Annotated in this window: 55 protein-coding genes and 1 pseudogene (1 of these 56 running past the window's edge); 22 read left to right on the top strand and 34 right to left on the bottom strand. The window is 62.3% G+C overall.

Annotation, left to right across the window (positions count from 1 at the left end; all coding sequences use genetic code 11):
- The 3 genes in view from hpaE to ACJ8OK_RS11110 are tightly spaced (each overlapping or abutting the next) and all read right to left on the bottom strand, a layout consistent with a single transcriptional unit that may run on beyond the window.
- On the bottom strand, positions 1–78 hold the 5' portion of the coding sequence (gene hpaE, locus ACJ8OK_RS11120; RefSeq protein ID WP_033631722.1) for a 5-carboxymethyl-2-hydroxymuconate semialdehyde dehydrogenase. Its footprint begins 1,377 nt before the window's first position; only the first 78 of its 1,455 coding nucleotides appear in the window; the start codon lies at positions 76–78; its stop codon lies beyond the left edge, outside the window.
- On the bottom strand, positions 75–839 hold the full coding sequence (locus ACJ8OK_RS11115) for a fumarylacetoacetate hydrolase family protein (RefSeq protein WP_004933177.1): 765 nt from the start codon (positions 837–839) through the stop codon (positions 75–77). Before ACJ8OK_RS11115 ends, hpaE begins: the two co-directional genes overlap by 4 nt.
- The gene (locus ACJ8OK_RS11110) at positions 836–1,468 is read right to left on the bottom strand and encodes a fumarylacetoacetate hydrolase family protein (protein WP_033631721.1); all 633 of its coding nucleotides are present in this window, start codon (positions 1,466–1,468) and stop codon (positions 836–838) included. Before ACJ8OK_RS11110 ends, ACJ8OK_RS11115 begins: the two co-directional genes overlap by 4 nt.
- Before the next feature lie 326 nt (positions 1,469–1,794).
- On the opposite strand from ACJ8OK_RS11110, the gene hpaR reads away from it, so the two are divergent.
- A complete protein-coding gene (hpaR, locus tag ACJ8OK_RS11105; RefSeq protein ID WP_033631720.1) occupies positions 1,795–2,247 on the top strand; it encodes a homoprotocatechuate degradation operon regulator HpaR in 453 nt (150 codons plus the stop codon).
- A gap of 104 nt (positions 2,248–2,351) precedes the next feature.
- Here the strand turns inward: hpaR and ACJ8OK_RS11100 are convergent, their stop codons facing one another.
- The 7 genes from ACJ8OK_RS11100 to ACJ8OK_RS11070 form a co-directional block, all read right to left on the bottom strand.
- Positions 2,352–3,143 carry an SDR family oxidoreductase gene (locus ACJ8OK_RS11100; protein WP_033631719.1) on the bottom strand — a complete coding sequence of 264 codons (792 nt, stop codon included), beginning with the start codon at positions 3,141–3,143 and terminating at the stop codon, positions 2,352–2,354.
- A 4-nt stretch (positions 3,144–3,147) separates the two neighbouring features.
- Positions 3,148–3,945: a molybdenum cofactor biosynthesis F family protein gene (locus ACJ8OK_RS11095; RefSeq protein WP_033631718.1), complete on the bottom strand. Its 798-nt coding sequence runs from the start codon at positions 3,943–3,945 to the stop codon at positions 3,148–3,150.
- An 11-nt stretch (positions 3,946–3,956) separates the two neighbouring features.
- Positions 3,957–4,739, bottom strand: coding sequence for an SDR family NAD(P)-dependent oxidoreductase (locus tag ACJ8OK_RS11090; RefSeq protein ID WP_033631717.1), 783 nt, complete (start codon positions 4,737–4,739; stop codon positions 3,957–3,959).
- A complete protein-coding gene (locus ACJ8OK_RS11085) occupies positions 4,732–5,322 on the bottom strand; it encodes a DUF3156 family protein (RefSeq protein ID WP_021505405.1) in 591 nt (196 codons plus the stop codon). Before ACJ8OK_RS11085 ends, ACJ8OK_RS11090 begins: the two co-directional genes overlap by 8 nt.
- The gene (locus ACJ8OK_RS11080; RefSeq protein WP_015376523.1) at positions 5,297–6,790 is read right to left on the bottom strand and encodes an APC family permease; all 1,494 of its coding nucleotides are present in this window, start codon (positions 6,788–6,790) and stop codon (positions 5,297–5,299) included. Before ACJ8OK_RS11080 ends, ACJ8OK_RS11085 begins: the two co-directional genes overlap by 26 nt.
- Before the next feature lie 129 nt (positions 6,791–6,919).
- Positions 6,920–8,104, bottom strand: coding sequence for an anaerobic sulfatase maturase (locus tag ACJ8OK_RS11075; RefSeq protein WP_033631715.1), 1,185 nt, complete (start codon positions 8,102–8,104; stop codon positions 6,920–6,922).
- A complete protein-coding gene (locus tag ACJ8OK_RS11070; protein ID WP_442530581.1) occupies positions 8,101–9,819 on the bottom strand; it encodes an arylsulfatase in 1,719 nt (572 codons plus the stop codon). Before ACJ8OK_RS11070 ends, ACJ8OK_RS11075 begins: the two co-directional genes overlap by 4 nt.
- 483 nt (positions 9,820–10,302) lie before the next feature.
- On the opposite strand from ACJ8OK_RS11070, the gene ACJ8OK_RS11065 reads away from it, so the two are divergent.
- The 4 genes from ACJ8OK_RS11065 to ACJ8OK_RS11050 all read left to right on the top strand — a co-directional run bounded on the left by ACJ8OK_RS11065 (position 10,303) and on the right by ACJ8OK_RS11050 (position 14,287).
- Positions 10,303–10,950, top strand: a complete 648-nt coding sequence (locus tag ACJ8OK_RS11065) for a helix-turn-helix transcriptional regulator (RefSeq protein WP_004933198.1) — start codon at positions 10,303–10,305, stop codon at positions 10,948–10,950.
- Positions 10,951–11,089: 139 nt separating this feature from the next.
- On the top strand, positions 11,090–12,277 hold the full coding sequence (locus tag ACJ8OK_RS11060) for an MFS transporter (protein WP_033631713.1): 1,188 nt from the start codon (positions 11,090–11,092) through the stop codon (positions 12,275–12,277).
- Entirely contained in the window at positions 12,274–13,386 is a 1,113-nt protein-coding gene (locus ACJ8OK_RS11055; RefSeq protein WP_033631712.1) for a class II histone deacetylase, read from the top strand. The genes ACJ8OK_RS11060 and ACJ8OK_RS11055 overlap by 4 nt, the downstream gene beginning before the upstream one ends.
- 94 nt (positions 13,387–13,480) lie before the next feature.
- Complete coding sequence (locus tag ACJ8OK_RS11050; protein WP_033631711.1) at positions 13,481–14,287, top strand: alpha/beta hydrolase; 807 nt, start codon at positions 13,481–13,483, stop codon at positions 14,285–14,287.
- A gap of 46 nt (positions 14,288–14,333) precedes the next feature.
- Here ACJ8OK_RS11050 and ACJ8OK_RS11045 read toward each other — a convergent pair whose 3' ends face one another.
- The 3 genes from ACJ8OK_RS11045 to ACJ8OK_RS11035 all read right to left on the bottom strand — a co-directional run bounded on the left by ACJ8OK_RS11045 (position 14,334) and on the right by ACJ8OK_RS11035 (position 16,879).
- A complete protein-coding gene (locus ACJ8OK_RS11045; protein WP_004933207.1) occupies positions 14,334–14,699 on the bottom strand; it encodes a cupin domain-containing protein in 366 nt (121 codons plus the stop codon).
- Between the two features lie 18 nt (positions 14,700–14,717).
- Positions 14,718–16,019, bottom strand: a complete 1,302-nt coding sequence (locus ACJ8OK_RS11040) for an NAD(P)/FAD-dependent oxidoreductase (protein ID WP_015376516.1) — start codon at positions 16,017–16,019, stop codon at positions 14,718–14,720.
- A gap of 101 nt (positions 16,020–16,120) precedes the next feature.
- Complete coding sequence (locus ACJ8OK_RS11035; RefSeq protein ID WP_060558500.1) at positions 16,121–16,879, bottom strand: helix-turn-helix transcriptional regulator; 759 nt, start codon at positions 16,877–16,879, stop codon at positions 16,121–16,123.
- A 229-nt stretch (positions 16,880–17,108) separates the two neighbouring features.
- Between ACJ8OK_RS11035 and ACJ8OK_RS11030 the strand changes: the two genes are divergently transcribed.
- Positions 17,109–18,236, top strand: coding sequence for an iron-containing alcohol dehydrogenase (locus tag ACJ8OK_RS11030; protein ID WP_021505269.1), 1,128 nt, complete (start codon positions 17,109–17,111; stop codon positions 18,234–18,236).
- A gap of 258 nt (positions 18,237–18,494) precedes the next feature.
- On the opposite strand, the gene ACJ8OK_RS11025 is transcribed toward ACJ8OK_RS11030, so the two are convergent.
- Complete coding sequence (locus ACJ8OK_RS11025; RefSeq protein WP_004933224.1) at positions 18,495–19,424, bottom strand: LysR family transcriptional regulator; 930 nt, start codon at positions 19,422–19,424, stop codon at positions 18,495–18,497.
- Between the two features lie 135 nt (positions 19,425–19,559).
- Here ACJ8OK_RS11025 and ACJ8OK_RS11020 point away from each other — a divergent pair, with 135 nt between their 5' ends.
- The 4 genes from ACJ8OK_RS11020 (at position 19,560) to ACJ8OK_RS11005 (ending at position 25,034) form a co-directional block, all read left to right on the top strand.
- Complete coding sequence (locus ACJ8OK_RS11020; RefSeq protein ID WP_085337484.1) at positions 19,560–20,900, top strand: aspartate aminotransferase family protein; 1,341 nt, start codon at positions 19,560–19,562, stop codon at positions 20,898–20,900.
- A gap of 10 nt (positions 20,901–20,910) precedes the next feature.
- On the top strand, positions 20,911–22,419 hold the full coding sequence (locus tag ACJ8OK_RS11015) for a CoA-acylating methylmalonate-semialdehyde dehydrogenase (protein ID WP_411750267.1): 1,509 nt from the start codon (positions 20,911–20,913) through the stop codon (positions 22,417–22,419).
- A gap of 126 nt (positions 22,420–22,545) precedes the next feature.
- Entirely contained in the window at positions 22,546–23,922 is a 1,377-nt protein-coding gene (locus tag ACJ8OK_RS11010) for an APC family permease (RefSeq protein WP_048325986.1), read from the top strand.
- A gap of 2 nt (positions 23,923–23,924) precedes the next feature.
- On the top strand, positions 23,925–25,034 hold the full coding sequence (locus tag ACJ8OK_RS11005) for a DmpA family aminopeptidase (RefSeq protein WP_235363580.1): 1,110 nt from the start codon (positions 23,925–23,927) through the stop codon (positions 25,032–25,034).
- Positions 25,035–25,070: 36 nt separating this feature from the next.
- On the opposite strand, the gene ACJ8OK_RS11000 is transcribed toward ACJ8OK_RS11005, so the two are convergent.
- Genes ACJ8OK_RS11000 through ACJ8OK_RS10980 form a run of 5 tightly spaced genes read right to left on the bottom strand, consistent with a single transcriptional unit; the run spans position 25,071 to position 30,455 of the window.
- Positions 25,071–26,321, bottom strand: coding sequence for a phospholipase D-like domain-containing protein (locus ACJ8OK_RS11000; protein ID WP_235363579.1), 1,251 nt, complete (start codon positions 26,319–26,321; stop codon positions 25,071–25,073).
- Positions 26,314–26,964 carry a MotA/TolQ/ExbB proton channel family protein gene (locus ACJ8OK_RS10995; RefSeq protein WP_016929215.1) on the bottom strand — a complete coding sequence of 217 codons (651 nt, stop codon included), beginning with the start codon at positions 26,962–26,964 and terminating at the stop codon, positions 26,314–26,316. The genes ACJ8OK_RS11000 and ACJ8OK_RS10995 overlap by 8 nt, the downstream gene beginning before the upstream one ends.
- A 46-nt stretch (positions 26,965–27,010) precedes the next feature.
- Positions 27,011–29,254: a TonB-dependent receptor family protein gene (locus ACJ8OK_RS10990; protein WP_085337489.1), complete on the bottom strand. Its 2,244-nt coding sequence runs from the start codon at positions 29,252–29,254 to the stop codon at positions 27,011–27,013.
- Positions 29,255–29,293: 39 nt separating this feature from the next.
- Entirely contained in the window at positions 29,294–30,046 is a 753-nt protein-coding gene (locus ACJ8OK_RS10985) for an energy transducer TonB family protein (RefSeq protein ID WP_280597875.1), read from the bottom strand.
- 1 nt (position 30,047) lies between these two features.
- Positions 30,048–30,455, bottom strand: coding sequence for an ExbD/TolR family protein (locus ACJ8OK_RS10980; protein WP_004933244.1), 408 nt, complete (start codon positions 30,453–30,455; stop codon positions 30,048–30,050).
- Between the two features lie 491 nt (positions 30,456–30,946).
- On the opposite strand from ACJ8OK_RS10980, the gene ACJ8OK_RS10975 reads away from it, so the two are divergent.
- Complete coding sequence (locus ACJ8OK_RS10975) at positions 30,947–31,249, top strand: DUF5862 family protein (protein WP_004933246.1); 303 nt, start codon at positions 30,947–30,949, stop codon at positions 31,247–31,249.
- Between the two features lie 37 nt (positions 31,250–31,286).
- On the opposite strand, the gene idi is transcribed toward ACJ8OK_RS10975, so the two are convergent.
- From idi to ACJ8OK_RS10955, 4 genes are read right to left on the bottom strand one after another with little or no spacing between them, the layout of a single operon-like run.
- The gene (gene idi, locus ACJ8OK_RS10970; protein ID WP_033631700.1) at positions 31,287–31,886 is read right to left on the bottom strand and encodes an isopentenyl-diphosphate Delta-isomerase; all 600 of its coding nucleotides are present in this window, start codon (positions 31,884–31,886) and stop codon (positions 31,287–31,289) included.
- Positions 31,887–31,928: 42 nt separating this feature from the next.
- Complete coding sequence (locus ACJ8OK_RS10965) at positions 31,929–32,156, bottom strand: non-oxidative hydroxyarylic acid decarboxylases subunit D (RefSeq protein WP_004933250.1); 228 nt, start codon at positions 32,154–32,156, stop codon at positions 31,929–31,931.
- A gap of 9 nt (positions 32,157–32,165) precedes the next feature.
- Positions 32,166–33,593: a non-oxidative hydroxyarylic acid decarboxylases subunit C gene (locus ACJ8OK_RS10960; protein WP_033631699.1), complete on the bottom strand. Its 1,428-nt coding sequence runs from the start codon at positions 33,591–33,593 to the stop codon at positions 32,166–32,168.
- 2 nt (positions 33,594–33,595) lie between these two features.
- Positions 33,596–34,195 (bottom strand): non-oxidative hydroxyarylic acid decarboxylases subunit B, encoded by a 600-nt coding sequence (locus ACJ8OK_RS10955; RefSeq protein ID WP_033631698.1) that lies wholly within the window; start codon positions 34,193–34,195, stop codon positions 33,596–33,598.
- 181 nt (positions 34,196–34,376) lie between these two features.
- On the opposite strand from ACJ8OK_RS10955, the gene ACJ8OK_RS10950 reads away from it, so the two are divergent.
- Entirely contained in the window at positions 34,377–34,793 is a 417-nt protein-coding gene (locus ACJ8OK_RS10950) for a MarR family winged helix-turn-helix transcriptional regulator (RefSeq protein WP_004933256.1), read from the top strand.
- A 91-nt stretch (positions 34,794–34,884) separates the two neighbouring features.
- Here the strand turns inward: ACJ8OK_RS10950 and ACJ8OK_RS10945 are convergent.
- The 3 genes and pseudogenes from ACJ8OK_RS10945 to ACJ8OK_RS10935 form a co-directional block, all read right to left on the bottom strand.
- A pseudogene (locus ACJ8OK_RS10945) lies at positions 34,885–35,802 on the bottom strand (L,D-transpeptidase family protein); the annotation flags it as partial.
- Positions 35,803–36,031: 229 nt separating this feature from the next.
- Positions 36,032–36,907 carry a helix-turn-helix domain-containing protein gene (locus ACJ8OK_RS10940; protein WP_033631697.1) on the bottom strand — a complete coding sequence of 292 codons (876 nt, stop codon included), beginning with the start codon at positions 36,905–36,907 and terminating at the stop codon, positions 36,032–36,034.
- A 10-nt stretch (positions 36,908–36,917) separates the two neighbouring features.
- Complete coding sequence (locus ACJ8OK_RS10935; protein WP_033631696.1) at positions 36,918–37,295, bottom strand: hypothetical protein; 378 nt, start codon at positions 37,293–37,295, stop codon at positions 36,918–36,920.
- Positions 37,296–37,415: 120 nt separating this feature from the next.
- On the opposite strand from ACJ8OK_RS10935, the gene ACJ8OK_RS10930 reads away from it, so the two are divergent.
- Positions 37,416–38,237 (top strand): AraC family transcriptional regulator, encoded by an 822-nt coding sequence (locus ACJ8OK_RS10930; protein WP_015376501.1) that lies wholly within the window; start codon positions 37,416–37,418, stop codon positions 38,235–38,237.
- Between the two features lie 38 nt (positions 38,238–38,275).
- Here ACJ8OK_RS10930 and ACJ8OK_RS10925 read toward each other — a convergent pair whose 3' ends face one another.
- From ACJ8OK_RS10925 to ACJ8OK_RS10895, 7 genes are all read right to left on the bottom strand, one after another.
- Positions 38,276–39,412, bottom strand: a complete 1,137-nt coding sequence (locus ACJ8OK_RS10925) for a porin (RefSeq protein ID WP_004933268.1) — start codon at positions 39,410–39,412, stop codon at positions 38,276–38,278.
- Between the two features lie 369 nt (positions 39,413–39,781).
- Positions 39,782–40,552: a 3-hydroxybutyrate dehydrogenase gene (locus ACJ8OK_RS10920; protein WP_033631695.1), complete on the bottom strand. Its 771-nt coding sequence runs from the start codon at positions 40,550–40,552 to the stop codon at positions 39,782–39,784.
- A 12-nt stretch (positions 40,553–40,564) separates the two neighbouring features.
- Entirely contained in the window at positions 40,565–41,959 is a 1,395-nt protein-coding gene (locus ACJ8OK_RS10915) for a GntP family permease (protein ID WP_197716273.1), read from the bottom strand.
- Between the two features lie 42 nt (positions 41,960–42,001).
- The gene (locus tag ACJ8OK_RS10910) at positions 42,002–42,925 is read right to left on the bottom strand and encodes a 3-hydroxyacyl-CoA dehydrogenase family protein (RefSeq protein WP_033631694.1); all 924 of its coding nucleotides are present in this window, start codon (positions 42,923–42,925) and stop codon (positions 42,002–42,004) included.
- Positions 42,926–42,943: 18 nt separating this feature from the next.
- A complete protein-coding gene (locus ACJ8OK_RS10905; protein ID WP_085058918.1) occupies positions 42,944–44,128 on the bottom strand; it encodes an acetyl-CoA C-acetyltransferase in 1,185 nt (394 codons plus the stop codon).
- Between the two features lie 14 nt (positions 44,129–44,142).
- Positions 44,143–44,796: a CoA transferase subunit B gene (locus ACJ8OK_RS10900; protein ID WP_015376496.1), complete on the bottom strand. Its 654-nt coding sequence runs from the start codon at positions 44,794–44,796 to the stop codon at positions 44,143–44,145.
- Between the two features lie 11 nt (positions 44,797–44,807).
- Positions 44,808–45,506: a CoA transferase subunit A gene (locus ACJ8OK_RS10895; RefSeq protein ID WP_004933280.1), complete on the bottom strand. Its 699-nt coding sequence runs from the start codon at positions 45,504–45,506 to the stop codon at positions 44,808–44,810.
- Positions 45,507–45,674: 168 nt separating this feature from the next.
- Between ACJ8OK_RS10895 and ACJ8OK_RS10890 the strand changes: the two genes are divergently transcribed.
- From ACJ8OK_RS10890 to ACJ8OK_RS10880, 3 genes are all read left to right on the top strand, one after another.
- Positions 45,675–46,574 (top strand): LysR family transcriptional regulator, encoded by a 900-nt coding sequence (locus tag ACJ8OK_RS10890; protein ID WP_048325958.1) that lies wholly within the window; start codon positions 45,675–45,677, stop codon positions 46,572–46,574.
- Positions 46,575–46,682: 108 nt separating this feature from the next.
- Positions 46,683–47,687, top strand: coding sequence for a hypothetical protein (locus ACJ8OK_RS10885; protein ID WP_048325956.1), 1,005 nt, complete (start codon positions 46,683–46,685; stop codon positions 47,685–47,687).
- On the top strand, positions 47,684–48,082 hold the full coding sequence (locus ACJ8OK_RS10880; RefSeq protein ID WP_370531428.1) for a hypothetical protein: 399 nt from the start codon (positions 47,684–47,686) through the stop codon (positions 48,080–48,082). Before ACJ8OK_RS10885 ends, ACJ8OK_RS10880 begins: the two co-directional genes overlap by 4 nt.
- Positions 48,083–48,108: 26 nt before the next feature.
- Here the strand turns inward: ACJ8OK_RS10880 and ACJ8OK_RS10875 are convergent, their stop codons facing one another.
- Positions 48,109–48,399 carry a hypothetical protein gene (locus ACJ8OK_RS10875; protein ID WP_311265670.1) on the bottom strand — a complete coding sequence of 97 codons (291 nt, stop codon included), beginning with the start codon at positions 48,397–48,399 and terminating at the stop codon, positions 48,109–48,111.
- Between the two features lie 236 nt (positions 48,400–48,635).
- Here ACJ8OK_RS10875 and ACJ8OK_RS10870 point away from each other — a divergent pair, with 236 nt between their 5' ends.
- From ACJ8OK_RS10870 to ACJ8OK_RS10845, 6 genes are all read left to right on the top strand, one after another.
- Entirely contained in the window at positions 48,636–50,006 is a 1,371-nt protein-coding gene (locus ACJ8OK_RS10870; RefSeq protein ID WP_015376490.1) for a glutamine synthetase family protein, read from the top strand.
- A 32-nt stretch (positions 50,007–50,038) separates the two neighbouring features.
- A complete protein-coding gene (locus tag ACJ8OK_RS10865) occupies positions 50,039–50,449 on the top strand; it encodes a GNAT family N-acetyltransferase (RefSeq protein WP_033631690.1) in 411 nt (136 codons plus the stop codon).
- Positions 50,450–50,462: 13 nt separating this feature from the next.
- The gene (locus ACJ8OK_RS10860; RefSeq protein WP_033631689.1) at positions 50,463–51,152 is read left to right on the top strand and encodes a trehalose-6-phosphate synthase; all 690 of its coding nucleotides are present in this window, start codon (positions 50,463–50,465) and stop codon (positions 51,150–51,152) included.
- Positions 51,153–51,636: 484 nt separating this feature from the next.
- A complete protein-coding gene (locus ACJ8OK_RS10855; RefSeq protein WP_033631688.1) occupies positions 51,637–53,358 on the top strand; it encodes an ABC transporter permease in 1,722 nt (573 codons plus the stop codon).
- A 15-nt stretch (positions 53,359–53,373) separates the two neighbouring features.
- Positions 53,374–54,165, top strand: a complete 792-nt coding sequence (locus ACJ8OK_RS10850) for an ABC transporter ATP-binding protein (RefSeq protein ID WP_099981755.1) — start codon at positions 53,374–53,376, stop codon at positions 54,163–54,165.
- 31 nt (positions 54,166–54,196) lie between these two features.
- Positions 54,197–55,274: porin (locus ACJ8OK_RS10845; protein WP_442530580.1), on the top strand; the 1,078-nt coding region annotated here is incomplete at its 3' end.

Raw genomic sequence — 55,274 nt, 5'->3', positions numbered from 1 at the left:
GTTCGCCGGGTTGGTGGTGGTGAAATACTCTTTGCTGGCGACGTTCTTGCCGTTGATCCAGTGGTTGATGGTTTTCATCGCAGGCTCTCCTCGTAATCTTTTTCACTGATAATGTGGTTAACCAAACGGCCGATGCCTTCGATCTCCACCACCACTTCGTCGCCCGGCCGCACGTCGGCCAGCCCTTTCGGCGTGCCGGTGGCGATCATGTCGCCCGGCTGCAGCGTCATGAATTCGCTCAGGTAGGCGATCAGGAACGGAATGTCGAAAATCATGTCGGCGGTGCTGCCACGCTGGCGCAGCTCACCGTTGACGTAGGTGCTGAGCGCCAGCCGGTGCGGATCGGCGACGTCGTCGCGATCGACGATATACGGCCCGATCGGCGTCAGGGTATCTCGGCTCTTCACCCGCAGATTCGGCCGGTAGTAGTTTTCCAGGTAGTCGCGGATGGCGTAGTCGTTGCACAGGGTGTAACCCGCCACATACTCCATGGCGCGCTCACGGCTGACGTTGCGTGCGGTCTTGCCGATCACCGCCACCAGCTCGGCTTCGTAATGCATGTACTCCACGTCGGCCGGACGCACCGATACCTGACGATGGCCGGTCAGAGTGTTCGGCGCCTTGAGGAACACCAGCGGCTCTTCCGGCGCCTTGAATTCCAGCTCGCTGGCGTGGTCGGCATAGTTCAGCCCCAGGGCGAACACCGTGCCCTGCGCCGGCGGCAGCCATTCCACTTCGCGCTCCTGCAGCACCTCGCCGTTCGGCAACGTGACGCGCAGCTGGTCGTCCACCTGAACGTTGACGATCTGGCCATGATGGCGAATACGGGCATGTTTCATGATGCGGCTCCTGCCTGGGTGACGCGGTTGCTCAGAGTGGGCAGGCCGGCGGCGCGCACCGTCACCTCATCCCCCGGTTTGATCTCCACCCGCTGGTGCGGGGTGCCGATCAGCACCGCATCGCCCGGCTGCAGGGTGATGAAATCGCTGATGGCGGCGATCAGCTCCGGCACCGAGCGCACCAGATCGGCGGTGGACCAGCGATCCTGCTCCACGCCGTTGATCTCGGTGACGATCTCCAGCCGATCGGCATTCTCCAGTTGGCCCATCTCTCCCAGCGGGCAGAAGCCGTCGCGGCATTTGGCCTTGATCGCCGGGCGATAGAAGCTGCTCTCCGGCAGGCTGACGTCGTTGGCCAACGCGTAACCGGCCAGATAACGGCTCACCTGCGCCGCCGGCACCTTGCGCGCGGTGTCGCCGATGATCACCGCCAGCGTGCCGCCGCTCTGCACGGTTTCACCGGCCGGAAACGGGATCGCCCCGCCGTTGGCGAGGTGGGTGTTGCGCGGTTTGATAAACCACACCGGGGTTTTGGGCGGGGTCTGGTACGGCGGCTGGTGAAACGCCTGATCCCAGGCGTCCAGTTGGCTGCGGTGGTTCAGCGCAACGGAAAATACGGTGCCTTTCATGCGAACTCCTCCAATGGCAAAACATGACAACCGGCATTCATTAATATATTAATGATTACTTTTATACGCTGCGCAGCTTTTACGCAACGCGCTTGGAATGATTTGTGATCGTGATAACAAAATATTCACAAACAACAAACATTGACGTGATTATTCAACGCATTAATCATTTTTCTCGCCATTTTTCGCTGCGCCACGCATTTTTGCTTTATCCCTGCGGGTAACTTTGGCTACTATTAAGTTATTAACAAATCGGGCTTTGCGGGGCGGGCGCCCCCATGACGAGCGCCGTAACAGCGAACACCTTGATAGCTAAGGCCAAACTTATGCATGAATCGTTAACCATCGCCCTACTGCAGGCGCGTGAAACCGCCATGGGGTTCTTCCGCCCGATCCTGAAAAGCCACAACCTGACCGAACAGCAGTGGCGCATCATTCGCGTGCTGGCCAACAACCGCTCGATCGAATTCCACGAGCTGGCGGCGGAAACCTGTATCCTGCGCCCCAGCCTGACCGGCATTCTGTCGCGCATGGAGCGTGATAAGCTGATCTTCCGCCTCAAGCCGGTCAACGATCAGCGCAAGCTGTACGTGTCGCTGACCCAGCAGGGTCAGGATCTGTATGAAGTGGCGCGCCACCAGGTGGAACAGGGCTACGCCGAGATTGAAGCCGCTTTCTCGCGGCAGAAAATGGACCAGCTGATGACGTTGCTGGACGAGCTGATCACCCTGGGCGACAGCCTGCCCGCCAACGTCACCGCGCATCCCGCCAAGCAGTGATTTAACCCACCGGAATTCTCACATTAATTGGCGTTGCAGCCAGGCGACCAAGGCGTAAATCCCCAGTCACTTACTCAAGTAAGCGACTGGGGTGCGTGGCTGCATCAAGCAAGCGGAGCATTCGTTTCCGGCAACAGCGCGCCGCCGTCCACCACCAGCGTCTGGCCGGTGATATAGGCCGCCGCCGGCGAGGCGAGAAACACCATCGCCGCGGCGATGTCTTCCGGTTCCCCCAGCCGCCCGAGCGGCACCGCGGCGGCGATCGCCTGATTCACCTGCGCGTCGCCCAGGTTGGCCATCGCCGGCGTGCGGATCATCCCCGGCTCCACGCCGTTGACGCGAATGTTCTCCGCCGCCAGCTCCAGCGCCGCCGCACGAATAAACCCGTTCACCCCGGCCTTGGAAGCGGCGTAGTGCGCCAGCCCCGGGTAGGCCACCCGCGGGCCGGTCACCGACGAGGTCACCAGCAGACTGCCGCCGCCGGCGCGGCGCATCCACGGCAGCGCCGCCTGCGCCAGAAAGAACGGCGCCATCAGATTGACGCTCAGCGTGCGTTGCAGCAGGGCCGCGTCGATGGCGGCGAACGGCGTCAGCGGAAAGTAAGCGGCGTTGTGGATCACCACGTCCAGCCGTTGATGCCGCTCACCCACCATCGCCACCAACTCGGCGACCGGCCCCGGCTCGGCCAGATCGCAAGCTAGCGCCTGCACGCTCAGCCCTTCGTCCCGCAGCATTTGCGCCGCCGCCTGCGCCTGCGGCAGCTGCACGTCCGCGATCGTCACCTCGGCGCCCAGCCGGGCGAAGGCGCTGACGATCGCCAGCCCGATGCCCTGCGCGCCGCCGGTCACCAGCACCGCCTGCCCGGCGAAGGCGTCGGCCGCATAGGTTGCGCTCATCGGCCTATCCTCGCGGGTGGCGCGTGGTGTTCAGCACCTGCGCGTGGGCGCCCACCGCAAAGTTGCTCAGCGCGCTGAAATCGCTGCCCTGATAACCGAGGATCTTGCCGTCGGTGCGCATTCCCTGCAGATCGATCATCACCACGCCCAGCGTCGGAATGATCTTCTCGCGCCAGACGAACAGATAAAGCTGCTCCGCCACCTTCACGTAGTGGCAGCGATCGACGTCCGCCAACCCCTTCTCCACCCCGTCCAGACACTGCCAGGCGTAGAAGTTGTCGTTCAGGTAGATGTGCTCGTAGCGCTCGGTCGGGCTGTAGGTGTACATGTTGCGCATGCCGATCAGCTCATCGGTAAAGCCCGGCGGCGCCGCGTCGGCGTCATCCAGCGTGCCGAAGCGGAATTCGGCCTCGACCGCGGTCAGCGGCAGCCCCTGCTCAACCCGGCTGAAGGCGTCGAGCCGCGTCTGCGCTTCGTCCGGCAGTTGGCCGTACACCGCGGTGAAGTTGCCCTGATTGCGGTCGCACACCAGCGTAATGCTGGCGTTGGCGCGGGCGGGATCGAGAAAATCGATGAACAGCACGCCGGGGCGAATGCTGGTGGCGCGATAGGCGATACCGCGCCGCTCCCCCCACTCCAGCGTCTGCGCGTCGCTGAACCGGCAACGCTGCGTCGCGCCGTCGCTGAAACGCAGCGTCAGCGTGGTGCCCGCCAGGCCGTGCTGGCGTTCCAGCGTATTGCTGTGCGGCGCAAAGCCTTCCGCCAGCGCGCCAACCTGAATGAATACCGCTTCTGAACTCATGGAAATGCTCCTTACAGGGAAGTGAAAGCCAATGTCGGCACATCGACGATGGTAGAGCCGCCGTCGGCCACCAGCGCAGCGCCGGTAATGATTGAAGCCTCGCTGGAACAGAGGAAACGACAGATACGGGCGATTTCCTCGGCGCTGGCCGGCCGCCGCAGCGGCACGTCACGGCAGACCATCTGGTAGGCCTGCTCCAGCGAGATCTGATGGGCGTCCATCAGCAGCTGCATCTCTTCGTCCGCCATCGGCGTGGTCACCCAGCCGGGGCACACCGCGTTGGCGCGCACGCCCAGCGGGCCATAGTCGCGGGCGATGGAGCGCATCAGCCCGATCAGCGCGTGTTTGGCAGTGACATAACCGCAGACCTCCGGCCCGGCGGCCAGCGAGGCGATCGAGGCGACGAACAGCAGATTGCCGCCGCTCTTGATCAGCTCCGGCAGGCAGGCGCGTGCGCTGGCGAAAGCGCTGTTGAGGTTGCTGTCCATCGCCCCTTGCCACTGCTCGTCGGTCATCTCGGTAATGCGCTTGAAGCCCATGCCACCGGCGCTGCCGATCAGGCAGTCGATGCGCCCGGCGTCGCGCAGAATGGCCGGCAGCAACGTGTGGGCCCAGCTCTCGCCGCTGGCGGCGTCGCCCACCAGCGCCTGCGCGCCGATCTCATGCGCCAGCGCCGCCAGCGGTTCCGGGCGGCGGCCGATGATGAACACCCGATCGCCCTGCGCCGCCAGCAGACGGGCGCAGGCGGCGCCGACGCCGGTGCCGCCGCCGGTAATCACAACCACTCTATTCATGATTCAGCTTCTCCATCAGTTGGCCGATCATCAGCAGGCTGCTCAACAGCAGCCGCCGCTGTTCGGCGTCCAGCCGCAGATAGCGGCGGCCGGCCGGCAAACGGCTGACCACCTCCGACGCGGCGAAATGCTCGATATCCACCTGCCAGCGCCCGTCGTTCACCGTCAGCCGCACGCGGCGAAAATCCAGCTGCGCCAGCGTCTCGCCGATCTGCGGGTAGCGCAGCAGGCCAGCCAGCACCCGCTGCGCGGCCGCATGGCGCTGGCGCAGCAGATAGCGCACGCCGCGCCGCCGCAGCCAGCCGCCGGTCACCACGTCCAGCGTCAGCGGGGGCTGCGCTGCGCACGCGCCCTGTAACCGAAAGCGGTGGCTGACGATATGCGCCATAAACAGCCCCTGCACCTGTTCGCTGACCTCGATCTGCGGCCCCTGCGGCAGCGTCAGCCGCAGCAGGCCCGGCGCCAGGCGTTCGCACGCGTAGGGTTCCAGGTTGCGCGCCAGACGATCCAGCGCGGCGCCCGGCCGATAGCCCGACGGCGCTCGCCGCCAGGCGCGATTAAGTGAGGGAAGTAAGCCGATCAAACTGCGCCTCCTCGTTTTCACCCTTGGCGAACGCGTTCTCCAGCACCTGCTCGACCGGCACCGGCTTGAACGGATTCACTTTCTGCACGCACAGCGTCCAGAACAGCGCATAGGCGGCGGTCAGGCCGATCATCCAGCCGAAGGGAATGTAGACGTCGCGCGGGTTCATCCCCGGCGGCGTGATGTAGACGATGGCCAGCACGATGCCGACGCTGGAGACGATCTGCGGCAGCGGGAACCACGGCGATTTATAGGCGCGCGGCAGATCGGGGCGGCGCAGGCGCAGGATCACCACCGAGCAGGTCACCAGCAGGTAGGCCACGCCCCAGGCGCACACCGCCGCCAGCACCAGCGGAATGATCCTGTCGAGGTTGCCCTGAATGGCGAAGGCATGTACGCAGGGGATCAAGACCGCCACCAGAATGCCGACCACCGGCGTCTTAAAGCGCGGATGCAGATAGGCAAACATGCGCGGCAGCGCGCCATCCAGCGCCATGCCGTACAGAATGCGCGGCACCGCCGCCATCAGCGTGTTGATGGTCGCCGCGCCCGCCAGCAGCAGGCCGACGCCCAGCCAGTATTTGCCGAACTGGCCCATCACCTGGCCGGCGAACGCCGGGATGGCCATCGGCGTTTCCAGCAGACGCGTGCCGCTGGCGGCGTCGATCACCACGTTTTCCACCTGGTGGCTGAGCGCCGCGCCGTACAGCGCCATGCACACCGCTACGCCGCACAGCCCGAGCGCCATGGCGCGCGGGATCACCCGATCGCAGCGTTTGATCTCCGGCGCCATCGGCGTCACCAGCTCACAGCCGACGAACATGAACATCGCCATACCGATCAGGCTGAATACCGCGAAGGGATCGTTCAGATCGAGCGTGCTGCCGAACCAGCCCTCGAGCGGCACCGCATGCGGCGACAGCAGCCCGACGATGCCGAAAATCACCAGCGTGCTCCACATGGCGAAGGTCAGCACGATCTCCGCCTTGCCGAAGGCCTCGATGCCGAACGCGTTGAGCAGGCCGAACACGACGACCAGCCCGACGCCAACCATCCAGGAGGCGTTGTGGCTTTCCATCAGGGTGTTGAGGTGTTCGAAGTTCACCAGCGCCATGATGCCGGAGAGAATGGTCTCGGCGGTGCCGGCGAAGATGTGCACGATCAGGTAGGCCGACAGCGCGCCGGTGATGGCGAAAAAGCGCCCCATGCCGCAGGAGATGTAGTCGTAAACCGAACCGGAGGTCGGCAACAGCGCCGCCGCTTCGGAGAAGGTGGTGAGCTGCGCCTGCATCATGATGAAGGCGATCAGCATCGCCAGCGCAAAGGTGTCGCCGCCGATGCCAAAGCCGCTGGTGACCGTCAGGATCACCGGGCTGGCCATGATCACCCCGACCGAACTGGCCAGGGTGGTGGGAAAGCCGACCTTGCCTCGAGCCAGGTGGGCGTGCAACCGCGACGACAGGTTCATGGTTATTTCCTCTTATAGTTTTGGCCTGATGCATGCAGGTGCTTGCAGGTTTTTCACCGCCAGCGGCGGTCATCTCACTATAGAGAGGAAAGGAAAATGCTGACTATCGTCCTTAAGGACGAGACGCTTTCAACCTGCGGCGGCGCTCACGGCGGCGCGCCACTGCATCGCTCCCTGCGGGCTGCGCGGGTAGGCGAGCAGCGGCGCCAACAGCGCGGAAAAGAAGGCGTAATAGCCGGCGCACAACCGGTTGTAGCGATCTTCGCCCACATGCGCCGGGCAGCCGCCCTGGCAGACGCTTTTCACGCTGCAGCGTTGGCACTCGCGACGCAGGCTTTTGTTCCTGCCGAACGGCATCTCCGCCGCCCTTGCCGCCAGGGTGGCGAGCGGCGTCTGCCGATCGGCATGGCCGAGCAGGTGCTGCGCGTTGATCAGATGATCGCAGGCGTAGAGGCGACCGTCCGGCTCCATCACCAGATTGCCGCCGCAGCGTTCGGCGTGCACGCAGCTGGGGCTGACGTGGGTGAAATACTGCGCGTAGACCTGTTCGATGTTCATCACAAACACCTGACCGACGTGCCCGCGGCTGCGCCAGCGGCGGTACACCGCCAGCATGAAACGCCCCCAGTTGGCGGCGCTCAGCCCATAGCCGGCGGCGGGCGCATCCCCTTCCAGCATCAGCGGCTGAAACTGCAGATAGCGCGCCCCGATCGCCACCGCATGATCGTAGATCGCCTCGGCGCGATCCGCGACGCCGTCGTGCACCACCATCAGCAGGTTGAAGTCGATCTGATGGCGCTGCAGCAGCGCGATGCCGCGCAGCGCGGCGTCATAGCTGGCGCCGCCGCGCTTGTCCGGCCGATGGGCGTCCTGCACCTCGCGATCGCCGTCCAGGCTGACGCCGATGATGAATTGATGCTGCCGGAACAGCCGGCACCAGGCGTCGTTCAGCAGGGTGCCGTTGGTCTGCAGGCTGTTGCTGATCCGCACGCCCGGCGGCGCAAAGCGGCGCTGCAACGCCAGCGCCCGCTTGTAAAAACCGATCCCCGCCAACAGCGGCTCTCCACCCTGCCAGACGAAGTTGATCTCGCGGCTGTAGCGCGGCTGGGCGGCGATGTAGCCGCGGATAAACTCCGCCAGCAGGTCGTCGTCCATCTTGCGCGTCCGCTCTTGCTGGCGCTGCGGATAGTAGCAGTAGCGGCACCCCAGGTTGCAACCGGCGCCGATCGGCTTCACCAGCAAATGAAAAGGCGCCGCCGCGCGCGGTTCGCTCTCTACCGGGATCTGCTGCGCGCGCAGCTGGGCCAGGTTCATGGCGCCGCCTGCGGCAACGGTTTGTGGGTCTGTGGATCCAGGCCGGTGTAGTCGCCGGAGCTGGCGTCGACGCCGAGATAGTCGATCGCTGCGCCTTTGGCTTCAATAACCATGCTCTGCTGCGCAAAGCGGCGATACGCCTCGCTCAGCCGTTTGACCCGTTCCGGGTCGGCGGCGGCCAGATCGCGCGTTTCCAGCGGATCGTCATGCAGGTTGAACAGCCCCCACGGCGCCATCTGCGCCGTCGGCCCGGCCTTCACCAACCGCCGCAGCTTCCAGATGCCGTCTACATAGGCGGCCTGGTTATGCAGCTCCACGCCGTAGGTCGCGCGCGGCACACCGTCGGCCTCGCCGCTGAAATAGCGCTTGAAGCTGACGCCGACCATCGGCAGCGTCGGTTTGGCCTTCAGCGGTTTGCTGGCGTCGATGCCGGCATAGTCATACAGCGTCGGCGCGATGTCATACACCGCCATCGGCGTGCGATCGATACCGCCGCGGCCCTTCAACCCCGGCGCGGAGATGATGAAATCGGTGTTGATACCGCCCTGCGCGCTGGTGGTTTTGTGGTAGTTGGCGTATGGCGCGTTGCTGACGTTGGCCCAGTGCGGCCCGTAGGAGATGAACGATCCCTTGCGGCCGAGGTTGGCGTAGCTGTTGTCGAACTGCCGCCAATACTCCGGCTTCGAGCCGTAGTAGAAGCCGCTGGCCGGGTTGGCGCCGTTGTCGGTGGCGAACACGATCACCGTATTTTGGTCGCGGCCGGTCTGCTTCAGGGTGTTCAACACCGCGCCGACCTGATCGTCCATGTAAGCGATCATCGCCGCGTACACCTGCATGGTCTTGGCTTCATATTTTTGCTGTTCCGGCGTCAGCGCGTTCCAAGCCTTATCCAGCGCCAGCGTCGGCATCGGCATCGGCGTGCGATCGGAAATCAATCCCAGCGCTTTCAGGCGCTGAATGCGCTGCTGATAGGCCTGCTGATAGCCGGCGTCGTATTTGCCGTCGAATTTGGCGATCCAGTCATCCGGCGCCTGCAGCGGATCGTGCGGCGCGGTAAACGCCAGATAGGCGAAGACGGGTTTATTCTGCGGAGTATCACGGATCCACTGTTCCAGCTGGTCGGCATAGGCCTTGCTGGAATAAAAATCTTTGGGCAGCGACACGCGCTTGCCATTCAGGGTGTAGAAGGTATGGAACGCCTCCACGGTGCCCAGCGGTTTCGCGTCGTCGAAATGGCTGGTGCCGCCGCCCATAAAGGCGAAGGCGCGCTCGAAGCCGCGATCGGTCGGTTTGGCACCATCAACATAGCCCAGGTGCCATTTGCCCGCCATCATGGTGGCGTAACCCGCGTCGCGAAAACGCTCCGGCAGCGTGATCACGCGGTCGGTCAGGCGCATTTCATACCCCGGCTGCGCGGCGGTGCTCTCATACCACCACATGCCGCCCATGCCGGCCTGCTGGTTGGTGTTGCCGGTCATCAACATCGACCGCGCCGGCGCCGACATCGGCGAGGTGTAGTACTGGCTCATGCGCACGCCCCGTTCGGCCAGCGCCTGCAGGTTGGGCGTCGGTATCTCGCCGCCGAACGGGCTGATGTCGGAGTAGCCCATGTCGTCCACCAGAATGATCAGCACATTGGGGCGATCGGCGTCCGCCCCCTGAGCCAGGCCCGATAAGGCGCCGCTCAACGCCACCGCCAACGTTTTTTTCTGCATCGTCCGTCCCCTGTATGGTCATGCGGACTGAACAACCCGACGCCTCAGCCCGATAAAGGTCATCATTTTTTCGTCTTATACGTTTGGCGCCGCCTGGCGCTATCTTCAATTCGCAGTGTAGGAAGCGGCGGAAAAGCCTGGCTATCGTTCTTAAGAACGAGGGACGGCGGCCGGCAGCGGCGGCTGTAGCACGCGCAGGGCGGCGAAAGCTTCACCCGAGCAAGCATTGAAAAGCGCTGTAAATTCAGCGGGAAAAGCGGTGAATTATTTCATTAACCTATTAATGAAAATCGCGATAAATCCGAATGAAAAAGCCCTAATTAACGCAGTGTCATCTTGTTATTTATGTGTTTTATTGCAATCGGCCTCACGTTGTTAATATGTTTTTATTGTGTTGCCAAATTGCTACAACTATGCTTGTATCGTTCATATATTGACCGCCAACCTTCTCCAGATTGAACGATAAAGGGAGGAACACGAATCATGCACAGCACCGCATCCGATGCCTTTATCAACAGCTGTTTGGCGACCATTACGCACCTAATCCCGGTGTCTGCCGGGGTGTTTTATCTGGTCGATCGCGACCTGCGGCCGGATCACTACATCCTGCACGGCATGCCCGATAAAACGCATCAGCAGTACCTGAACCACTTCCAGCAAATTGACCCGCTGCAGCCGGCCAATTTCCACCGGCAAGACATCACCATGGTCGGCATGAGCCCGGCGGCGATCGCCGGCAACCGCCGCTATTACCACGACTTTATGCTGCCGAACGACATGCGCGACATGACGGAGATTTTTATTCGCCAGCGTAAGCGCATCGTTGCCGGGGTGTCGCTGATCCGCGATACGCCGTTTACCGAAGTGGAGCGCGGCCGCCTGCGCGCGGTGCTGCCGCTGATCGAGCTGGCGACGCGCGATCTGCTGCCCGACAGCGAGGCGCAGCTGCTGACCGCCAAAGAACAAGAGATCGTCAACATGGTGCGCGAAGGCGCCAGCAATAAGCGCATCGCCCTGAAGCTGGGCATTTCGCTGTCTACGGTGAAAACCCATATGCGCAATATTTTCGCCAAAACCGACGTGGTGAACCGCACCGAACTGGTCGCCGGCGGTTTTCTCGCTCACGGTTAACGCCCGATAACGGCCGCCGCTGCCGACGGCCGGAAAATAACGCCAGAACATATTCGCCATTTATGGCGCGGCTTCCCCCTGCCCGCAATCGGGCCGGGCGGGATATTTCATCGTCACTCAACGCTTGGGGAAAAGGTTTATGTCCAGTGATTCGGTTTCCGCGCCCGCCGTCGGCGCGGCGCTCCCCTGCCCGCCGCGGCTGCTGACCGCCATTATCGTCTTCGCCGCCATCGCGCCGGGCATTCTGATGACCGCCCCCGCCGTGGCCGCCCAGCTCGCGACTCAGTGGCAGCTCGGCCCGGCGCAGATCGGCCACCTGTTCTCCACCGAACTCGGCGCCATGAGCCTGGCCACGCTGCCGGCGTGGTGGTGGATCGGGCGCATCAACTGGCGGCGGGTCGCTACGCTGTCGGCGCTGGTGTTTATCGCCGGCAACCTGGCTTCGGCGCTGGCGCAGGATTTCACCCTGCTGCTGCCGCTGCGCTTTATCGCCTCGCTGGCGGGCGGCACCCTGATGATCCTGTGCATCACCTGCGCCGCCGGCACCGCCAATCCCAGCCGGGTGTATGCCTTCTGGGTGCTCGGCCAGCTGGTGCTGGGCGCGGTCGGGCTGCTGGTGCTGCCGCCGCTGTTCGCGCACTTCGGTCTGATGGCGGTCTACCTGCTTTTGGCGGCCATCATGCTGTGCTGCCTGCCGCTCATCCCGGCGTTTCCCAGCGGTTTCACCGCCGCCCGCGCCGCCCGCAGCGGCCCCGCCGCCTCGCTGGCGCGCAAGCTGTGCGCCGTGCTGGCGGTGCTGACCTTTTACATCAGCCTGAGTGCGGTCTGGACCTTTATCGGCGGCATCGCCGCCGGCGCCGGGCTGTCGCCGGCCCACAGCGGCCAGGTGCTGGCCGTCGCCACCTTGCTCGGCATCGTCGGCGCCAGCGCCGCGGCGCTGATCGGCGCGCGCTTCAGCGGCGGGCGCCTGATCGTGCTGGGGTACGCCCTGCTGCTGGCCAGCGTGGCGCTGCTGACAGGCCAACCCCTGCTGCTGCGCTTCGCCCTGGCGGCCCTGCTGTTCAAATTCACCTGGACCTTCGTGCTGCCATTCATTCTGGCGCGGGTCGCCGGGCTGGATAACGACGGCAAGCTGATGAACGGCATCAACCTGGTGATCGGCGGCGGCATGGCCATCGGCCCGACGCTGGCCGGCTCTTTAATCGAATATTCCGGCGGTTTCAACGCCTTGCTGTTCGGCGCGCTGGGCTGCGCGCTGTTGTCGCTGCTGTTGATTTCGCTGGCTTCACCGCGCGCACCGCGCCGTATAACAGGAGGAGAAAGGTGAAAAGAACAACCGGTTTCTTGTTTGATGAACGCTGTTTCTGGCACAGCACCGGCCTGCACGCCACCACCCTGCCGGTCGGCGGCTGGGTGCAACCGCCTTCCGGCGCTGGCCACGCCGAATCGCCGGAAACCAAGCGGCGCATGAAGAATCTGATGGACGTGTCCGGCCTGTCGCGCCAACTCACCCTGCTGAGCGCCGAACCGGCGACGGAAGAAGACCTGCTGCGCATCCATCCCGCCCACTACCTGCAGCGCTTCAAACAGGTGAGCGACAGCGGCGGCGGCCTGCTGGGGGAGGAAGCGCCGCTGGGGCCGGGCAGCTATGAAATCGCCAAACTCTCCGCCGGACTGGCCTGCGCGGCGGTGGAGGCGGTGCTGCAGGGCGAGCTGGATAACGCCTATGCGCTGTCGCGCCCGCCGGGCCATCACTGCCTGCCGGATCAATCGATGGGCTTCTGCTTCCTGGCCAATATTCCCATCGCCATCGAGCGCGCCAAGGCCCGCTACGGCCTGGGCAAGGTGGCGGTGATCGACTGGGACGTGCACCACGGCAACGGCACCCAGCATATCTATTGGCAGCGCGGCGACGTGCTGACGCTGTCGCTGCATCAGGACGGCTGCTTCCCGGCGGGCTATTCCGGCGAACAGGATCGCGGTGAAGGCGCCGGGGCAGGCTGCAATGTCAACGTGCCGATGCTGGCCGGCGCCGGCGACGACGGCTACCTGCACGCGATGCGGCGCATCATTATTCCGTCGCTGGAAAAATTCGAGCCGGAGCTGATCATCGTCGCCTGCGGCTACGATGCCAACGCGCTCGATCCGCTGGCGCGCATGCAGCTACACAGCGACAGCTTCCGCGCCATGACCGCGCTGGTGCAAGACGCCGCCGACCGGCTGTGCGGCGGCAAGCTGGTGATGGTGCATGAAGGCGGCTACGCCGAATCCTACGTGCCGTTCTGCGGGCTGGCGGTGATGGAGCAACTGAGCGGCGTGCGCACGGAAGTGCAGGATCCGCTGCTAGAGTTCATCCAGCAACAGCAGCCGCGCGACGCCTTCAATCGCTTCCAGCGCGAAGCGCTCGACGAACTGGCGCGCCAGTTCGGCCTGTAATCCCCTCTCTGCGGGCGCCGCATCCGGCGCCCCTGACAAGCTCGCCGCCAGCCGCTACGCTGAAGGGCAACCCTACCATCATGAGAACAATAACATGTCCGAACAAACCGTCAGCTTTATCAAAGGCCGCCACGGCGACATCGCCGTGCACGACTGGGGAAACGACAAGCCGCGCTATCTGGCGCTGCTGGTGCACGGCTACGGCGAGCATCTCGGCCGCTATCAATACGTGGCGCGCACGCTGCAGGCACAGGGGGCGCGGGTATTCGGCCCCGATCATCTGGGCCACGGCCTGTCGCAGGGCGAGCGCGTGCTGATCGAGGATTATGACGCCGTGGTCGACGACGTTCAGCGCGTGGTCGAGCATCTTCGCCAACAGTATCCGACGCTGCCGCTGGTGGTGATCGGCCATTCGATGGGCGGCATGATCGCCACCCGCTACGTGCAGCGTTATGGTGAGGAGGTGCGCGCATTGGTGCTGTCCGGCCCGCTGCTCGGCGACAGAACGGCGATTTCCGATCTGGCCGAGTTGCCGACGATCCCCGACGCGCCGCTGGATACCGCCACCCTGGCGCGCGATCCGGCGGTTGGCGCGGCGTATCAGGAAGATCCGCTGGTGTGGCACGGGCCGTTCAAACGCCCCACTCTGCGCGCCATGCAACGGATCCTCGCCGCCATCAACGCCGGGCCGGGGTTCGGCGCGCTGCCTACGCTGTGGATCCACGGCGACGACGATCGGCTGGTACTGATGAGCGAAACGCAAACCGCGCTCGATCGTCTGCAGGGCGACGATTTCGAACGGATGATCAACACGGGCGGGCGGCACGAGAGCTTTAACGAAACCAATAAGGATCAGATCCTCAAGCGGGTAACCGACTTTATTGCGCGGGCATTAGGCTAAGGCGCTCCCCCTCGGCATTCAGCCTGCTGAGGGGGGCATGACGGCGTCAGCCCTCGACGATGGCGAGGTAGTGTTTGACGAAGCGATCCGAGGTGATGTCCCAACGCACCGGAGTGCCTTTCTCGACGAACCAGGAATCGCCGGCCTGATAGTGCACCGACTCGCCGGTGCGTTCGTTGGTCAGGGTGGCGCTGCCTTCCCACACCGTGGCGTGCTCGGCGAACGGGTACTCCATCACGAAGCTGCCGCGGGTGCAGCTGAACACGCCGCAGTTCAGGTTGTCGGTCGGTTCGCCGAAGATGCTGGCCACGCCGACGTTTGGCGTGCCGGCGATCACCGTGGCGCCCAGGTTGCTGACGCTGCCGATCTCCAGCAGTTCCGGCAGCGGTTGTTTAAGCAGTAACGGTTTCATGTCATTCTCCTCTGAGGGTTAACGGCGGCCTTTCCAGTAGCCGGATGTCTGGTGCCAAACCTTACCGGCGGTGGTCATCACCCGCCGCAGCTTGTCCTTGCCGAAGATGTTGACATGCGGGATCGAGCTCATCAGATCGTAGCGATCGGATCCTTCGCTCATGCCCTCCGCCAGCACCTTGCACACGATGTGGCTCGGCGTCACGCCGAAGCCGGAGTAGCCCTGCACGTAAAACACGTTGTCGCGATCCGGCAGCGTGCCGATCTGCGGGAACAGGTTGGCGCTGCAGCACAGCGGGCCGCCCCAGGCCAGATCGATCTTCACGTCTTTCAGGTACGGGAACACCTTCAGCATCAGGTTGCGGTTCCAGGCCTTGAGATCCGACGGGAAATATTCGATCAGGCGGGTAGCGCTGCCGAACAGCAGCCGGTTTTCGTTGGTCACCCGGTAATAGTCGATCACCGGGCGAATGTCGCTGTAGGCGCCGCGGATCGGGCTGATCTGACGGATCAGATCGTCAGACAGCGGCTCGGTGGCCAGCTGGAAGGCGTAGGTATTGATAGTCTTGCGGTAGATCTGCGGTTCCATGCCGTTGAGGAAGCCGTTGCAGGCCCACAGCATCTTGTTGGCGCGCACCGAGCCCATGGCGGTGCGCACCGTGATGCGCGGCCCGTATTCCACGTTGAGCACGCTGCTGTTCTCGAAGATTTTCACCCCGTAGCCGCTCAGCGCCTTGGCCTCGCCCAGCAGCAGGTTGAGCGAATGCACGTGGCCGCCGCCCATGTGTTTCAGCGCGCAGGTGTAGGCGTCGGAACCCACCACCTGCTTCACCTCCGCACCGGTGTAAAGCTCGATCTCCTCCTCCGGCGCCACCGCCCTGAACTCCTTCAGCCAACCGCGCAGGGTCTTCTCCTGACGCGCGTTGCTGCCGAGATAGCCGTAGCCGAAGCAGAAGTCGGCGTCGATGTCATATTTCTTGATGCGCTCGCGGATAATGCCGGCGCCGAGGTTGCTGATCTTGAAGATGGTTTCCAGCCCGGCCGGGCCGACGTGGCGTTTGATCTTCTCCAGATCGTGGCCGATGCCGGCCATCACCTGGCCGCCGTTGCGTCCGGTGCCGCCGTAGCCCAGATAGCGGCCTTCGAGGATGGCGATGTTGGTGATGCCCTTCTCCGCCAGCTCCAGCGCGGTGTTGATGCCGGAGAAGCCGCCGCCGATGATCACCACGTCAACGTCCAGATCCTCTTCCAGCGTCGGGAAGCGCAGATCGTATTTTTTGGTCGCCGCGTAGTAGGTTAAGGACTCGATTTCGTTGTTCACTGCCGCACTCCCGATTGCCTATGCCATGACATCGGATTATCGGGAGGCGGCAGCCGTGCCGCTATGTCCCCTTAGGGACATTCGCTACAAAAAATTAACATTCACGCGCTGCGCCGCTGCGGGGCAGTCAGCAGCAGGCTGAACAGTTCGGCCTGCGAGCCGATGTTCAGCTTGCCGTAGATATTCTTGCGGTGGTTTTTTACCGTGCCAAGGCTGATGAACAGCCGGTCGGCAATCTGCTGCGAACCGCAGCCGGCGAGGATCAGATCGACGATCTCGCGCTCGCGCGGCGTCAGCAGATAGCGCGCCTGGGCGCCGTCGCTGTTCACCGTCGCGGCCTCGGCCGGCGCCGCCACCACCTCACCGTGCAGCCGAGCCACGCTTTTCACCAGCGTCAACGCGCTGCGCAGATCCGCCCGCTGCGGGTAACGCACCGCCACCGTGCGGCGCGCCGAGCCAAAGAACACTCCCAGCCCGCGCTCCGGCGTCAATTGCAGCAGCACCCCGGCCTCGTCGTGCCAGCCGGTCTTGCGATAAAAATTGCGGTAATAGTCGCTGTGATAAAACCCGCAGGGCGCCAACTGGCGCAGCGTCAGCACCTCGCCTTCGCCGCCGTCGTTCAGCGCGCGATAAAACGGATCCTGCAGGTAGGCGCCCTGCTGGTAGATCTGGTTGACCGCGTCGCTGTTTTCCCGCTCGGTTTTGATCAGGCAGCGCGGCGGCCGGCCGCGTTCGAAGGCATAGACGATGGCGTTGTCGAAGGCGAAAAACCCTTCCAGCCAGTTCAGCAGGCTGGGATAAAAACGCGGGCTGGCCACCGCATCGATCACCGCAGACAAGCGTTCAACCTGAATATCCATACCCGCCTCGCCATTATTAATACATTAACAATCTACCGATTTCGGATGGGGTTGGCCGCATGACGGCCGGTACTGTTAAAAAAAGCATCCGCAGCGCCGAAATGCAAGAGCGCGATCGTTTACATGTTAAACAACTCACAGGTTGCCGCGGCGGGGAAAGCGGTGGCCGCTCCGCGCCCGCTGGCTTATGCTGTGGCATCGCGCCCCGCAACGCCGTCAAGGAGACCTTATGTCCGTCAGCCATATCATCGCCAACCGCCAGACCTGGTTCGGCCACGGCAGCATCCAACAGCTGCCGCCGCTGCTGCTGGCCGATCCGCAGCCGACGCTGCTGTTCAGCTGCCGCTCTTTTCTCAACGGCCCGGTGTACGCCGGCCTGCGCGAAGCGCTGACGCCGCTGCTCATCGGCACCGAGATCGTCAGCCACGAGGCGTCGCCGCAGGAAATAGACGCCTGGGTGGCGCGCTGGCGCGGCCAGGCGCGGCGCGTGGTGGCCATCGGCGGCGGCAGCGTGCTGGACGCCGCCAAGGCGTTCTCCGCGCTGGTTGAGCACCCGCTGCCAACGCTGCGCTATATGGAAAAGGTGGGCGACAGCAAAATCAGCGGCGCCACCCTGCCGCTGATCGCCATTCCCACTACCGCCGGCACCGGCAGCGAGGTGACGCAGAACGCGGTGATCACCGATACCCAGGTCAGCAAGGTGAAAGCCTCGCTGCGCCATAACAACTTCGTGCCGCACACCGCCATTCTCGATCCGCAGCTGCTGGCGGGCGCCCCGGACAAGGTGCTGGCCTACTGCGCCATCGACGCCTTCACCCACCTGTTCGAGGCCTATCTGTCGAAAACCGCCGGCGCCATGACGCGCGATATGTCGCTGAGCGGCATCCGCCACTTCCTCGCCGCCTGGCCGGCGCTCAACCGCAGCGACGCAGCGCGCGAAGCGATTATGCAAGCTTCGTACCTCGGGGGGCTGACGCTGAGCGCCGCCGGGCTGGGGGTCATTCACGGCATCGCCGGCGAGATCGGCGCGCTGCGCGACTACCATCACGGCCAGGTCTGCGGCCGCCTGCTGCTGCCGTTCCTCACCCTGCTGGAAAGCAGCGAACAGCCGCAGCAGCGCGCACTGATGGCCGAGCTGGCCGCGCGCCTGTACCCGCACTGGCAGGGCAGCCCGGAGAGCTACCTGACCGATTTCATCACCCGCCACGCCATCGCGCCGTTCTGGCAGGACGATTTGCCGATTTCCGGCCAGGAATTGGCGGTGGCGCTGGAGAAATCCAACAGTAAGAATTCCTGGATCGACTATGCGCCGGCGCAGCGGCAACGGATGATCGAAGAGGCGTTTCGCGTTGAATGATGATATCTACCCTAAATAGTTGGAGCTGCATCCCGGCGGCAAGAGGCGGCTCGCCAGGAGCTTACTCAAGTAAGTGACTGGCGTACGCACTCGCAGCCAACACAGATGCAGTTTCAAGTATGACGGGTATAATCAGATCAACGCACTAGCAGGAGTAAGGAAATGGGCATCATCGGCTGGATCTTCGCCGGCATCGCGGTCGGCATCCTGGTCGGCGCGCTGATCAGAATCTTCGGCAAGAAGAAAGAGCAGTAAGCGTCACGCTGTTCCGTGGGCCGCCAGCAGGCACTCATGGAACAGCTTCACCACCCGCTGCGGCACCGGCGAGCGGCGCAGCACGCTGGAGTATTCGCAGTGGTAGCGGAACAGCGCCGGTTTGATCGCCCGCATCAGGTTCTGCGCCACAAAAAACGCCGCGTAGTGATCCGGCAGAAAGCCGACGTATTTGCCGGACAGAATTAACGTCGCTATCGACTCCTGCGCAAACCCCGTCGCCTTGCGATGCAAATGTTGCTGCAGGCTCAGTTCCATATTCGGCGAATGATAGCCTAATCCGGCGAAGGCATAATTGTGCAGCAGATCCCAATTTAATGTTTCATGGGGGCCGGAAAATAATTCATGCTGTGCGCCGCAATATAAGAACATCCTCTCACTGAATAACGAATGATAAGATAAACTTTCCGCGCTGCGGTGCATGGGAATAACCCCAACCTGAAATTGCCCATCAATAACGCCGCGTTCAATGGTATTAATCGGCTCCACATACATTTGCAAAGAAACCTCCGGCGCGCGCTCGCTGAATAACGCGATGGCTCGGCCGATCTGCGCCTGCGGATTGCTGACCGTATGGTCGAATATCGCCACGTGCAGCTGCCCGCCCATGCGCTGGTGCACCTCATCCACCCCGCGCCGGAACGCCTCGGTGGCCGCCAGCAGGTTGACGGTTTCCTGGTAGATAATCAGCCCCTCGTCGGTGACCGCAAAGCCCTCGCGCCCGCGCTGGCACAGCGTCAGGCCCAGCCGCTGCTCCAGATCCTTGATGTGCTTGCTGATGGTCGACAGGCTGATGTTCAGCTCCAGTTCGGCGGCGCTCATGCCGCCGCAGTCGACCACGGCCTTGAATACCCGCAGCAAACGCAGATCCATATCCGACAATTGCCCTAACAACGCGCGCTTTTTTACTTGCATAAAACCTTAAGTAAGTTTCGACATATGATTATTCACAGTAGAGAACAAGCGGTACATAGTCAATTTCGCACAACAATTCGTTAACAACTCATTTTATTTAATTAATCGCACTTATTTTCCTGCCCGGAGGAAAACATGGCCGCTGAAAATTATTCACTCAATCGTCTCGATGCCGAAGGATTAGAGGCCCATTGGATGCCTTTTACCGGCAACCGCAATTTTAAAGCGCAGCCGCGCATCATTACTCAGGCCGCAGGGGCGTATTACACCAGCCACGACGGCAGAAAGATTTTCGACGGCCTGTCCGGATTGTGGTGCTGCGGATTGGGGCACGGCCGGCAGGAAATCACCGACGCCGCCCAGCGCCAGCTGGCGACGCTGGATTACTCGCCGGCGTTTCAGTTCGGCCACCCGCTGTCGTTCGAACTGGCCAACAAAATCAAGGCGCTGACGCCGGCGGGGCTGGATTACGTGTTCTTCACCGGCTCCGGCTCGGAAGCGGCGGACACCTCGCTGAAAATGGCGCGCGCTTACTGGCGCGCCAAAGGCCAGGCGGGAAAAACCTGCTTTATCGGCCGGGAAAAGGGCTACCACGGCGTTAACTTCGGCGGTATCTCGGTCGGCGGCATCGCCGGCAACCGCAAGACGTTCGGCGCCGGCGCCGAGGCGGACCATCTGCCGCACACCCTGCTGGCCGGCAACGCCTTTTCGCGCGGCATGCCGCAACAGGGGGCGGAACTGGCGGATGAGCTCAACCGCATCATCGCGCTGCGCGACGCCTCGACGATCGCCGCGGTGATCGTCGAACCGTTCTCCGGCTCCGCCGGCGTGATCGTGCCGCCGGTCGGCTACCTGCAGCGCCTGCGCGAGATCTGCACCCAGCATGACATTCTGCTGATCTTCGACGAAGTGATCACCGCCTTCGGCCGCTGCGGCGCGATGACCGGCGCCGAGGCGTTCGGCGTCACGCCGGACATCATGAACATCGCCAAACAGGTGACCAACGGCGCGCAGCCGATGGGCGCGGTGGTGGTGCGGCCGGAGATCTACCACACCTTCATGAACGGCGGCGAGCCGGACTACCAGCTCGAATTCCCGCACGGCTACACCTACTCCGCCCATCCGGTCAGCTGCGCGGTCGCGCTGGCGACGCTGGACATCCTGCAGCGCGAACAGATGGTGGAGCGCGTACAGGCGCTTGCGCCCTATTTCGAACGCGCGGTGCACAGCCTGCAAGGAGCCAAACACGTCGCCGACATTCGCAATATCGGCCTGGCGGCCGGCATCACGCTGGCGGCGCGGCCCGGCGAACCGGCGCGGCGCCCCTTCGAGGCGGCGATGCGCTGCTGGGAAAGCGGATTTTACGTGCGCTACGGCGGCGACACCCTGCAGCTGGCGCCGCCGTTCATCAGCAGCGAGGCGCAAATCGACGCGCTGATCAACGCCGTCGGCGACGCCCTCAACGCCACCGAATAAGGAGAGAATCATGACCATCACCCATTGGATCAACGGCGAGCCCGCCGCCGGCGGCGAACGCAGCCAGCCGGTTTACGACCCGGCCACCGGCCAATCGGCGCAGGAGGTGCAGCTGGCCGACCGCGCCACGGTGGAGCGCGCCATCGCCGCCGCCGAACAGGCCTATCCCGCCTGGCGCGATACCCCGCCGCTGAAACGCGCGCGCATCATGATGAAGCTCAAGGATCTGCTGGAACAGCATGCCGACGCCGTCTGCCAATTGATCACCGCCGAGCACGGCAAAGTGCTCAGCGACGCCCTGGGCGAACTGCAGCGCGGCATCGAGAATATCGAATACGCCGGCTATGTGCCGGAACTGCTGAAAGGCGAACACAGCAAAGAGGCCGGCCCAGGCATCGACAGCTGGAGCGAGTTTCAGCCGCTGGGGGTGGTGGCGGGCATCACGCCGTTCAACTTCCCGGCGATGGTGCCGCTGTGGATGTGGCCGATGGCGGTCGCCTGCGGCAACACCTTCGTGCTGAAGCCTTCCGAGCGCGTCCCTTCCGCCGCGCTGTATATCGCGCGGCTGGCGGCGGAAGCCGGGCTGCCGCCGGGGGTGCTCAACGTGGTCAACGGCGATCGCGAAGCGGTGGAGACGCTGCTGCATGACGGACGCGTGAAGGCAATCAGCTTCGTCGGCTCAACGCCGGTGGCGGAGCACATCTATCACACCGGCTGCGGTCAGAACAAACGGGTGCAGGCGCTGGGCGGCGCCAAAAACCACGCAGTGGTGCTGCCGGACGCCGATATCCCCGGCGCGGTCGGCGCGCTGATGGGCGCGGCATTCGGCTCCAGCGGCCAGCGCTGCATGGCCATCCCGCTGGTGGTCGCGGTGGGCGACGGCACCGCTGAAGCGCTGATCGCCGGGCTGCGGCAACAGATGGCCGCCATGCGCGTCGGCCCCGGCAGCGACAATCGCAACGACATGGGGCCGCTGGTGACCCAACAGCATTATCAGAAGGTGAAAGACTATATCGATCAGGGCGTGGCCGAAGGCGCCGAGCTGCTGGTGGACGGCCGCGAGCTGAGCGTGACCGGCGACGACGGCCGCCCCAGCCAGGGGTATTTCCTCGGCCCGACGCTGTTCGATCGCGTGACGCCGGGCATGCGCATCTATCAGGAAGAGATCTTCGGCCCGGTGCTTGGCGTGGTGCGCGCGGCGTCGCTGCAAGAGGCGATGGCCTTGATCGACGCCCACGAATACGGCAACGGCACCTGCCTGTTCACCCGCGACGGCGAAGCGGCGCGTTACTTCTCCAGCCGCATTCAGGTCGGCATGGTGGGGATCAACGTGGCGCTGCCGGTGCCGGTGGCCTACCACTCGTTCGGCGGCTGGAAGCGCTCGCTGTTCGGCGATCTGCACGCCTACGGCCCGGACGCGGTCAGGTTCTACACCAAACGCAAAACCGTGACCCAGCGCTGGCCGGCCTCCGGCGACGCCCGGCGCGCCAGCTTCAGCTTCCCGTCGGGGCAGGGGTAACACATAAGAACAATAAACTTCCGGGGAGCAACGCTCCCCGGCATTTCGCGCGCTCCATTTGATTCCTGCGTACAGCCTGTGCAGCAAAACAATAATTCACTCACACGTTAATGGAGTCGTTACCCCATGAAAGAGTCCGCCCCTGAACACACCTTCAAAGGCAATCTCAGCGTCCTCGACGTGGTGATGATCACCGCGTCCGGCGTGACGCCGGCCAGTTCGATCTTCGTCATCGCGCCGCTGGCGATCGCCAGCGCCGGCAGCGGCGCCTTTCTGTCGTTTCTGATCGCCGCCTGCGTCGCCGCCACCATCGCGCTGTGCTATGCCGAGCTCGGCGCCGCGCACCCCAGCGCCGGCGGCGAATACAGCATCATCAAACGCCTGTTCGGCACCCTGTGCGGGTTGCAGACCTACCTGTTTATCCTCAGCGCCTCGCTGTTCGTGCCGGCGGTGCTGGCCACCGGCGCCGTGCCCTACCTGAATACCGCACTGGGCACCTCATTCGACGCCTCCACCGCCGGCATGCTCACCGTGCTGGTCGGCGGTATCTGCGCCATTTTCAACATCAAGGCCAATGCCCTGCTGACCGGCGCCTTTCTGGTGGTGGAAGTGGCGGTGCTGGCGCTGATCGCCTGGCTCGGTTTCAGCCATCCGCATCAAAGCGCGGAGATCCTCACCGCGCCGGTGATGCTGGACGCGCAGGGCAGCCTGGCGCCGGTGTCGCTGCCGCTGATCGTCGCCATGGTCGGGGTCGCGCTGTTCTCCTACAACGGCTACGGCGCGGCAGTGTACATGGCGGAAGACATGCGCGAACAGGGCAGACCGATGGCGATCGCGATCATACTGACGCTGGCCATCGTGGTGCTGGTGGAGCTGGTGCCGTTCACCGCCCTGCTGATCGGCTCGCCGTCGCTGACAGAGATGGCCAAACAGGCCGATCCGGTCGGCTATGTGGTCACCCAGCTCGGCGGCCCGACGCTGGCGCGGGTGGTGAGCGGCGCGATCTATCTGTCGGTATTCAACGCCATTATCGCCATCGTGGCGCAGTTCAGCCGCATGATGTTCGCCAGCGGGCGCGACGGTTTCTGGCTGCCGGCGTTCAACCGGGCGCTGAAAATCATCCATCCGCGCTTCGGCACCCCCTGGATCGCCACCCTGCTGTTCGGCGTGCCCTCGGCGCTGCTGGCATTTTGCTCCGATCTCGAATCGCTGACCTCGTTCACCGTGATCCTGCTGCTTCTGGTGTACACCATCATGGCGATCGCGGCGCTGATCAGCCGCCGTCGCCGCCACTTCCATCACCCGTACCTGATGCCGCTGTGGCCGCTGCCGGTGGTGGCGGCGCTGCTGTGCTGCCTGTATGTGCTGTGGACGATTTTGATCGCCAGCAGCCTGAAAGACTTTATTATCATTGCCGGCATCATCGGCTTCGGGCTGGCGCTGAACCATCTGCGCGGCCGCCAGACGGCGCCCCTCGCCGCCCCCTCAATAGAAGGAGAATAACCATGACGCAGCGCGCTCAGGATCTGGGCATTATCATCGGACAGGGCACGCCCGGCCCGCTGAACGCCATCACCGACGTGCCCGGCGTGCGCGTCGGCCATGCCAGCCTTCATGCCGATTTAGCGGACGGGCGCAGCGTGCGCACCGGCGTGACGATGATCGAACCGCGCCCCGGCTCCGCCCGCCACGCCCCCTGCTTTGCCGGCGTGCACGTGCTGAACGGCAACGGCGACGCCACCGGCCTGGAATGGGTGCGAGAAGCGGGCCTGTTGACCAGCCCGATCGCCTTCACCAACACCCACAGCGTGGGGGTAGTGCGCGATGCGCTGATCGCGCTGGAGCGTGAAACGCTGCCCGCGAGCGACAACGCGGTGTACTGGAATATGCCGGTGGTGATGGAAACCTTCGATGGCCTGCTCAACGACATCAACGGCTTTCACGTCAAGGCCGAGCACGTGCGCCAGGCGCAGCAGGCGGCCCGAGGCGGCTTGCCGCAGGAAGGCGCAGTCGGCGGCGGCAGCGGCATGATCTGTCATGAGTTCAAGGGCGGCAGCGGCACCGCATCGCGCCGCTTGCCCGCCGATCAAGGCGGCTGGACGGTGGGCGCCATCGTGCAGGCCAACCACGGCAAGCGCGAGTCGCTGCTGGTGGGCGGTTATCCGGTGGGCCGCCACCTGGGGCATATCCCCTCGCCGTTCACGCCGCAGTTGCCGCATCCCGGCATGGGCTCCATCGTCGTGGCGCTGGCCACCGACGCGCCGCTGCTGCCGCACCAGTGCACGCGCCTGGCGCAGCGCGCCAGCATCGGCATCGCCCGCACCGGCGGCGGCACCGAGGATTCGAGCGGCGATATCTTTATCGCCTTCACCACCGGCAACGACGGCCTGCCGCCCGCCGACTACGCCAATAAAGGCGTTTTCACCACGCCGCTGCGCATGGTGAACAACGACTACATTTCGGCGCTGTTCGCGGCGGCGGCGGAAGCGGTGGAAGAGGCGATCGTCAATGCGCTGCTGGCGGCCAATAGCGTCAGTGGCAACGGCCATCGGGCGGAAGGGCTGAGCGCCGAGCAGCTGGTGACGGCGCTGGAGAAGGCCGGCTGGCGGCGGTAAACAACGCGGGGCGCGGGGGTAACCACGCCCTGATAATCAGGATCCGCCGCCCGGCTTGGGCGTCGGGTAATCGTAATCCAGTTTCAAGGGTTCGGCATAGACGCTGTTCCACAGCTGTTGGTACAGCTGGTCCAACCGCCCGCTCATCGCCGCGCTGTGCAGCACCAGCTCCAGATTGCGCGAGTTGTCCAGATAGCCGCCGGTCCAGTTGCTGGTGCCCACCCAGGCAATCTCATCATCAATGGTCATCAGCTTGCTGTGGATCACCCGGGCAAACGGGATGAAGCCGCTGCTGTCCGGCGGAATGGTCACCACCTTGATCTGCACGTTCGGCACCAGCGCCAGGCTCTTCAGCCAGGCGATATCCGGCTTTTTGGTGTTCCAGTTGGCCACCATCAGCTCGATCTGCACGCCGCGCGCCGCCGCGCTGCGCAGCGCGTTGTCGATCACCGCATAGAAGGGGCGGCTGCGCTCCGGGCCGAACGACAGCGGCGCGTAGTCCATCACCTGCACCCGCACCCGCCGTTTGGCGCCGGCCAGCAGACGCGGCAGCTCGGCCTGCGAATCGAGCACGCCCGCCGGATTGTAGGCGCGCGGGCTGGCCACCAGATAGTTGCCCTGCGGGGGCGCGGTCGGCGGCGCATCGGGCAGCGCCGGCACCGGCTTATCCTGCGCCAGCAGCGCCTGCGCCTGCCAGTCCTGTTCGAAGATCGCCTGGATCTGCCCCACCACCCTGGCGTCGCTGATGCGCAGCCCGGTTTCGTGAATATGCTCCAGCGCGCGCCAGTCGAAGTTCTGGCTGCCGACAAACGCCTGTTCGCCGTCCACCAGCAGATACTTGGCGTGCAGGATGCCGCCGCTCAGCTTCTGGTAAGGAATGATGCGCAGTTCCAGATTGGGGATCGCCTTCAGCTGTTCCAGCGTCTCGGCGGTGGAGTTGCGGATGCCTTTCTCCTCCATCAGGAAGCGGATTTTCACCCCGCGCTCACCGGCCGCCTTCAGGCGCTGCAGCACGCCGTCCAGCAAGGAGCCGTCCTGATTCGCCACGTAGAACTGCCCCAGATCGATGCGGGTTTTCGCCGCGTCGAACATCTCGCGCCACACCTCGGCGGTGTTGCGCAGGTCGTCGGCCTGCAGCGCAGTTTCCACCGGCGCGGTATACACCAGCTCGTAACCGGGAATCGCAAAACGCGCCGCAGCGCTCTGGCTCAACATCAACAAACAACCGCTCCACAATGCCGTATAAAGGCGGCCGAACGGCCGCCGTGTTGGATGGCCATTAGGCATAGCGCGGCGCCCCGCTGTCAACCCATTGTTCGCCGCTGCCGCTCTCCGGGCGGCTGGCCGGTTGACCGGCGCGGATCAGCAGCACCTTCAGCAGCTCGTTGATGCGCTCCATGCGGCTCTGCAGGAAGTTGTTGGCCACCAGGCACAGCAGCGCGATGGCGATGCCGAGACCAGTGGCGTACAGCGCGGTGCCCATCCCGGCCGACACCAGGCTCGGCTCGGAGACGCCCGAGGCGGCCAGCGCCTTGAAGGTTTCGATGATCCCCATCACCGTGCCGAGCAGCCCCAGCAACGGCGCGGCGGTGACCACGGTTTCCAACAGCCACAGGCCGCGCGCCATCGGCGGCTTGCTCAGCAGATACTGGGCGTCGATCAGATCGCCGATCGCCTCGCGATCGCCGGCGCGGTGTTTCTGCGCCAGCACCGGCGCGATCACCGCCATCGGCAGGCTGTTGCGCTGGGTCAGCGCGTCCGGCAGATCGGCGGCGCGGCGCACCTCCGGCGTCAGCGCCTGCTCCAGCCGGCGCGCCTGGCGCTGGGTATAGGCGAAGTACAGCGTGCGTTCGATGATGATCACCAGCGCGATCGCCAGCGCGGCGTACATCACGTAGAAAATAATGTCGTGCAACAGATTGGCGTCCATACAGGGTTCCTCTTCCCCGCCGCCCGGCAGGCGGCGGGGCGTTCAGTTAAAAGGTGGCTTCCAGCGAGACGCTGAAGGTGCGTTCTTCGCCGACGTTGTAATACGGGGTGCTGGCCTTCACGCCGCCGTAGGGCGCCGCGTTGAAGGTGGTGGTGCGCACCGAGGTCAGGTATTCCTTGTCAAACAGGTTGCTGATGCCAAAACGCAGCGCGGCGCTTTTGACGATTTTCTTGTCCACCGGCAGATGCACCCCCGCCGCCAGATCGAACACCGTGCGGCCGCCGATCTTCTCGTCGTTGGTCAAGTCGCCGTAGAATGCGCTGACGTACTTGCCGCTGACGCTGCCGTAATACAGCCCGTCGTCATAACCCAACGTCATGTTCAGCAGGTTTTTCGGCACGTTCGGCACCTCTTTACCGGAGGTCGGCAGCGGCTGCCCGCCATTGCTGACGATGTCGTTCTTCTGCTTCGATTGGGTATAGGTATAAGAGGTGTAGTAATTGAAGTTATGCGGCAGTTGGCCGCTCCACTCCAGCTCCAGCCCTTTGTTCTCCACGTTGCCGATGTTCATCATCTCGTAGTCTCCGGCCGCGTTGGTGGTGGAGATTTGGCGATCGCTGTAGCGCATGTAGAACAGCGTGGCGCTCAGCAGCATGTCCTCTTGCTGGAAACGCCAGCCCAGTTCGTGGTTCCAGCTCAGCTCCGGCTTGGTGCTGAGCGAGTCGCCGACGTTGTACAGCACGTAGTTGGGCGGCGTGCGCATGTTGCGCGTCAGGTTGTAGAACACCTGGTTTTCCTGGTTCACCTTATAGCTGGCGCTAAAGTTCGGCAGGAATTCGTGATAGGTGGCTTTGCGCTTCTCCGGCACGTTGTACAGGCTGCCGCGGTTGTCCCCTTTACGCTCCACGTACTGATAGGCCAGGCCGCCGACGAAGGTCCAGTCCGGTGTGGCAAACCAGGTGTCCTGCAGCCACACTTTCTGCGCCGGGGTGATGGTGTACTGGTTGCGCCCCTGCACGGTGTTGCCGTTGGCGTCCTTCACCTGATCGGAACCGCCGGGTTTCCCCCAAATCTGTGACGGGTTGCCGTCGCCCTTGATGCTGATGAACGGCTGAGTCTGCAGTTGGCGCGCGCGTTCATACCAGTAGCCGATATCCAGGCTGTGCTGATCGTTAATGTCCCACTTCAGCTTGGTGGTGATGCCCGGTCGCCAGGTTTGGGTCCACGACGGGCGGTAATAGGTGTTGGACTGCAGGTTGCTGAGGTCATACTGCCCGGCTCTGTCCGACGTGCTGGACAATACCGACGCCGTCTGGCCGTTGAAGCTGCCGCCGTTGCCCCAGTAGTAATACGGCTGCAGGGTCAGCGACAGGTTGTCGCGCAGCTGCAGTTTCTGGGTGAACGACAGCGTAAAGTTCTCGAACGGGTTGCGTTCAATCTTGTAATACTTGTTCAACTGCCCTTTGCTGTTGTACTCCGGCGAGGTGACATAATCGGTGTCACGGCCGTCGTTTTGGAACTGCGCCTTGCTCAGGGTGTTGTAGTTGGTGTTGTTCTGGCGGTTGTACTTCATCACCAGATTGCTGCTGTTACCGTTGCCGTCTTCATACAGCGAATTCATCTCGAACTTGTCGGAGTACAGCCGCCCCTCGCCGCGCCATTTCTTCGCCTCGGTGTGCGAATAGGAGAGCCAGTTGCTGAAGCCGTTGTACTCGCCGGTCTCCAGGCGGGCGAAGGTTTTGCTCAGGCTGTTGCTGCCCAGCGTCTGCTTGACGAAACCGCCGAAGTCTTTCGCCGGGCGGCGCGTCACCAGGCCGATGTTGCCGCCGCTGGAGCCGATGTGCGGGCCGTCCGCTTCGGAAGACCCCTGGGTGACGAACACCTCCTCCAGGTTTTCCGCGTCGCCCAGCAGGTTCGGGTAGACCGCGTAGTTGCCGGAGTCGTTGATCGGGATGCCGTCCATCGACAGGCCGATCTGATCCGAGTTCATGCCGCGCATGGTGTAGTCCACGCCGCTCAGGCCGCTGGCGTCGTTGCTGTTGACGTTCAGGCCCGGCGTGAACTTCAGCTTGTCGATGGCGTTGGCCGCCGACGGCATTTTGTCCATCGCCTCTTTGGTGATGGTGGAGCGCGCCTTGGCGCTGTCATCCTGCACCATCATGCCGCCGCCGAGCGACTGCCCCTTGACGCTGATGGTGCCGACATCGGTGGCGTCGGCCGCCAGCGCGGCGCCCGGCAGCATCGCCGACATCACCGCCAGATAGATCCCAGAACGATTAAACGATTTCATTGTGTGCATCCCATAAAAATCAAACGATTAACCCTTGCGCTAAGGCGCCTGATAATTGAACGTCGCGGTAAATCTTTTGGTTGTTTGCCCGGCGAACGCCTCGCTCGGGAACGGCTTCACTGAACTGATGCTTTGCAGGCTGCTCATCGCCGCGCGGTTCAGCAGCATGCTGGCGGCCTTGTTGGCGATGCCGGAAGAGAGCACCCGCCCGCTGCGATCGACCTCCAGCCACACCTCGACGTTGCCCTGCGGGCGTTCGAGCGAGGCCTGCCGCCCGCTCGGGTAGCGCTTGCGCTGTTCCAGCTCACGGCGCAAGGCCAGCAGGTAGCCGTTTTCTATCGCCTGCGCGTTCACCTTCGGCGCTGCGGGGGCGGCCGGTGCAGGCTGTGCCGCCGGCTTGCTGACCAGCGCGCGCGGTGCGGCGGGCGCCGGCGTCGGTTTAGGTTTCTCTACCGGTTTGGCTTTCTCTTTCACCGGTTTGGGCTTTGGCTGTGGCTTTGGCTGTGGCTTCGGCACCGGCTTGGCTTCCACGATCGGTTCCGGCGCCGGCACCACCGGTTCGGGGATCGGCTCCGGCTCGGGCGGCGGCGGTTCGGGCTGAGGCTCCGGCGGCGTTTGCGGTTGGGGTTCCGGCGCCGGTTCAGGTTCCACCAGCGCCAGTTCAATGGCGGTTTCGTCGTAGCGCGGCTGGATCTTCAGCGCCGCCTGTTGGCTGGCGAACAGCAGGCAGCCGGCGACAATCAGCGCCGGCAACCAGCTGAAAAGATGACGTGAGCGATAGAGCAGATACATGTCACAGCTTCCGTGTCGCGATGGAGACGGAGAAGAAGCCGCCCTGGCGCAGGTTATCCATGACCGCCACCAGCCGCTCGACCGCCACGCCTTTATCGCTGTTGACGATGATGGTGGTGGTCTGGTTGGCCTGCTGCTGTTGCTTCAGCGTGTTGACCAACGCGTCGAGCGCGATCGGCTGGCCATCCAGCTGCAGCTGTTCGTCGGCCCCCAGCGTGATGATCGCTTTCTTCTGCGGTTTCAGCTGTTGCGCGCTGCCGGCGGACGGCAACTGCGTTTTCAGCCCGAGCGCCGGAATGACGTTCAGGCTGATCAAGACGAAAAACACCAATAAAAACATCATCACGTCGATCATCGGGATCAGTTCGATGTGCGCTTTGTTCTTTTTCGGTTCGTTCCAGTTACGCATGACACTCCCTCCAAAAGCGAAGCAGCCAATATAGGAGGGGTTTGTTTACCTTTTGTTACGCTTGTGTGATCTTATTTTCACAGTGGAGATTTTTTGCGAGAATTTTTTCAATGGCGGGCAATAAATGCGGAGATATAACTCATTAATTAGCGATAGTTTTTATTGGAATAATTGCGATGTGGGCCTAACGCCATGCGAATGACGAGACAATAAATGTGAAAATAGTGACAAACTGCGCCAACCGGTGGCGGCTTTGCTTCTCACCTCCCAGCGATATCTGCTATTTTTCCCAAGAAAATTCCCAACCCCCCTCTTTAAAACACTCGCCAAAAATAAATGCGACTATATTTAACCAAATAACACCCTTCGTTGAATGGAATATTGCCAATCAAATGGCATCCGTTATATTTTTAAAGTGAAATGGCGCTGCGGCGTTATTTTAGAATTTAATTAAACCCACTAAGTCACCCTTTTATTTATAAGGATTGTATATGAAAGTACTTAGTCAATATGAAGAACAGTACGTTAGCGGTGGCGATCTGAACGCGGCCTGGGATGGGCTGTTGGACGGCGCCATGACCGGCGCGTTGATTGCAGGTAAATCCGCAGGCGCAGGCGGCTTTATTGCCGGTGCGGTCGGCCAATTGGTCGGCACCATCATCGGCGGCGTTGCAGGCGGTGTGGGGCTGGGTCTTTATGGCCTGACGCATACGCAGCAGGAAGTGGCCGACTACGCGAAACATTTCCGCGAGACTATCGGCTCCACCTCGACCTCGGTCGGCGGCAGCCTGTAAACATGAATGAATAAATAGTCACCCTTGCGGTGACTATTTATTTTATTACAGCACCGTCCCTAATGTCGCGCGCTGCGCTCTTTATGGTTATGGCATCCCTGTATTTTTTCAAACCTGATGTTATCGCACCGGTATTCAATTGAGAAACCATCCACGGGCTGAAAGCGAATGGCGTTAATTTTACCGCCGCCATTAAGTTGTTGAGATCGACCCACGCATAATCCGCCACTTCATCCGGATTAGCGCAGAGAGCGCCTTTACAATGCGCGGCAAATACCGGGCAAACCTCATTTTCCATGATGCCGGACACGTCGGTCGCCTGATAACTGAAGGCGTCGCTCAGCAGCGTTATCTGCTCGACTTCCGTGCCCAATTCAACCTGAGCGCGACGTATAACGGCCTGCGCCAGCGCCTCTTGCGGCAGGGGATGCCCACAAAAAGAATTGGTCCAGACCCCCGGCCAGGCGGTTTTGCTCAACGCGCGCCGGGTGACCAACACTGCACCCTCGACAGTAAACAGGTAGCATGAAAAAGCCAGATGCAGCGGCGTATGCCGCGTGTGGACCTGATCTTTGGGCGTCGTCCCGCAGGGCTGCCAGGCGGCGTCAAGCAGAACGACGTCTTCATTTTTCATCATTGTTATTTCCATGAAAAGGCGGGCCTTTCCCCGCCTGCGGTTTCATTTCCTCAAAAGAGGAGGAATGGTCGGCACTTCCGGCGCATTATCGATATCCTGCTGAGTCATGCGAAACTCGGGCGGATAATGCTCCCGTTCCGTTCTGCGAGCAGGCTCGGTATTACGCCAGGTATAAAGGCAGTGTTGACACTGGTATACCGTCCACACGCCCTTGACCGGTGAATGCGCCATGACGTCTATCTGTTTATCGGCACAACGAGGACAAATCATAGGAACTCCTTAATGACGGTTAGCCAGCATGGCGGTTAATTTATCCACCCACAGGGCAGTTTCGGGTAAATCCTTGACCGGCTGGCTGTAGTGGCCGCGCGTATCCGGAGCCACCGGCGTGGTCGCGTCAATGATGAGTTTGTCCGTGATCCCCGCCGGGCTGGAGCCGGGATCCAACTCCAGCACCGACATATTCGGCAATTGCACCAAATCGCCGGCCGGATTGACCTTGGCGGACAGCGCCCACATAACCTGCGGCAGGTTGAAGGGATCGACATCCTCATCGATCATGATCACCATTTTCACATAGCCCAGCCCATGCGGCGTGGTCATCGCCCGCATCCCCACCGCGCGCGCGAAACCGCCATAACGCTTTTTAGTGGAAATGATGACGAGCAACCCGTGGGTATACATCGCATTAACCGCCTGCACTTCCGGAAACTCGGCTTTCAACTGCTGATACAGCGGCACACAGGTGGCCGGCCCCATCAGGTAGTCGATTTCTGTCCAGGGCATGCCCAGATACAGGGATTCGAAAATCGGCCGCGAGCGGTAAGAAACCTTATCGATGCGCACCACCGTCATGTTACGGCCGCCGGAATAGTGCCCCGTAAATTCGCCGAACGGGCCTTCAATCTCGCGCTTGCGGCCTTCAATCACTCCTTCAATGATGACTTCGGAACCCCAGGGCACATCAAAGCCGGTCAAGGGGGCCGTCGCTATCGGGTACGGGCTTTCACGCAGGGCGCCGGCCATTTCATACTCCGACTGATCGTATTTGAGCGGCGTCGCCCCCATCAGCGTAATGATCGGGTCATTGCCCAGCGTAATGGCGATAGGCAGATCCTCGCCGCGCTCTTCTGCTTTATGCAGATGCAGCGCGATGTCGTGCATCGGCACGGGCTGCAGGCCCAGCTTACGCTTGCCCTTCACCTCCATGCGATAAATGCCGACGTTTTGCTTGCCGAAGTGGGTCGGATCTTCAGGATCGCGGGAAACCACGCAGGCCTTATCCAGGTAGAATCCACCGTCGCCATCGTTTAAGCGAAACAGCGGCAGGATCTCAAACAGATTAATCTCCTCACCGTTGACCTCGTTCTCGGCCCACGGCGGATTATCGCGACGTTCCACAGAGACGGGAAAATGATCCCAGCGGCGAATATACTCATCGATTTGCTGCTTCACCGGCGTGGCCGGCGGGAGCCCCAGGGCTATGGCGTGATTCTGCCATGACCCGATGGTGTTCATGACCACATGCGCGTGTTCAAAGCCTTTAATGTTCCTGAATGCAATGGCGGGGGCACCCTCACCCATTCTGCCTGTGGCGTTGGCTGCCGCGGCGATATCCGGTTCCGCCTGAACCTCCTCGGTAATATCGAGTAATTGTCCGGCCTCATCCAGCGCCGCTAAATAACTTCGCAGATCGTCATAAGCCATATTTAACCTTCCTCGGTGTCAGTGGTTTTTTTGCTATTTTCTTTTAGTCCTGCCCAGCGCTTTGCCCGGCGATGATCAAGACCAAATTGATCCAGCACGCGTGCGACAATATGATCGGTAACGTCATCGATACGAGTGGGGTGGTTATAATAAGCGGGCATGGGGGGAACCAATGACACCCCCAATTTCGAGAGCGCGAGCATATTTTCCAAGTGAATAGTACTCAACGGCGTTTCTCTGGGAACCAACACCAACTTCCGCCCTTCTTTGATAATCACATCCGCCGCTCTGCCAATAAGCCCTTCAGCATAACCGGCTCGAATACCCGCCAACGTTTTCATACTGCAGGGAATAATGATCATGCCGTCCGTATGAAAAGAACCTGAAGAGATCGTGGCGGCCTGATCGGCAGAACTGTGCGTCACGTCGGCCATCGCCATCACGTCATGCACGGTGAAATTTGTTTCGAGTTCAATGGTCGTTTTGGCCCACTTACTCAAGATCAAATGCGTCTCTATGCCCTCCATGTCTTTTAGCGCCTGAAGCAGCGCCGTACCCAGCGGCGCCCCGGTCGCGCCCGTCATCGCGATCACTAATCTCATGCAATACCTCACAAAGTTCGCATACGAACGATTTATCAAATCTAGTCCCGAGATAACGATAAAACAAGTGGGCAATATGTAACCGTTCGTAAACGAACAACTTTCCGGACAGGTATCCCTTATCGGCTTATTTTGTTATATTGATATTATTGTTAGCTTTTTTCCTTTCAGGGAATAATGTATGAACAGAACGCTGGCCAATACTTTTTTCCACCTCATTCGCGAACTGCTTCAGGATCATAGTGCTCAATGGCAAAAATCGCTTCCTGAACTCAGCAAACAACAATATTCCATTCTGGCCACCGTTTCAGAAACGCCGGGCATTGAACAAATCGAATTAATGGAAGCGGCGATCAGCAGTAAAGCCGCGCTGGCCGAATTGCTAGGCCGCATGGAAGGAAAAGGTTTATTAAAACGGGAAGCCGGCGAGCATGATAAGCGCCGCCGATTTATTTACCTGACGCCTGCTGGGCAAGCGCTGTTCGAAGCCAGCCGCCCCATCGCCGACGCGATTGATAATATGTATCTCGAACGAGTCAATAAAGACCAACATGAGTCGGCGCTTTTCGTTTTAAAGACGATGATAGGGAAGCAATAAATTCACTGCGCCAACAGCGGAAGCTGAAAGCATAAAAAAAGACGCCCGCAGGCGTCTTTTTTATCGCGTTCACTGAAGCTCTGGGCAATCAGTTCACTTTCACCGGCATGCCGGAACGGGCCTTGATCGCCGCGTCCACTTCGCTCTGGTTGACGCCGGCGTCCATCAGCACTTTGCCGACCGGCGCAGAGATGGTCAACGGCACCGGATCCTTGGATTGCAGCTGTTCTTCGTTGGCCGACAGCGGGTTGTGCACTTCTACGTAGCGCGAGCCGTCCGGTTCGACTGTGGCCTTCATCGGTTCGTTGATGAACTGCACGCGGGTGCCGACCGGCACGTTCTGGAACAGGTACTTGATGTCGTCGGCGCGCAGACGCACGCAGCCGTGGCTCACACGCAGGCCGATGCCGAAGTTGGCGTTGGTGCCGTGAATGGCATACAAACGGCCGACATACAGCGCATACAGCCCCATCGGGTTATCCGGGCCGGCCGGGAACACCGCCGGCAGGATCTCGCCGTCAGCCGCGTATTCGGCGCGCATTTTGGCGGTCGGCGTCCAGGTTGGGCCGTCTTTCTTGCGCTGCACGGTGGTGGTCCAGTTCAGCGGGGTGTCTTTACCCAGCTGGCCGATGCCGATCGGCAGCACTACCACGGTGTTGGAACCTTTCGGGTAGTAGTACAGACGCATTTCGGCGCTGTTGATGATGATGCCTTCACGCGGCGCGTCCGGCAGGATCAGCTGCTGCGGGATAGTCAGGGTGCTGCCGGCCTTCGGCAGGAACGGATCCACGCCCGGGTTGGCCTCCAGCATGTTGCTCAGCCCCATCTGATACTGGGCGGCGAAGCTCTCCAGCGGCAGTTTGCTGTCTTCCGGTACGGTGATTTGGATATTCTCGCCCACCAAACGGCTGTCTTTTGGCGGCAGCGGGTAAACGACGGCGAAGGCAGCCTGGCTGAATGCAACCAGTGCCGTAAACAGGGTTAATAACGCGCGAATGCTCATTTTCATCTTCGTGTTGGTCAAGGCCACTGGCGATTAGGGATATCGGTTTCTACGGCCTCTTCACCCCGATGAGTTTCAGCCGGCAGCCAAGCGCTGCGGCCTGAAAAACAGGGGGATTGGACCGGATGCGCATTATATGTGCACATCAATCAAAGTGTGAACCATTACCGATGTAATATCGCAATTTTTTGTAACCTGACGCGCCACGAAGGCGATTTTTTGCGAGAACCGCCGCCTAGCTGGCGGCGGCCAACGCTTCTTCCCGCCGTATCGGAATCAGATATTCACAGCGGATCGCCGCGCCGCCGAGCGGGCAACTGCCCTCCTGCGCCGGGTAGAAACGCTCGATATCCTGCCCTGGCCGGCGAATGGCGTTCATCTGCGGCATGGCGGTGTCATACAGCCGGACAATAAAGTTTTGTAACCCTTCCGCCTGTCCCTGGTAGGTGAAACGGGCATACTCGCCCTGCTCGATAGTCACCCGCTCTCCCGGCGCCCCTTCGTCCGGCAGAGCGGCGGTGTAGGCCATGCGCGGGCTGCCCCGGCGGCGCCGGTCAACTTCCAGACTGGTGAGGCCGTATACCACCTCCGGCAGCGCCTGCGGCTGCAGCAACTGCCGCCAGGCGTGGCGGCGCAGCTCACACTTGGAGGCCGCCAGTTGCCCCAGCGTAAAACTGCGGCGCTGGGTATGGCCCACCAACTGCATGGCGGGCAGCGTCACGATATCGGCCTGCGGCAACGGCGCTTCGGTCAGGCGCAGCGGCGGCTGCAGGCCATAGCTCGACCAATCCTGGCTGCGACGATAGCTGGCCGGCGGCAGACCGAACTGCTTGCGGAAGCAACGGGTGAAGGTCTGCTGCGAATCGAACTGGTAAGTATCGGCGATGCAGGCCACGCTGGTGCCGGTCAGGCGCAGTTCACGCGCAGCGGCGGTCAGCCTTCTGCGGCGCGCGTAGGTGCCGAGAATATGGCCGGTATGCTGCTTGAACATCCGCTGCAAATGCCATTTGGAGTAGCCGGACTTGGCGGCGATGTCGTCCAGCGTCAGCGGCTGATCCAGGCTCTGCTCGATCCAGGCCAGCAGCTGTTCAATCACCTGTTGCTGGTGCATGGTGTTCCCCTTATTTTAACAATAACGTCTGCGCCAATACCCGGCCTGCGGCTTCATCGGCGGCCACCAGTACCGGATAGCCCCAGAATTTGGCGCCGTATTCGGCGAATTCTTCCGCCGCCGCGCGTTTGGCGTCGTCCGGCTCCAGCATGATCATGCCTTTCACCCACCGCTTCAGCGCCTCGCGGTTATCACGTTTCCACAGCGCCACCTGGGTGCGAGCATCGCGGTCATGTTCTTGTTCTTCATCGCCGACGCTGCGGTCGGTCATCAGGACGAACGGCTCGGCGCGTGCCAGCAGCGCGCTGAATTCGGCCAGCTCGGCCTGGGTATCGCGCCCGCTGCGGCGCATCCATACCAGCGGAAAGTCGGCGGTATCCAATGACATAATCAGTTTCCTCGCGAAAGGGTTTAGAACTGGCGCTTACTTTATCGGCACCGGCGCTAGACCGCATTGCGCAATCAGGACATAATACTTTTCAATTCCGCCAAATTGAGAACTATTCTCATGAAAGTACAAATCCCCCGCCACTGTCTGGATATCGATCAGGTGCCGCGCCCGCTGTTTGCCCTGCAAGGTTCGACTCTCGAGCAGGATTGGGAAGTCGAGCCGCACCGCCACCGGAAGGCGCAACTGATTTACACCGTGCGCGGCATGATCCGCTGCGAAGTGGAAAACGGGCTGTGGCTGGTGCCGCCGCAGTGCGCGCTGTGGATGCCGGGCAACGTGTTGCACAACGCCCAGGGCGCCGGCTCCACCGAGGCCTACTGCCTGTTCGTCGATCAACATGCCGCCGCCGGCCTGCCGCAAAGCTGCTGCACGCTGTCGGTCTCGCCGCTGCTGCGCGAGCTGCTGCTGCAGGCCAGCACCTTCGAGCCGCTTTACGACGAACAGGGCGCCGAGGGGCGTCTGACGGCGGTATTGCTGGATCAGTTGGCGGCCGCGCCGATCGAGAATCTGCATCTGCCGGTGTCCGACGACGCGCGCATCCGGCAGTTGACCGAAGGCATGCTGAGCTGCCCGGCGGACAAATCCACCCTCGGCCAGTGGGCGCAGCGCATCGGCATGAGCGAGCGCTCCCTCAGCCGCACCTTGCAACAGCAGATGGGCATGAGCTTCGGCCACTGGCGGCGCCAGCTGCACGTAATGCTGGCGCTGCAGCGCTTGACGCAGGGCGAGAGCGTACAGACGGTGGCGCTGGATTTGGGCTACGAGAGCGCCAGCGGCTTCGTCACCATGTTCAGAAAGGCGGTGGGCAAACCGCCGGCGCGCTACCTGGCGGAGCGCAACGCCTCTGGAGAGACCCTGGGCGGTGCGATCACCATGTAAAAAAGCCGGCGCAGGCGCCGGCTTGGAGCAGGTGAAAATCAGAAGTCGTAGAACACCGTAATCCAGGTGGAGTCCGGCTCGTTGTCGCTGCTGTTGGCCAGCGTGCGCTCCACATACACCGACAGACCGTAACCGATGGTGGTGCCCGCACCAAGATAGACGTGGTTGGCGTGATACGCCTCGTCTCCCTTCAGCCGCAGCGAGTCCGCCGCCACATAAGGCTGGACGGATTTGAGGAACGGCTTGTCGATATTGAAGGTGTAACCGACGAAGCCTTCCAGCCCGTAGCCGTCACCGGCGAAGAAGTGCGACAGCGTGCGCTGGCGGGTGCTCGGCACATAATCTTTGTAGTAGCTGGCGGTGCCGACGATATACCAGTTGTTCGGCTGCCAGGTTAACGCGGTGCCGGACAACTGCTGGTGATAATCCTGTTCGTGGTACAGATTGTCTTTGATCTTCGCATCGGTATAACTGTAGGCGGCGCTGAAGGTGAAGTCTTTCGTCACCTTGTAATCGAAGCCCAGCCCGCCACCGCCCTTGCGGCGATAAATCAGGTTATCCGCGGTGTGCAGATCGTCTTCCGGCAATAAGTAGTTTGCGTACAGCGTGACCGGTCCGAAATCATTGGTGTATTTGATGCTGTTTTTCGGTTTATTGCCGCCGTCATAGTCGCCGGAAATACCGATGCCGGTGCCGCCCGCATGGCCATCGTTATCCCAGACGTCGCTTTTAATGCCGACCACCGAATAATAGATGCCGTATTGATGGCCATAGGTCAGGGTGCCGTAACGATCGTCTTTGAAGCCGGCGTACAGCTGGCGCTGATAGTCGCGCTTGCCGTCTTCGTTATAGTGCCCGTCCCAGCTGAGCGCGTGCGCCAGATCGACGCCCCACTCGTAATAGCCGATGATCGAGGTGTCCTGCGTCAGCGCATAATCGCCGCTGAAGCGAAAACGCGTGCCGCCGTCGTGGCCGTTTTTGTCATAGCCCGGCTCCGGGCCGTTATTGAAGATCCACTCGGGGCGAATGCTGCCGCCCACCTTTAAACTGAGCGGCGCCAGCAACACATTGCTCTGCGGGTTTTTATCCAGAATGGTGATCTCGGCCTGCGCGCCGGCGGAAATCGCCGACAGCAAAACGCCGCCAATGAATATTGGCGTTGTATTTTTTCTCATTATTACCCCTGCCCGAAAAAATTATTGTTATAAACGCGGTGGTCTTAAGCCACGCAGAAATAATTAACCGATGTGAACAGCGCACGCAAGATATAAAAATTCACGCCATAACCTGCCATTATTTTAGGTTGGATTTAATTTCAGCAAAAACGTGTTCACCTGTAACACGGAGAAAAACAATGTAATAACCGCAGCACGAAATAAACCAATCCGCACGTTTCACCCAAAATAACCCTTCGTGATTATCTGGGAATAATGATAGCAAATAACAAAAAAATATTATTGCCGCAGGTAAACCGTCACGCGAGGGAATTAATTAAAGGCGGGAAATAACGACGGAGCGCATTGCGCGCTCCGGGGAAAATCTCACTACTGCGCCAGCCAGCCGCCGTCCATGTTCCAGGCGGCGCCACGCACCTGCGCCGCCGCATCGCAGCACAGGAACAGCGCCAGCTCACCGAGCTGCTCCGGCGTGACGAACTCTTGCGAAGGCTGCTTCTCCGCCAACAGCTCATCGCGCGCCCGCTGCGGATCGGTACCGGCGGCGATGCGTTTGTCGATCTGCTGCTGCACCAGCGGCGTCAGCACCCAGCCGGGGCAGATGGCGTTGCAGGTGACGGGCGTGCGGGCGGTTTCCAGCGCCAGCGTCTTGGTCAGCCCCACCACGCCGTGCTTGGCCGCCACATAGGCCGACTTGTCTTTCGACGCCACCAGCCCGTGCACCGACGCCACGTTGATGATGCGTCCCCAGTTGCGCTCGCGCATACCCGGCAGCGCCAACCGGCAGGTGTGGAACACCGCCGACAGGTTAATGGCGAGGATGGCGTTCCATTTCTCCACCGGGAACTGATCCAGCGGCGCCACGTGCTGAATGCCGGCGTTGTTCACCAGAATGTCCACGCCGCCGAACTCACGCTCGGCATAGTGCATCATGTCCGCTATCTGGGCCGCATCGCCGAGATCGGCGCCGTGATACCCCGGCGCGGCGCCCAGCCGGGCAACCTGCGCTTTCGCCGCTTCCACATCGCCAAAGCCGTTGAGGATCACGCGCACGCCGGCGGCGGCCAGCACGGACGCTATCCCGAGGCCGATGCCGCTGGTCGAGCCGGTCACCAGCGCGGTCTTGCCTTGTACACTCATGGTATCGCTCCTTTAAACAATGCCGGTCAGGTAGAACACGCCGATCACGAACAGCACCGCGGCGCTTTTGATCAGGGTGATGGCGAAGATGCCGCCATAGGCCTGCCGGTGGCTGAGGCCGGTGATCGCCAGCAGGGTGATCACCGCGCCGTTGTGCGGCAAGGTGTCCATGCCGCCGCTGGCCATCGAGGCCACCCGGTGCAGCACTTCCAGCGGGATATGCGCGGCGTGGGCGGCGGCCACGAAGTTATCGGCCATCGCCGCCAGCGCGATGCTCATGCCGCCGGAGGCCGAGCCGGTGATGCCGGCCAGCAGGGTGACGCTGATCGCTTCGTTCAGCAGCGGATTGGGGATCGCCGACAGCGCCTGCGACAGCACCAAAAAGCCCGGCAGCGCGGCGATCACCGCGCCGAAGCCGTATTCGGAGGCGGTGTTCATCGCCGCCAGAATTGCGCCGCCGACCGCCGTCTTGCTGCCTTCCGCCAGCCGGCCGCGAATATTGCCAAAGCCGAACGCCACCACCAGTAGAATACCCGACACCAACGCCGCTTCCACCGCCCAGATGGCGGTGATCTTCGCCACATCGGTGGTGATGGGCTTGGCCAGCCCCGGCAGCGTCAGATCGTGGCTGGCGCCGTACCACTGCGGGATCCAATGGGTGAAGGCCAGGTTGAATACCCCGACCAGAATCAACGGCAGGATGGCGATCAGCGGATTAGGCAGGTTGATGTCGTCCGGGGTTTCCGGTTCGTTCAGCAGCTCGGTGCCGTAACCCTCCCCCTTCAACTGCGCCTTGCGCCGCTGGCGTTCAAGATACAGCAGGCCGACCGCGATGATGAACAGCGAGCCGATCAGCCCCAGCCAGGGCGCGGCCCAGGCGTTGGTGCCGAAGAAGCTGGTCGGGATGATGTTTTGGATCTGCGGCGTGCCGGGCAAGGCGTCCATGGTGAAGGAGAAGGCGCCGAGCGCCACGGTGGCCGGGATCAGCCGCTTGGGGATGCCGCTCTGGCGGAACAGCTCGGCGGCGAACGGATAAACCGCGAACGCCACCACAAACAGCGACACTCCGCCGTAGGTCAGCAGCGCGCACACCAGCACGATCACCGGAATGGCGTGGCGCCGGCCGAGAATGCGGATCGCCGCCGCGACGATCGAACGGGAAAAACCGGACAGTTCGATCAGCTTGCCGAATACCGCCCCCAGCAGGAACACCGGGAAGTAGAGCTTCACGAAGCCGACCATCTTCTCCATAAACAGCCCGGTGAAGGTCGGCGCCACCGCGCCGGGGTCGGTCAACAGCACCGCGCCCAGCGCGGCTATCGGAGCGAACAAAATCACGCTGTAGCCGCGGTAGGCGGCCAGCATCAGTAATCCCAGTGCTGCCAGGGCAATCAAAACGCTCATCAGGCACCTCGCTATCGTTGTTATTGTCAGGTACGGCGTGCGAAATTACGGTTTCAGCGCAAAGCGCAGCTGATGCGCCCGTCGCCGTTGAATGCGTTCCCTGCGCGCTTCATCCCAAAGATAAAATCCCTGGCCGCTGCGCTGGCCGGTATCGCCGCGCTGCAGCCGCTGTTCCACCAGCGCCATCATCTCGTCACCGGTCGCCAGTTCCGGGAACAGGTGGCGGGCGATGTCCGCCACCGTCGGGAGCCCGGTCATGTCGGCGGCCTCCAGCGGGCCGACCATGGCGTAGCGCCGCCCCAGCGAGGCGCGCATCACCTGATCCACCACCTCGGCGCTGGCGATGCCGCTGTGGACGATGTGCAGCGCCTCGCGCAGCACCGCAAACTGCAGCCGGTTGCCGACAAACCCCGGCGCGGCGCGCTCCAGCAGCACCGCCTCAAGATCCATCTCGCCGAGCAGCGCCTGCACCGCCGCCAGATGACGCGGTTCGGTGGCGCTGCCGGGCACGATCTCCACCAGCGGGATCAGGTGCGGCGGGTGCCAGAAATGGGCGATCAGCAGGCGCTGCGGATGGGTCATGCGCGCCGCCAGCTCGTCCGGCGGCAGGCCGCTGGTGTTGCTGGCGATCACCGCGTCGTCGGCGATCAGCCCTTCCAGCTGCTCATACAGCGCATGCTTCAGCTCGAGCCGTTCCGGGATCGCCTCAATAAGCAGCCGGGCGTGCGCCACCGCGTTCAGATCGCCGGTCACACGCAGCCGCGCCAGCGCCGCGTCGCGCTCATCGTTATCAAACTGCCCGACGTCGCTCAGCTCGGCCAGAATGCCGCTCGCCACCGCCGGCGCTTCCTCCAGGCGCTGCGGATCCGGGTCATACAGCAGCACCTCATGGCCGTGGCGAATAAAGTGGGTGGCGATGCCCACCCCCATCAGCCCGGCGCCCAGTACCGCATAGTCAGATGACTGCATGGTGCCCTCCTCGGTTGTTTACGGGCGCTCTACCGCCAGCGCCACCCCCTGCCCGCCGCCGATGCACAGCATCGCCAGCCCCTTGTTCACCCCGCGGCGCTGCATTTCGAACAGCAGCGACACCAAAATGCGACAGCCGGAGGCGCCGATCGGATGCCCCAGCGCGATCGCTCCGCCGTTGACGTTGACCCGCTCCGCCTCCCAGCCCAGTTCTTTACCCAGCGCCAGCGCCTGCGCGGCGAAGGCTTCGTTGGCTTCGATCAGATCGACCTCCTCCAACCGCCAACCGGCTTTTTCCAGGCAGCGGCGCGCGGCCGGCGCCGGGCCGATGCCCATGATCGCCGGTTCGACGCCCGACGAGGCGTAACCGGCGATGCGCGCCAGCACCGGCAAACGCAGCGCGGCGGCTTTTTCCGCGCTCATCAGCAGCACCACGGCGGCGCCGTCGTTGAGCGACGAGGCGTTGCCGGCGGTCACCGTGCCCTCTTTGCGAAACGCCGGCCGCAGCCGCGCCAGGGCATCCAGGCTGGTGTCGCGCGGCTGTTGGTCGCGCTCGACCCGCAGCGCCTCGCCCTTCGGCTGCGGCACCGTCACCGGCGTGATCTCCTGCGCGAAACGCCCGGCCTGCTGCGCCGCCAGCGCCTTCTGCTGCGAGCGCAGCGCGAACCTGTCTTGTTCTTCTCTGCTGATGGCGTATTTCTCCGCTAGGTTCTCGGCGGTGATGCCCATGTGGTAGTCGTTGAACGCGTCCCACAGGCCATCGTGGATCACGCTGTCCACCATCTGCGCGTGACCGAGGCGCAGGCCGGCGCGCGCACCGGCCATCAGGTAAGGCGACTGGCTCATGCTCTCCTGACCGCCGGCGATCACCGCGTCGGCGTCACCGCTGCGGATCGCCTGCACCGCCAGATGCACCGCCTTCAAACCGGAGCCGCACACCTTGTTGATGGTCAGCGCCGGCGTCGTAACGGGCAGCCCGGCGTTGAGCGCGGTCTGGCGCGCCGGATTCTGCCCGCAGCCGGCGGTCAGCACCTGGCCGAGGATCACTTCATCGATCTGCTGCGGCGCCACGCCGCTTTGCGCCAGCAGCCCCTGCACCGCCGCCGCGCCCAGTTCCACCGCCGTCAGCGGCGCCAGCGCGCCGTGAAAACTGCCGACCGGCGTGCGCGTCGCCGCCACGATCACCACTTCACGTTGTTGCACATTCACCTCCCGTCTCAGAAACGCATTTCCGGCACTTGCTCCGGCACAATCAGCCGGCCGGCGGTTTTGGCGACAATCTCCGCCACGCTGACGCCCGGCGCGCGTTCGCGCAGCACGAAGGCGCCGTCTTCAATTTCCAGATAGGCCAGATCGGTCAATACCTTGCGGATGCAGCGGGCGCCGGTCAGCGGCAGCGTGCAGCGCGGCAGCAGCTTGGACTCGCCGCCCTTCGCGGCGTGGGTCATCACCACGATGATGTTCTCCGCCCCCGCCACCAGATCCATCGCGCCGCCCATGCCCTTGACCATCTTGCCGGGGATCATCCACGAGGCGATGTTGCCTTCGACGTCCACTTCAAACGCCCCCAGCACGGTCAGATCGACATGGCCGCCGCGGATCATGGCGAACGACTGCGCCGAATCGAAAATAGACGCGCCGAGGCGCGCGGTGACCGTCTGCTTGCCGGCGTTGATCATGTCGGCGTCCAGCTGCTGCTCGGTCGGGAACTCGCCCATCCCCAGCAGGCCGTTTTCCGACTGCAGCATCACGTCCATGCCCGCCGGCACGTAGTTGGCCACCAGCGTCGGGATGCCGATGCCCAGGTTGACGTAGTAACCGTCTCTCAGCTCTTGCGCCACGCGCTGCGCCATTTGTTCACGGGTAAGCATGCGAATTCTCCTTATGCCCGCAGGGTGCGTTGTTCGATACGCTTCTCGAAGGTGCCCTGGATCAGCCGATCGACGTAGATGCCGGGGGTGTGGATCGCCGCCGGATCCAGTTCGCCCGGCGCCACGATCTCTTCCACTTCCACCACCGTGATGCGCCCGGCGGTCGCCATCAGCGGATTGAAGTTCTGCGCAGTGTGGCGGTAGATGACGTTGCCGAAGTGATCGGCCTTCCAGCCTTTAACGATGGCGAAATCGCCGGTGATGGCGGTTTCCATGATGTAGGGGCGGCCGTTGAACTCGCGCACCTCTTTGCCTTCGGCGATCGGCGTGCCGTAACCGGTGGCGGTGAAGAACGCCGGGATGCCGGCGCCGCCGGCGCGGATCTTCTCCGCCAGCGTGCCCTGCGGCGTGAGATCCACCTCCAGCTCGCCGCTGAGCGCCTGCTGCTCGAACAGCGCGTTTTCGCCGACGTAAGATCCCACCACCTTGCGAATCTGATGGGTCTCCAGCAGCCGCCCGAGGCCGAACCCGTCGACGCCGCAGTTGTTGGAGACCACCGTCAACCCGCGCACGCCGCGCCGGCGGATCTCTTCGATCAGGTTTTCCGGGATGCCGCACAGGCCAAAACCGCCCGCCAGCACCGTCATGTTGTCCGTCAGGCCTGCCAGCGCTTCCTGGTAGCTGCCGACGCGTTTGTCGAGCCCTGCCATATCGTTGCCCCTGCATGTTGCGGCGCAGGGCGAAATGCCCTGGCTTGCGTGAGGGCATCTTCAGGTCACAAAAATGATTTGTTAATTTTGTTTTTATGCCGCATTCATTTAGAATTTTTATTAATCACCCGTTAACCGACAATTAACAAAGAGTTAACGCCGACCAAAATGAAAATGAGCATCAAACAGTTACGCGCGTTTTTAGCGGTAGCTCACACTCTGAATTTCGCCCAGGCCAGCGAGCGGCTGAATATTTCTCAGCCGGCGCTCAGCCTGGCGATCCGTGGGCTGGAAGACGCGCTGGGCGGGCCGCTGCTGCTGCGCACCACCCGCCGGGTGACGCTGACGCCGGAAGGAGAAACCTTCTTCCCGATGGCGCGCCAGCTGCTGGCGGATTGGGATAACGCGGAAGAGGCGATGCGCCAGCGCTTTACCCTGCAGATGGGCAAGGTGGCGATCGCCGCCATGCCGTCGTTCGCCGGCAACCCGCTGCCGCCGATCCTCAAGGCGTTTCGCGATCGTTACGCCGGCATCAACGTGGCGGTGCACGACGTCATCAACGAGCAGGTGTTTGAAATGATCCGCGAAGGCCGGGTGGAGATGGGCATCGCCTTCGAGCCGGAGCCGAGCGACACCCTGCACTTCACCCCGCTGTGCCGCGATCGCTTTCTGGCGGTGGTGCCGAAGGATTCGGCGCTGGCGCGCAAGGCGCAGGTGAGCTGGAAGGAGCTGCTGACGCTGGATTTCATCACCCTGCAGCGGCCATCAGCGGTGCGGCTGCTGCTGGAGCAGGCGCTGGCCCGCAGCGGGCGAACGCTGGAGGTGGCGTTTGAGAGCCACCAGCTGGTGACGGTCGGGCGCATGGTGGCCAACGGCCTCGGCGCCAGCGCGGTGCCGGCGCTGTGCGAGCGACAGATGGATGAGCTGGGGGCGGTGTGCGTGCCGCTGATCGGCCCGATTATCGAACGGCGCGTGGGCCTGATCCGCCTGGCGCAGCACCAACTCTCTTCCGCCGCGCAGGCGCTGGCGACGGTAATCGAACGGGAGATGGCGGGAAGTGGCGGGTAAGGCGGCACCAGCATTTTCAGATGATTCTCCGATCGAGAGCGTGAGCCAGAAGCTGTTACCACCCTGTAGAAAATGTTAAGTTTCCTAAAAATAAGGAGGCTTTTCGACATGGAACAGAAGTCCAGCAGCATCGCACCGGGCTATTGCATCGCCCAACAAACCGGCCCGCTCGCCTTCCATGCCAACTACCTGTTCGGTGGCAAGCCATCGGAAGCGGCACGCTTTTTTATGCAGCTCAATGCCGATACGCCGCTGGTTCAACCGGGGCAAATGCTGATCGTCGCCGATCCGCGCAATCATAATCAATCTACGCAGATCGCCGCCCTGATGCAGGCCAAGAGCCGCACCAGCAAAGCGGTGAAAGCCGGTGACAGCGATTTCTCCACCTTCTTGCACCGCAATTACGCCGCTATCGCCGCCTTCACCAGCTATGGGGAAACGGTCGTCGGGCTGGCTTCGGATGCCGGAGAACGCTACTTCAGCCAGATCAAGAATATCCTGGTTGAGATTGAAAAAACCTACCAAAATCAGTTCCGCACGAGTGGCGCATTGATTGGCACCCAGTTTCAGGTGGAACGAGCGCGGCTGTTCGGTACATTAAAACCGTTACTGAATCGCCTTACTCGTGCTCAACTCAATATGAAAGAGTATGCGCAAATCAAACACGCGCTAGGGCTCTCCAGTAAATCGCTGGTGCATGAATGGAGCACCGCCGGCGTCGGCGCCATCAAGGGTTATTCGAACTACGTCGACAGCGCCAGCCGGGCGGCCAAGTTTATGAAAGCCGGCGGCTGGATCGGCATCGGATTGAGTGGGCTGAATACCACCAACGACGTCTACAACGCCTGCACCACCGGTCGCGAACAGGAGTGCGCCAAGATTGCGGTGAAGGGATACAGTCATTTTACGGCAAGTACTGCGGCGGGAATTTGGGCAGGGAATGCAGGTGCAGGTCTTGCGATTGCAGCTTGTTCAATTGTGTTGGGTGCAGCAACAGCAGGAACAGGTGTGATCGTTTGTGGTATCGCTGGAGCCGCTATAGGAGGCGCCGCAGGATCCACACTGGGTGGCATGGGTTCCGATTATTTGACGACGTTAGTGGTAGGTGAATGATGAAATTTATCGTCATATCGTGTTTGATATTGCTGGTTTTAAGCGCCTTCATCCAGTTCATTGGTTACCGTCGCCATAAAAAAGAGTTTGATGCTTTCTATCAACGTTACGCCGGCAGCGGACATTTTATTCCGCCCTACGTCGCCTTTGCCGATAGCCTCGGCATGCTTGGAACCTCATTGAAAGCACAGTGGTTTCTTTGGATTCTGAAAAGGAAAAAAATAAAAATAAGGGATCAAGTTTGGCTCGATGCGAAAACCTACGATTTCGTGCAAAAAAACGCCTCTCCTGAGCTACAGAAGTGGCTGGCGATGGACTTTATACTTTTGCTCGTAGAAGCCATTATTACCACCGTGGGCTGTATTTTTATTTATCTCATCAAACATCAAGGTTGAGCAGACGCACTGCTCCCCTTCACCCCCTACACCGCCTGCACCGCCGCCTTCTGCGTGGCGCGCTGATATAAGCACAGCTCCCTGCCCGGCTGGTTTTTCATAAACGGCTGCGGGTAGCGCCCGCCGATAAACAGCGCCGAATAGCCGACGTCATCACCGTAGTGAATAATCTCCCCTTCCACCCTGGCGTTTTTTAGCCCGCTGGCTTTCAGGCAGGCGGCGCGCATCGCCCGTTCGCTCTCGACCCACGCCTGTGGGGAAGACGCGGTGGCGTGGAACGCGGCCAGCGCGGCGATAAGCAGCCCTATTTTTTTCATCGTTATCTCTCCTTCTACGGCCCATCTCGCCAGTATAGACCGTGCCGACCCGGCCAACCCGCCGAGCTCTTTACGGCATTTTTATTCCGCGCCCCGTTAACGTTACGGCGTTTTTACAGACAGTTTTTGCCGCCGCAGATACCCTTTTCACATCGCCACTATGGCCCCACAAGAGAGTTGTCTCATGCGTTTATCCCTGCCTCTGGCCGTGACCGGTCTTCGTTCTGGAGCGCGCCATGCATGCTAATATCATCGGGTTCAATCCCCTGCTGGCGGAGCTGCCCGCTTCGCCGACGCGCACCTTCCGCAAAGAGCTGGAGCACTATCTGCAGCGCTATCCGGATACCGAACAGCTGGATATTTATCTGCACGATCTGAACGGCCAGCTGCGCGGCAAGCGCCTGCCGATCGCCGAAGCCTTTGGCCTGGAAAAAGGCTGCTACTTCCCGCTGTCGATCTACGCCCTGGATCTGCACGGCCGGGTGATTGAAGAAAGCGGGCTGGGGCAACGGGCGGGCGAGCCGGATCGGCTGTGCCTGCCGGTGCCCGGCACGCTGCGCCCCTGTGCGCGCGATCCCGAACGCCACGCCCAGCTGCTGCTGACGATGCAAAACGCCGACGGCGACGCCTGCGAGCTGGAGCCGCGTGTGGTGCTGCAACGGGTGCTGAAGCGCCTGCACGAGCGCAACTGCTTCCCGGTGGTGGCGGCCGAACTGGAGTTCTACCTGCAGGATCCGCAGCGCCCCGCCGAGGCGGAAGCCTGCCCGACGCAGAGCTTCGCGGTGGATGCGCCCGAGCGCCACCATGCGCTGCTGAGCGACATCGAACGGCACGCGCGGCTGCAAAGCCTGCCGCTGACCGGCGTGGTGGCCGAAGCCGCTTCCGGCCAGTACGAGCTGAACCTGCATCACAGCCGGCGCGTGCTGGAAGCCTGTGACCAGATCATGGCGCTGAAGCGCCTGACGCGGCAGATTGCCGAGCAACATCACCAGCACGCCTGCTTTATGGCCAAGCCCTGCGCCCATGCCGCCGGCAGCGGGCTGCATTTTCACATCAGCCTGCAGAACGAGCACGGCGAGAACCTGCTGACCGGCGCGCCGGGCGAACTGAGCGACAACATGCAGCAGGCGATGGCGGGCATGCTGGCGCTGATGCCGGCGTCGATGGCGATCCTGGCGCCCAACATCAACGCGTTTCGCCGCTTTCGCCCCGGCATGCACGTGCCGCTGCGCGCCTCCTGGGGCCACAACAATCGCACGGTGGCGCTGCGCCTGCCCTGCGCCGACAGCGCCAATCAGCGCATCGAATACCGCCTGGCCGGCGCCGACGCCAACCCCTATCTGGCGCTGGCGGTGATGCTCGGCGGCCTGCTGCACGGGCTGGAACACCCGCTGCCGCTGCCGCCCGCCGCCAACGGCTGCGAAAGCGACAACGCCGCCCCCTTGCCGCTCGGCCAGCAGGAGGCGCTGGCGCTGTTCCGCCACAGCGATCCGCTGCGCGAATTGCTCGGCCCGGCGTTCTGCACCCTGTGGCACACCTGCAAAAGCGCCGAACTGCGCCGCTTCGAGGAACAGGTCACCGCCGCCGAACTCGGCTGGATGCTGTAACCATCCACTGATTCGTTAACCTAAGGATAATCATGAACATGCAACCGCAATTGGCCCCCGTACAGCCGCTGCTCTGCTGGCGCAAAGGCGTTTTTCATATCAGCACCGATCGGCAGTTATTGGATATCGAAGCGATCCAGCGTTTCCTCAGCCTGCCGGATCGGGCGGCGGCGGAGCGCCTGGCGCGCCACGGCCTGTGCTTTGGCCTGTACCGCAAACGCCACCAGCTCGGCTTCGCCCGCATGGTGACCGATTACGCCACCTTCGCCTCGGTGAGCGAGCTATTCGTCAGCGCCGAATACCGCGGCGTCGGGCTGGGAAGCTGGCTGACGCGCTGCTGCCTGGCGCATCCGGCATTGCGCGGCCTGCGCGTCACGCTGCCCGCGCTGCAAGCGCCCTGGCGCGCCGACTGCGCGGCGCACGCCCCGCGCGCCCTGCACTGATAAGGAGAACCCGATGTCTCGTTTGGTGCTGATTTCCAACAAACAGTGCGACGGCAAGGATCTGGCCTGCGCCGGCCGGACGTTGGCGGCCGACGCCGAACCGGGGCTGTGGCTCGGCTGGAACGGTGACGTGCAGAATTTCGCGCAGCGCCCGATCAGTTGCCGCCAACGCGCCGGTTACGATCAGGTGACCTTCCCGCTGTCGATCGAGGAGTTTCGCCGCCACTATCAGGGCTACTACCACGACGGCCTGTGGCCGGTATTCCACAACCAGCCGGAGAAGGCGCACTTCACGCCGGAAAACTACCGCGCCTACCGGCAGCTGAATCGCCGTTTCGCCGATATCGCCTGCGAGCACCTGTGCCCGGGCGACATCGTCTGTATCGACGACTACCAGCTGCTGCCCTGCGCCCAGGCGTTGAAGGAGCAGGGGCTGCTGAATGCCTGCGCGTTCTTCTTCCACCTGCCGTTCCCGTCGGCGGCGCTGCTGCGGCGCATCCCGGAACATCGCCAGCTGATCGCTTCGCTGCTGTTCTACGATCTGATCGGCTTTACCACCACGGACGATCGCAACGCCTTTCTCAGCTGCCTGTCAGGCGAGTTCCCGTTGGAGATGCTGCCCGACGACCAGATCCAGGCCAACGGGCATCTGTTCGCCACCGGCATTTTCCCCACCGGCATCAACGGCAGGCAGGTTTATTAATGTTACGGCGCGCGCGGTATTCAGGCGCGCCGTTTTATTTCGCTGCGATTTATTTCCACCGCATTTACCGCCATCAAAATAGGTTATTTTATTTTCTGAATATAGCGATTAAAAAATGAATATTCATCCTGTTACATATCAACCGTAAAAACCGCGCGCCGCCAATTGCTTTTTATTAGCAAAACACATTACCCTCTCCGTGCCATATTTAAACCGAGGAGGGCCCTATGGGCGATGAAAGTTTTAGTTTTACGCTAATGCTATTGGGCACCTTTCAGTAATGCCATCCACGTTGCATTCTGAAAGATACGGAATGCGGCAACCGCTCCCCTTCTGACGGCCTTTCCCACTCTGCCTGCCCGCCCATCGCCCCGCTGCGAAAACAACGTTTGTCTCAACCGCTGTGGCGGTATTTATCTGATGTCGCCGGGAGCATTACCCGAGCGCCGACGGATTTCTTATGGGAAAAATAAGGTATTGCGTTATGCAAAATAACCGGGGTACATCTGTTTTCAGAAAGTCTTATTTAAATGACTTTATCGTTATCGCCATCGGCGTTTTCTTCATTGCCTTTTTTATTCGCGCATGGGGCGACATGCACGGCGACTTCAATGAACAAAACGTCTCTGCCATTAGTCTCGATGCCTGGAACCTGCTTTATTATTCGCTCAGAACCAGCATGCGTTTTCTCCTCGGTATGGCCTGGTCGCTGCTGTTTTCTGTGGTGTTCGCCGTGCTGGCCGCGCGCTATGCGCCGCTGCGCCGGGTGATCCTGCCCTTCGTCAACTTTATGGAGTCGGTGCCGCTGGTGGGGTTCCTGACCTTCACGACCGTGTACTTTCTCAACCTCTACCCACACAGCGTGATGGGGCTGGAGTGCACCGCCATCTTCGCGGTGTTTACCGGCCAGGCCTGGAACATGATGCTGACGCTGTATCAGACGCTGCGCATCGTGCCCAAGGAGCTGGACGAAGCCGCCCGCAGCTTCAATTACAACCCGTGGCAACGCTTCTGGCGGCTGGAATTCATCTATTCGGTGCCGGGCCTGCTGTGGAACGCCATGGTGTCGCAATCCGCCGCCTGGTTCGCCCTGGTGGCCTCCGAAGCCATTCCGGTCGGCGATCGCTCGGTCGAACTGCCCGGCGTCGGCTCCTATATCGCCGAAGCGCTGGCGCAGCAGAACGTGCCGGCGATCCTGTATGCGATCGTCGCGCTGGCCGCCAACATCGTGCTGCTCGATCAGCTGGTGTTCCGCCCGCTGGTGCGTTACACCGCCCGCTTCAAATACGAAGACGTCACCGCCAATCGGGCGCTCGGCAATCCGTGGTTTTACAACAGCCTGGCCTTCTCGCACGTCGGCGCGGCGCTCGGCCGCACGCTGCGCGCGCTGGCTGACCTGTGGCTGTTCAAGCTGCCGCGGCTGTGGTACGCCCTCGGTCTGCACCGCCTGTTCAGACTCGCCGCCAAAGGCAACTGGCTGTGGCGCAGCCTGTGGTATCTCGGCGTGGTGTTGGCCTGCGTGTGGTTCGGCTATCAGTTGTGGGAATACTTCCCCAAACAGTACTTCGCCATGCTGCCGGAGTGGATGTTGCTCACCACCGCGCGCGTGGCCGCGGCCATGCTGCTCAGCGTGGCGATCTTCACGCCGCTGGGGGTGTGGATCGGCCTGAATCCGCGCCTGGTGAAGATCTTCCAGCCGATCATCCAGATCCTGGCGGCCATTCCGCCCAACATTTTCTACCCGCTGATCGCCGCCTTCATCGCCATTTATCATCAGGATCTCGGCTGGTGGGCCATTCCGATGATCATGCTGGGCACCCAGTGGTACGTATTGTTCAACGTGATCGCCGGCGTTTCCGCCATTCCGACGCAGATCACCGAAGTCAGCGAAACCTTCGGCCTGCGCCGTTTCCGCTGGTGGCGCTACTACATGCTGCCGGCGATCTTCCCCTATATCGTGACCGGCATCATCTCCGCCGCCGGCGGCGCCTGGAACAGCGCCATCGCCGCCGAAGTGATCCAGTGGGGCAGCACCACCCTCAGCGCCACCGGGCTGGGCGCGTTCATTTCCGTCGTCACCGACGCCGGCAAGAACCCGGAGTCCGCACTGGGCTGCGCCGCGATGTGCGCGCTGGTGGCGCTGTGCATCATCTTCGTCTGGCAACCGCTGTATCGCATCGCGGAAACCAAATTCAAATATGACTGATCAAGGGGGAACCACATGCTGACTCAAGACGTGATTATCAGCGCCCGTCGGTTGAACAAAACGTTTATCGGCGAAAACAAGCGCTCCACCCCCGTGCTGCGCGACGTGTCGCTGACCGTGCACGCCGGCGAGTTCGTCACCATTCTGGGGCAATCCGGTTCGGGCAAGTCCACGCTGCTGCGCATGCTGGCCGGGCTGATCCCGCCGGACAGCGGCACGCTCACCCTGGCGGGCAAACCGGTCTGCGGCCCGAGCGCCAACGCCGGCATGGTGTTTCAGTCCTACGCGCTCTACCCCTGGCTGACGGTGTACGACAACATCGCCTTCGGCCTGCTGGCGCAAAAGCTGCCGCCGCAGACGATCGCCGAGCGGCTGGGGGCGCTGCTGCGCCTGGTGGGGCTGAGCGGCTATGAGCACGCCTGGCCGCGCGAGCTGTCGGGCGGCATGCGCCAGCGCGTGGGCTTCGCCCGGGCGTTGGCGGTAGAGCCCGATGTCTTGCTGCTGGACGAGCCCTTCTCCGCCCTCGATATCTTTACCGCGCAAAAACTGCGCAGCGATCTGCTGGCGCTGTGGGGAGACAACCGGCTGCGCACGCGTGCCATGGTGATGGTGACGCACGACGTCGAAGAGGCGGTGTTGATGTCCGATCGGGTGCTGATCCTGGACGCGACCAGCAAACGGATCGATGACGAATTCAGCATCAATATTCCCCGCGCGGCGCGCAACCGGGGCAGCCTGCGGCACCTCACCGATCGGATCCGCAGCTGCCTGTACAAAAAAATCGCGCAGGCGCAACCGGCCGGATAAGGCCGCATTTTCGTTAACTCAGGGTAGTGAAATGAAACATAAAAGCTTACTGATGGCGCTGGTCATCCTGATGCCGGCGGCCGCCGCCGGGGCAGAAATCGTCAACAAAGACGGCAATAAACTGGATCTGTACGGCCAACTGAACGGGGTGCATTACTTCAGCAGCGATGCCGACAATAACGGCGATCGCTCCTACACCCGTTTCGGTTTCAAAGGCGAGACGCAGATCGCCGAGGGGTTGACAGGGTATGGCCAATGGGAATATCAGGCGGGGCTCGATCAGGCGGAAAGCGCCGGGCCGGGCAATAGCTATACCCGGCTGGGCTTCGCCGGGCTGACGTTCGGCCGCTGGGGCAGCCTGGACTACGGCCGCAGCTACGGCCTGCTGTATGACGTGGCCGGCTGGACGGACGTGCTGCCCGAATTCGGCAACGACAGCTACGAAGCGGCCGACAACTTCATGACCGGCCGCGCCAACGGCCTGCTGACCTACCACAACCGCAGCCTGGGCGGGCTGTTGGACGGTCTGGATCTCGGCCTGCAATATCAGGGGAAGAATCGGGGGGACGACGCTCTGCGGGCGAAGGATATTCAGACGCAAAACGGCGATGGCTACGCCTTTTCCGCCACCTACGACACCGGCGCGGGGCTAAACTTTGGCGCCGCCTACGCCAACTCTGCGCGCACCCTGGCGCAGCAGCGCTTCGGCCTGGCTGACGGCGATCGCGCCCGGGCCTGGACGCTGGGGCTGAAATACGATCTGGACAACCTCTACCTGGCGGCCAGCTATGCGCGCACCGAAAACATGACCTATGTCGACGGCGATCGCTACGCCGGCTTCGCCCCCCGCGCGGACGCCGTCGAGGCGGTCGCGCAGTATCACTTCGATTCCGGCGTCACGCCCTCGGTGGCCTACCTGCAAACGCGCGGCCGTAACCTGCCCGGCATCGGCGACGCCGATCTGGTCAAATACCTGGATCTGGCGCTGAACTACAGCTTCAACGCCAATATGTCGACCTACGTGGAGTACAAGCTCAACCTGCTGCAACGGCAGAACGCCGGGGGGGGGGGGGGGGGGGGGGGGGGGGAGGGGGGGGGGGGGGGGGAGG

The sequence above is a fragment of the Serratia sp. CY71090 genome (assembly GCF_052166845.1).
GTDB lineage: Bacteria > Pseudomonadota > Gammaproteobacteria > Enterobacterales > Enterobacteriaceae > Serratia > Serratia nematodiphila.
The sequence above is the reverse complement of the archived record's forward strand: the minus strand, read 5'-3'. Positions and strand labels throughout refer to the sequence as shown.

Bases quoted from the DNA above. Each gene is read 5' to 3' on its own strand.
- ACJ8OK_RS11115 (WP_004933177.1), bottom strand. From the start codon at position 839: ATGAAACATGCCCGTATTCGCCATCATGGCCAGATCGTCAACGTTCAG.
- ACJ8OK_RS11110 (WP_033631721.1), bottom strand. From the start codon at position 1,468: ATGAAAGGCACCGTATTTTCCGTTGCGCTGAACCACCGCAGCCAACTG.
- hpaR (WP_033631720.1), top strand. From the start codon at position 1,795: ATGCATGAATCGTTAACCATCGCCCTACTGCAGGCGCGTGAAACCGCC.
- ACJ8OK_RS11100 (WP_033631719.1), bottom strand. From the start codon at position 3,143: ATGAGCGCAACCTATGCGGCCGACGCCTTCGCCGGGCAGGCGGTGCTG.
- ACJ8OK_RS11095 (WP_033631718.1), bottom strand. From the start codon at position 3,945: ATGAGTTCAGAAGCGGTATTCATTCAGGTTGGCGCGCTGGCGGAAGGC.
- ACJ8OK_RS11090 (WP_033631717.1), bottom strand. From the start codon at position 4,739: ATGAATAGAGTGGTTGTGATTACCGGCGGCGGCACCGGCGTCGGCGCC.
- ACJ8OK_RS11080 (WP_015376523.1), bottom strand. From the start codon at position 6,790: ATGAACCTGTCGTCGCGGTTGCACGCCCACCTGGCTCGAGGCAAGGTC.
- ACJ8OK_RS11075 (WP_033631715.1), bottom strand. From the start codon at position 8,104: ATGAACCTGGCCCAGCTGCGCGCGCAGCAGATCCCGGTAGAGAGCGAA.
- ACJ8OK_RS11070 (WP_442530581.1), bottom strand. From the start codon at position 9,819: ATGCAGAAAAAAACGTTGGCGGTGGCGTTGAGCGGCGCCTTATCGGGC.
- ACJ8OK_RS11065 (WP_004933198.1), top strand. From the start codon at position 10,303: ATGCACAGCACCGCATCCGATGCCTTTATCAACAGCTGTTTGGCGACC.
- ACJ8OK_RS11060 (WP_033631713.1), top strand. From the start codon at position 11,090: ATGTCCAGTGATTCGGTTTCCGCGCCCGCCGTCGGCGCGGCGCTCCCC.
- ACJ8OK_RS11050 (WP_033631711.1), top strand. From the start codon at position 13,481: ATGTCCGAACAAACCGTCAGCTTTATCAAAGGCCGCCACGGCGACATC.
- ACJ8OK_RS11045 (WP_004933207.1), bottom strand. From the start codon at position 14,699: ATGAAACCGTTACTGCTTAAACAACCGCTGCCGGAACTGCTGGAGATC.
- ACJ8OK_RS11035 (WP_060558500.1), bottom strand. From the start codon at position 16,879: ATGGATATTCAGGTTGAACGCTTGTCTGCGGTGATCGATGCGGTGGCC.
- ACJ8OK_RS11030 (WP_021505269.1), top strand. From the start codon at position 17,109: ATGTCCGTCAGCCATATCATCGCCAACCGCCAGACCTGGTTCGGCCAC.
- ACJ8OK_RS11025 (WP_004933224.1), bottom strand. From the start codon at position 19,424: ATGCAAGTAAAAAAGCGCGCGTTGTTAGGGCAATTGTCGGATATGGAT.
- ACJ8OK_RS11020 (WP_085337484.1), top strand. From the start codon at position 19,560: ATGGCCGCTGAAAATTATTCACTCAATCGTCTCGATGCCGAAGGATTA.
- ACJ8OK_RS11015 (WP_411750267.1), top strand. From the start codon at position 20,911: ATGACCATCACCCATTGGATCAACGGCGAGCCCGCCGCCGGCGGCGAA.
- ACJ8OK_RS11010 (WP_048325986.1), top strand. From the start codon at position 22,546: ATGAAAGAGTCCGCCCCTGAACACACCTTCAAAGGCAATCTCAGCGTC.
- ACJ8OK_RS11005 (WP_235363580.1), top strand. From the start codon at position 23,925: ATGACGCAGCGCGCTCAGGATCTGGGCATTATCATCGGACAGGGCACG.
- ACJ8OK_RS11000 (WP_235363579.1), bottom strand. From the start codon at position 26,321: ATGCCTAATGGCCATCCAACACGGCGGCCGTTCGGCCGCCTTTATACG.
- ACJ8OK_RS10995 (WP_016929215.1), bottom strand. From the start codon at position 26,964: ATGGACGCCAATCTGTTGCACGACATTATTTTCTACGTGATGTACGCC.
- ACJ8OK_RS10990 (WP_085337489.1), bottom strand. From the start codon at position 29,254: ATGAAATCGTTTAATCGTTCTGGGATCTATCTGGCGGTGATGTCGGCG.
- ACJ8OK_RS10985 (WP_280597875.1), bottom strand. From the start codon at position 30,046: ATGTATCTGCTCTATCGCTCACGTCATCTTTTCAGCTGGTTGCCGGCG.
- ACJ8OK_RS10980 (WP_004933244.1), bottom strand. From the start codon at position 30,455: ATGCGTAACTGGAACGAACCGAAAAAGAACAAAGCGCACATCGAACTG.
- ACJ8OK_RS10975 (WP_004933246.1), top strand. From the start codon at position 30,947: ATGAAAGTACTTAGTCAATATGAAGAACAGTACGTTAGCGGTGGCGAT.
- idi (WP_033631700.1), bottom strand. From the start codon at position 31,886: ATGATGAAAAATGAAGACGTCGTTCTGCTTGACGCCGCCTGGCAGCCC.
- ACJ8OK_RS10965 (WP_004933250.1), bottom strand. From the start codon at position 32,156: ATGATTTGTCCTCGTTGTGCCGATAAACAGATAGACGTCATGGCGCAT.
- ACJ8OK_RS10960 (WP_033631699.1), bottom strand. From the start codon at position 33,593: ATGGCTTATGACGATCTGCGAAGTTATTTAGCGGCGCTGGATGAGGCC.
- ACJ8OK_RS10955 (WP_033631698.1), bottom strand. From the start codon at position 34,195: ATGAGATTAGTGATCGCGATGACGGGCGCGACCGGGGCGCCGCTGGGT.
- ACJ8OK_RS10950 (WP_004933256.1), top strand. From the start codon at position 34,377: ATGAACAGAACGCTGGCCAATACTTTTTTCCACCTCATTCGCGAACTG.
- ACJ8OK_RS10940 (WP_033631697.1), bottom strand. From the start codon at position 36,907: ATGCACCAGCAACAGGTGATTGAACAGCTGCTGGCCTGGATCGAGCAG.
- ACJ8OK_RS10935 (WP_033631696.1), bottom strand. From the start codon at position 37,295: ATGTCATTGGATACCGCCGACTTTCCGCTGGTATGGATGCGCCGCAGC.
- ACJ8OK_RS10930 (WP_015376501.1), top strand. From the start codon at position 37,416: ATGAAAGTACAAATCCCCCGCCACTGTCTGGATATCGATCAGGTGCCG.
- ACJ8OK_RS10925 (WP_004933268.1), bottom strand. From the start codon at position 39,412: ATGAGAAAAAATACAACGCCAATATTCATTGGCGGCGTTTTGCTGTCG.
- ACJ8OK_RS10920 (WP_033631695.1), bottom strand. From the start codon at position 40,552: ATGAGTGTACAAGGCAAGACCGCGCTGGTGACCGGCTCGACCAGCGGC.
- ACJ8OK_RS10910 (WP_033631694.1), bottom strand. From the start codon at position 42,925: ATGCAGTCATCTGACTATGCGGTACTGGGCGCCGGGCTGATGGGGGTG.
- ACJ8OK_RS10900 (WP_015376496.1), bottom strand. From the start codon at position 44,796: ATGCTTACCCGTGAACAAATGGCGCAGCGCGTGGCGCAAGAGCTGAGA.
- ACJ8OK_RS10895 (WP_004933280.1), bottom strand. From the start codon at position 45,506: ATGGCAGGGCTCGACAAACGCGTCGGCAGCTACCAGGAAGCGCTGGCA.
- ACJ8OK_RS10890 (WP_048325958.1), top strand. From the start codon at position 45,675: ATGAAAATGAGCATCAAACAGTTACGCGCGTTTTTAGCGGTAGCTCAC.
- ACJ8OK_RS10885 (WP_048325956.1), top strand. From the start codon at position 46,683: ATGGAACAGAAGTCCAGCAGCATCGCACCGGGCTATTGCATCGCCCAA.
- ACJ8OK_RS10880 (WP_370531428.1), top strand. From the start codon at position 47,684: ATGATGAAATTTATCGTCATATCGTGTTTGATATTGCTGGTTTTAAGC.
- ACJ8OK_RS10875 (WP_311265670.1), bottom strand. From the start codon at position 48,399: ATGAAAAAAATAGGGCTGCTTATCGCCGCGCTGGCCGCGTTCCACGCC.
- ACJ8OK_RS10870 (WP_015376490.1), top strand. From the start codon at position 48,636: ATGCATGCTAATATCATCGGGTTCAATCCCCTGCTGGCGGAGCTGCCC.
- ACJ8OK_RS10865 (WP_033631690.1), top strand. From the start codon at position 50,039: ATGAACATGCAACCGCAATTGGCCCCCGTACAGCCGCTGCTCTGCTGG.
- ACJ8OK_RS10860 (WP_033631689.1), top strand. From the start codon at position 50,463: ATGTCTCGTTTGGTGCTGATTTCCAACAAACAGTGCGACGGCAAGGAT.
- ACJ8OK_RS10855 (WP_033631688.1), top strand. From the start codon at position 51,637: ATGCAAAATAACCGGGGTACATCTGTTTTCAGAAAGTCTTATTTAAAT.
- ACJ8OK_RS10850 (WP_099981755.1), top strand. From the start codon at position 53,374: ATGCTGACTCAAGACGTGATTATCAGCGCCCGTCGGTTGAACAAAACG.